General features: G+C 50.1%; 56 protein-coding genes and 4 tRNA genes. 6 read left to right on the forward strand and 54 right to left on the reverse strand.

Annotation, left to right across the window (positions count from 1 at the left end):
* The 5 genes from QZN53_RS09375 to QZN53_RS09395 all read right to left on the reverse strand — a co-directional run.
* Positions 1-99 (reverse strand): GTP-binding protein (locus tag QZN53_RS09375; RefSeq protein ID WP_163414583.1); only part of this gene is annotated, 99 nt, incomplete at its 3' end.
* 22 nt (positions 100-121) lie between these two features.
* A tRNA-Thr gene (locus QZN53_RS09380) sits at positions 122-193 on the reverse strand.
* Positions 194-239: 46 nt separating this feature from the next.
* Positions 240-322 (reverse strand) — tRNA-Tyr (locus tag QZN53_RS09385).
* Positions 323-332: 10 nt separating this feature from the next.
* Positions 333-405, reverse strand: a tRNA-Thr gene (locus QZN53_RS09390).
* A 232-nt stretch (positions 406-637) separates the two neighbouring features.
* The gene (locus tag QZN53_RS09395) at positions 638-1,576 is read right to left on the reverse strand and encodes a hypothetical protein (RefSeq protein ID WP_163438737.1); all 939 of its coding nucleotides are present in this window, start codon (positions 1,574-1,576) and stop codon (positions 638-640) included.
* Between the two features lie 88 nt (positions 1,577-1,664).
* Between QZN53_RS09395 and QZN53_RS09400 the strand changes: the two genes are divergently transcribed.
* Positions 1,665-2,072 carry a thioesterase family protein gene (locus QZN53_RS09400; RefSeq protein ID WP_163438738.1) on the forward strand — a complete coding sequence of 136 codons (408 nt, stop codon included), beginning with the start codon at positions 1,665-1,667 and terminating at the stop codon, positions 2,070-2,072.
* A gap of 82 nt (positions 2,073-2,154) precedes the next feature.
* On the opposite strand, the gene QZN53_RS09405 is transcribed toward QZN53_RS09400, so the two are convergent.
* The 6 genes from QZN53_RS09405 to QZN53_RS09430 are packed head-to-tail and all read right to left on the reverse strand — an operon-like array spanning position 2,155 to position 7,684.
* Positions 2,155-4,086, reverse strand: coding sequence for a hypothetical protein (locus tag QZN53_RS09405; RefSeq protein ID WP_163438739.1), 1,932 nt, complete (start codon positions 4,084-4,086; stop codon positions 2,155-2,157).
* 16 nt (positions 4,087-4,102) lie between these two features.
* On the reverse strand, positions 4,103-4,945 hold the full coding sequence (locus QZN53_RS09410) for a hypothetical protein (protein ID WP_163438740.1): 843 nt from the start codon (positions 4,943-4,945) through the stop codon (positions 4,103-4,105).
* An 8-nt stretch (positions 4,946-4,953) separates the two neighbouring features.
* Positions 4,954-5,814 (reverse strand): hypothetical protein, encoded by an 861-nt coding sequence (locus tag QZN53_RS09415; RefSeq protein WP_163438741.1) that lies wholly within the window; start codon positions 5,812-5,814, stop codon positions 4,954-4,956.
* A complete protein-coding gene (locus QZN53_RS09420; RefSeq protein ID WP_163438742.1) occupies positions 5,814-6,593 on the reverse strand; it encodes a hypothetical protein in 780 nt (259 codons plus the stop codon). Before QZN53_RS09420 ends, QZN53_RS09415 begins: the two co-directional genes overlap by 1 nt.
* Positions 6,594-6,619: 26 nt before the next feature.
* Positions 6,620-7,132, reverse strand: a complete 513-nt coding sequence (locus QZN53_RS09425) for a hypothetical protein (protein WP_163438743.1) — start codon at positions 7,130-7,132, stop codon at positions 6,620-6,622.
* Positions 7,133-7,153: 21 nt separating this feature from the next.
* On the reverse strand, positions 7,154-7,684 hold the full coding sequence (locus tag QZN53_RS09430; protein ID WP_163438744.1) for a hypothetical protein: 531 nt from the start codon (positions 7,682-7,684) through the stop codon (positions 7,154-7,156).
* Between the two features lie 195 nt (positions 7,685-7,879).
* Between QZN53_RS09430 and QZN53_RS09435 the strand changes: the two genes are divergently transcribed.
* From QZN53_RS09435 to QZN53_RS09445, 3 genes are all read left to right on the forward strand, one after another.
* On the forward strand, positions 7,880-9,166 hold the full coding sequence (locus QZN53_RS09435; protein WP_163438745.1) for a replication-associated recombination protein A: 1,287 nt from the start codon (positions 7,880-7,882) through the stop codon (positions 9,164-9,166).
* A gap of 198 nt (positions 9,167-9,364) precedes the next feature.
* On the forward strand, positions 9,365-10,939 hold the full coding sequence (locus tag QZN53_RS09440; protein ID WP_163438746.1) for a hypothetical protein: 1,575 nt from the start codon (positions 9,365-9,367) through the stop codon (positions 10,937-10,939).
* A gap of 218 nt (positions 10,940-11,157) precedes the next feature.
* Complete coding sequence (locus tag QZN53_RS09445) at positions 11,158-11,910, forward strand: hypothetical protein (RefSeq protein ID WP_163438747.1); 753 nt, start codon at positions 11,158-11,160, stop codon at positions 11,908-11,910.
* A 4-nt stretch (positions 11,911-11,914) separates the two neighbouring features.
* Here the strand turns inward: QZN53_RS09445 and QZN53_RS09450 are convergent, their stop codons facing one another.
* The 11 genes from QZN53_RS09450 to QZN53_RS09500 form a co-directional block, all read right to left on the reverse strand.
* On the reverse strand, positions 11,915-12,415 hold the full coding sequence (locus QZN53_RS09450; RefSeq protein WP_163438748.1) for a hypothetical protein: 501 nt from the start codon (positions 12,413-12,415) through the stop codon (positions 11,915-11,917).
* On the reverse strand, positions 12,399-13,346 hold the full coding sequence (locus tag QZN53_RS09455) for a hypothetical protein (RefSeq protein WP_163438749.1): 948 nt from the start codon (positions 13,344-13,346) through the stop codon (positions 12,399-12,401). The genes QZN53_RS09450 and QZN53_RS09455 overlap by 17 nt, the downstream gene beginning before the upstream one ends.
* 138 nt (positions 13,347-13,484) lie before the next feature.
* On the reverse strand, positions 13,485-14,540 hold the full coding sequence (locus QZN53_RS09460) for a M48 family metallopeptidase (RefSeq protein ID WP_163438750.1): 1,056 nt from the start codon (positions 14,538-14,540) through the stop codon (positions 13,485-13,487).
* A gap of 24 nt (positions 14,541-14,564) precedes the next feature.
* Complete coding sequence (locus QZN53_RS09465; RefSeq protein ID WP_163438751.1) at positions 14,565-15,125, reverse strand: LemA family protein; 561 nt, start codon at positions 15,123-15,125, stop codon at positions 14,565-14,567.
* A 122-nt stretch (positions 15,126-15,247) separates the two neighbouring features.
* Positions 15,248-16,003: a YggS family pyridoxal phosphate-dependent enzyme gene (locus tag QZN53_RS09470; protein ID WP_163438752.1), complete on the reverse strand. Its 756-nt coding sequence runs from the start codon at positions 16,001-16,003 to the stop codon at positions 15,248-15,250.
* Entirely contained in the window at positions 16,003-18,357 is a 2,355-nt protein-coding gene (lon, locus tag QZN53_RS09475) for an endopeptidase La (RefSeq protein ID WP_163438753.1), read from the reverse strand. The genes QZN53_RS09470 and lon overlap by 1 nt, the downstream gene beginning before the upstream one ends.
* A gap of 80 nt (positions 18,358-18,437) precedes the next feature.
* Positions 18,438-20,198 (reverse strand): polysaccharide lyase family 1 protein, encoded by a 1,761-nt coding sequence (locus QZN53_RS09480; RefSeq protein ID WP_163438754.1) that lies wholly within the window; start codon positions 20,196-20,198, stop codon positions 18,438-18,440.
* 217 nt (positions 20,199-20,415) lie between these two features.
* A complete protein-coding gene (gene clpX, locus QZN53_RS09485) occupies positions 20,416-21,729 on the reverse strand; it encodes an ATP-dependent Clp protease ATP-binding subunit ClpX (RefSeq protein ID WP_163438755.1) in 1,314 nt (437 codons plus the stop codon).
* Positions 21,729-22,319: an ATP-dependent Clp protease proteolytic subunit gene (locus QZN53_RS09490; RefSeq protein ID WP_072799965.1), complete on the reverse strand. Its 591-nt coding sequence runs from the start codon at positions 22,317-22,319 to the stop codon at positions 21,729-21,731. The genes clpX and QZN53_RS09490 overlap by 1 nt, the downstream gene beginning before the upstream one ends.
* Before the next feature lie 12 nt (positions 22,320-22,331).
* Positions 22,332-23,591 (reverse strand): trigger factor, encoded by a 1,260-nt coding sequence (gene tig / locus QZN53_RS09495; protein ID WP_163438756.1) that lies wholly within the window; start codon positions 23,589-23,591, stop codon positions 22,332-22,334.
* 38 nt (positions 23,592-23,629) lie between these two features.
* Positions 23,630-23,709 (reverse strand) — tRNA-Leu (locus QZN53_RS09500).
* A gap of 107 nt (positions 23,710-23,816) precedes the next feature.
* Here QZN53_RS09500 and QZN53_RS09505 point away from each other — a divergent pair.
* Positions 23,817-24,809: an acyltransferase family protein gene (locus tag QZN53_RS09505; protein WP_163438757.1), complete on the forward strand. Its 993-nt coding sequence runs from the start codon at positions 23,817-23,819 to the stop codon at positions 24,807-24,809.
* Positions 24,782-26,014: an oligosaccharide flippase family protein gene (locus tag QZN53_RS09510; protein ID WP_163438758.1), complete on the forward strand. Its 1,233-nt coding sequence runs from the start codon at positions 24,782-24,784 to the stop codon at positions 26,012-26,014. The genes QZN53_RS09505 and QZN53_RS09510 overlap by 28 nt, the downstream gene beginning before the upstream one ends.
* Here the strand turns inward: QZN53_RS09510 and QZN53_RS09515 are convergent.
* The 32 genes from QZN53_RS09515 to QZN53_RS09670 all read right to left on the reverse strand — a co-directional run.
* Positions 25,955-27,298, reverse strand: coding sequence for an O-antigen polymerase (locus QZN53_RS09515; RefSeq protein ID WP_163438759.1), 1,344 nt, complete (start codon positions 27,296-27,298; stop codon positions 25,955-25,957). The genes QZN53_RS09510 and QZN53_RS09515 overlap by 60 nt on opposite strands.
* 3 nt (positions 27,299-27,301) lie before the next feature.
* Entirely contained in the window at positions 27,302-28,504 is a 1,203-nt protein-coding gene (locus tag QZN53_RS09520) for a Wzz/FepE/Etk N-terminal domain-containing protein (protein WP_163438760.1), read from the reverse strand.
* A gap of 6 nt (positions 28,505-28,510) precedes the next feature.
* Positions 28,511-29,602 carry a polysaccharide biosynthesis/export family protein gene (locus QZN53_RS09525; RefSeq protein ID WP_294652745.1) on the reverse strand — a complete coding sequence of 364 codons (1,092 nt, stop codon included), beginning with the start codon at positions 29,600-29,602 and terminating at the stop codon, positions 28,511-28,513.
* Between the two features lie 232 nt (positions 29,603-29,834).
* Positions 29,835-30,299: a 50S ribosomal protein L17 gene (rplQ, locus tag QZN53_RS09530; protein WP_163438762.1), complete on the reverse strand. Its 465-nt coding sequence runs from the start codon at positions 30,297-30,299 to the stop codon at positions 29,835-29,837.
* Between the two features lie 2 nt (positions 30,300-30,301).
* The gene (locus QZN53_RS09535; protein WP_072799957.1) at positions 30,302-31,276 is read right to left on the reverse strand and encodes a DNA-directed RNA polymerase subunit alpha; all 975 of its coding nucleotides are present in this window, start codon (positions 31,274-31,276) and stop codon (positions 30,302-30,304) included.
* A gap of 18 nt (positions 31,277-31,294) precedes the next feature.
* Entirely contained in the window at positions 31,295-31,735 is a 441-nt protein-coding gene (gene rpsK / locus QZN53_RS09540) for a 30S ribosomal protein S11 (RefSeq protein WP_083564584.1), read from the reverse strand.
* 11 nt (positions 31,736-31,746) lie between these two features.
* The gene (gene rpsM / locus QZN53_RS09545; RefSeq protein WP_072799956.1) at positions 31,747-32,115 is read right to left on the reverse strand and encodes a 30S ribosomal protein S13; all 369 of its coding nucleotides are present in this window, start codon (positions 32,113-32,115) and stop codon (positions 31,747-31,749) included.
* A 9-nt stretch (positions 32,116-32,124) separates the two neighbouring features.
* The gene (gene rpmJ / locus QZN53_RS09550; RefSeq protein ID WP_014546097.1) at positions 32,125-32,241 is read right to left on the reverse strand and encodes a 50S ribosomal protein L36; all 117 of its coding nucleotides are present in this window, start codon (positions 32,239-32,241) and stop codon (positions 32,125-32,127) included.
* 28 nt (positions 32,242-32,269) lie between these two features.
* On the reverse strand, positions 32,270-32,488 hold the full coding sequence (gene infA / locus QZN53_RS09555; RefSeq protein ID WP_014546098.1) for a translation initiation factor IF-1: 219 nt from the start codon (positions 32,486-32,488) through the stop codon (positions 32,270-32,272).
* Positions 32,488-33,849 (reverse strand): preprotein translocase subunit SecY, encoded by a 1,362-nt coding sequence (secY, locus tag QZN53_RS09560; protein WP_088626648.1) that lies wholly within the window; start codon positions 33,847-33,849, stop codon positions 32,488-32,490. Before secY ends, infA begins: the two co-directional genes overlap by 1 nt.
* Positions 33,849-34,292, reverse strand: a complete 444-nt coding sequence (gene rplO / locus QZN53_RS09565) for a 50S ribosomal protein L15 (RefSeq protein ID WP_072799954.1) — start codon at positions 34,290-34,292, stop codon at positions 33,849-33,851. The genes secY and rplO overlap by 1 nt, the downstream gene beginning before the upstream one ends.
* Before the next feature lies 1 nt (position 34,293).
* The gene (rpmD, locus tag QZN53_RS09570; protein ID WP_072799953.1) at positions 34,294-34,473 is read right to left on the reverse strand and encodes a 50S ribosomal protein L30; all 180 of its coding nucleotides are present in this window, start codon (positions 34,471-34,473) and stop codon (positions 34,294-34,296) included.
* 13 nt (positions 34,474-34,486) lie between these two features.
* Complete coding sequence (rpsE, locus tag QZN53_RS09575; protein WP_072799952.1) at positions 34,487-34,969, reverse strand: 30S ribosomal protein S5; 483 nt, start codon at positions 34,967-34,969, stop codon at positions 34,487-34,489.
* A gap of 11 nt (positions 34,970-34,980) precedes the next feature.
* Positions 34,981-35,352: a 50S ribosomal protein L18 gene (gene rplR, locus QZN53_RS09580; protein WP_072799951.1), complete on the reverse strand. Its 372-nt coding sequence runs from the start codon at positions 35,350-35,352 to the stop codon at positions 34,981-34,983.
* A 9-nt stretch (positions 35,353-35,361) separates the two neighbouring features.
* Positions 35,362-35,901 carry a 50S ribosomal protein L6 gene (rplF, locus tag QZN53_RS09585; RefSeq protein WP_072800078.1) on the reverse strand — a complete coding sequence of 180 codons (540 nt, stop codon included), beginning with the start codon at positions 35,899-35,901 and terminating at the stop codon, positions 35,362-35,364.
* A gap of 2 nt (positions 35,902-35,903) precedes the next feature.
* Complete coding sequence (gene rpsH, locus QZN53_RS09590) at positions 35,904-36,299, reverse strand: 30S ribosomal protein S8 (RefSeq protein ID WP_073057028.1); 396 nt, start codon at positions 36,297-36,299, stop codon at positions 35,904-35,906.
* A gap of 13 nt (positions 36,300-36,312) precedes the next feature.
* A complete protein-coding gene (locus QZN53_RS09595) occupies positions 36,313-36,498 on the reverse strand; it encodes a type Z 30S ribosomal protein S14 (RefSeq protein ID WP_072799949.1) in 186 nt (61 codons plus the stop codon).
* A 9-nt stretch (positions 36,499-36,507) separates the two neighbouring features.
* Positions 36,508-37,047, reverse strand: a complete 540-nt coding sequence (rplE, locus tag QZN53_RS09600; protein WP_163438763.1) for a 50S ribosomal protein L5 — start codon at positions 37,045-37,047, stop codon at positions 36,508-36,510.
* Between the two features lie 9 nt (positions 37,048-37,056).
* Positions 37,057-37,356: a 50S ribosomal protein L24 gene (gene rplX / locus QZN53_RS09605; RefSeq protein WP_072799947.1), complete on the reverse strand. Its 300-nt coding sequence runs from the start codon at positions 37,354-37,356 to the stop codon at positions 37,057-37,059.
* The gene (rplN, locus tag QZN53_RS09610; protein WP_072799946.1) at positions 37,356-37,724 is read right to left on the reverse strand and encodes a 50S ribosomal protein L14; all 369 of its coding nucleotides are present in this window, start codon (positions 37,722-37,724) and stop codon (positions 37,356-37,358) included. Before rplN ends, rplX begins: the two co-directional genes overlap by 1 nt.
* A 21-nt stretch (positions 37,725-37,745) precedes the next feature.
* The gene (gene rpsQ, locus QZN53_RS09615; protein ID WP_088626646.1) at positions 37,746-38,000 is read right to left on the reverse strand and encodes a 30S ribosomal protein S17; all 255 of its coding nucleotides are present in this window, start codon (positions 37,998-38,000) and stop codon (positions 37,746-37,748) included.
* 18 nt (positions 38,001-38,018) lie between these two features.
* Positions 38,019-38,210, reverse strand: a complete 192-nt coding sequence (gene rpmC, locus QZN53_RS09620; RefSeq protein WP_072799944.1) for a 50S ribosomal protein L29 — start codon at positions 38,208-38,210, stop codon at positions 38,019-38,021.
* Complete coding sequence (gene rplP / locus QZN53_RS09625) at positions 38,210-38,623, reverse strand: 50S ribosomal protein L16 (protein WP_072799943.1); 414 nt, start codon at positions 38,621-38,623, stop codon at positions 38,210-38,212. The genes rpmC and rplP overlap by 1 nt, the downstream gene beginning before the upstream one ends.
* Positions 38,624-38,625: 2 nt before the next feature.
* Positions 38,626-39,285: a 30S ribosomal protein S3 gene (gene rpsC, locus QZN53_RS09630; protein WP_072799942.1), complete on the reverse strand. Its 660-nt coding sequence runs from the start codon at positions 39,283-39,285 to the stop codon at positions 38,626-38,628.
* A gap of 5 nt (positions 39,286-39,290) precedes the next feature.
* A complete protein-coding gene (rplV, locus tag QZN53_RS09635) occupies positions 39,291-39,638 on the reverse strand; it encodes a 50S ribosomal protein L22 (protein WP_072799941.1) in 348 nt (115 codons plus the stop codon).
* Positions 39,638-39,922, reverse strand: a complete 285-nt coding sequence (gene rpsS / locus QZN53_RS09640; protein ID WP_072980626.1) for a 30S ribosomal protein S19 — start codon at positions 39,920-39,922, stop codon at positions 39,638-39,640. The genes rplV and rpsS overlap by 1 nt, the downstream gene beginning before the upstream one ends.
* Positions 39,923-39,925: 3 nt before the next feature.
* Positions 39,926-40,756, reverse strand: a complete 831-nt coding sequence (rplB, locus tag QZN53_RS09645; RefSeq protein WP_163438764.1) for a 50S ribosomal protein L2 — start codon at positions 40,754-40,756, stop codon at positions 39,926-39,928.
* A 2-nt stretch (positions 40,757-40,758) separates the two neighbouring features.
* Entirely contained in the window at positions 40,759-41,067 is a 309-nt protein-coding gene (rplW, locus tag QZN53_RS09650) for a 50S ribosomal protein L23 (RefSeq protein ID WP_073322853.1), read from the reverse strand.
* Positions 41,067-41,687, reverse strand: a complete 621-nt coding sequence (gene rplD, locus QZN53_RS09655) for a 50S ribosomal protein L4 (protein ID WP_073057022.1) — start codon at positions 41,685-41,687, stop codon at positions 41,067-41,069. Before rplD ends, rplW begins: the two co-directional genes overlap by 1 nt.
* Entirely contained in the window at positions 41,687-42,304 is a 618-nt protein-coding gene (gene rplC, locus QZN53_RS09660; protein ID WP_072799936.1) for a 50S ribosomal protein L3, read from the reverse strand. Before rplC ends, rplD begins: the two co-directional genes overlap by 1 nt.
* 5 nt (positions 42,305-42,309) lie before the next feature.
* Complete coding sequence (gene rpsJ, locus QZN53_RS09665) at positions 42,310-42,618, reverse strand: 30S ribosomal protein S10 (protein WP_088626645.1); 309 nt, start codon at positions 42,616-42,618, stop codon at positions 42,310-42,312.
* Between the two features lie 9 nt (positions 42,619-42,627).
* Positions 42,628-42,726: hypothetical protein (locus QZN53_RS09670; RefSeq protein WP_163414374.1), on the reverse strand; the 99-nt coding region annotated here is incomplete at its 5' end.

Consider the following 42,726-nt stretch of genomic DNA (forward strand, 5'->3'; position numbering starts at 1 on the left):
GCAGATTGCGGCGGTCAGAGTGGTTTTGCCGTGGTCAACGTGGCCGATGGTGCCGATGTTGCAGTGCGGCTTGCTTCTGTCAAAATGTTCTTTTGCCATGATTCTATCTCCAATTAGTGAGAGCCCAGATCGGGAGTCGGACCCGAGACCTCTTCCTTACCAAGGAAGTGCTCTACCACTGAGCTACCTGGGCTTAATAGCCTGCTGAAGCGCTCTCTGCTTCAGCAGGCGTTTTATCGTGGGCCGTCGTGGTTTCGAACCACGGTAGGCGTAAGCCAACGGATTTACAGTCCGTCCCCTTTAACCACTCGGGCAACGACCCATTATGTCTAAGCCAAAGATAGGAATCGAACCTACGACCGGCTGATTACAAATCAGCTGCTCTACCAGCTGAGCTACTTTGGCACACCCTAGTTTCATTACTGAACATAGGAGTGAGCCAAATTTAATAAGTTTTATTGGGTTTTGTCAACGAAAATCGTCAAAAAAAGCAAAAATTTTTCATTTTTTTTAAGAAATCTGTCTACATACTAGATAAAAGAGTGTGAATAGATTGTGAATAGTTTTGAAAAGCCAAAAAAGAACCCCTTTTCGGAGGAAAAGGGGCCTAAATTATTCAATAACAACTAGTTATATATTAGTCGTTAAACCACATGTCTTCCATGCTGAGCGAACCGTCCAAAAGGCCCGTACAGATCTCCTTTTTATAGTACACGGCCATATCTTCGAGGGTCAAGGTTTCACCGTCCTGCGATTCCGGCGCCAGGTAAGAAATGGTCGAGCCTTCGCAATATACGCCAGAAATATCGGATTCTTGGCGATAGGCGTTGCAAACCATCGCAAGCGTATCTGCCGGAACTCCAGCATAGGACTCTACCACCCTAAACGCCCCTACAGGCTCACCATTAATACTATAATGGGTAATTTCCATGGCCATAGACCTCGTCGAATAGTCTGCATTCATGCGAAGAGAGTCAGCAGTGAGATTGACGTCGCAGAGCAAGGCCGGTTCGCTAGGTTCAGCATTGCCATTATTCCATCTCCCCGGCAAGTCCGACATCAATTCTTTATAGTTGTCATAGAAATTGTCGCACTGGCTCTTGAACTTGGGCACCATCATGCCAAGTACCAGCGATGACGAAGCTTCGCTCACAGACTCCATTTCACTCTTACCCATCACATGGGAACGGGAACAAGACACCTGCATTCCTTCGTTGTTCGCCTTAAGACCTGCGCATGCATCGTCCGATTCGTCCTGGAACATGCCCGACAACAAAATGTCGACATACATATTGGTAGGGTTACCCACTTCGAAATAGTACACGGCATTCATCGTGGACTGGTATGCCATCACGTCAAAATTCATTTCGAGCGACACATGATTGCCTTGGGAATATACCTTGCAATCAAATGTAGCACTTGACCCCTTGCCCAATTGGCGTTCGTACAAGACGTCGCCGAAACTCTCGGGGCGTTCCCATGCCGAAGAAGATTCATCTGTTGTACAAGCCCCAAAAACAAAGGGCAACAACATGACGCCCGTCTTGAAAAAATTGACCATAGAAATAGATTTCATTTATCCTCCTCAATATTGTACTCTACAATATAGTCTTTTTTGCGGCATTGGCAACAAGTTAATTTAATGAGTTTTATATATTTTAGGCATGGAAATTTGTACTTACAAGCATACCGCACGAATTGAAGTCCGCTACGCGGAAACCGATCAAATGGGAATCGTCCACCACTCCGTTTACGCCGTATGGTTCGAACAGGCCCGCACCGAATACTTCCGCACCGCAGGTGCAAGCTACGCCGACATGGAAGCCGAAGGTTTCGGAGCGCCGGTCCTGGAACTGAACGTCAAGTTCAAGCAGCCCACCCGCTACGGCGATTTCGTAGACGTTGAAACTTCGATGATCCGCGAAGGACTCAAGGTCCGCTTTGAATACAAAGTATTCGTGAACGGGAATCTTTGCACCCTAGGTTCTACACTGCATTGCATGACCAAGGGTGGCCGCCCCACTCGCGAACTGCCGAGCGGTTTTGCAAAGTTCGAATTTGTCCAAGCATAGCTTTCTTTGAATTAAGAAATAGCCGCGAGAAATCGCGGCTATTTCTGTATCTGAATTGAATTTTGGGTACTTAGTATCCAGTTTATTCGCCTGGATCGGGATCAGGAGTGAGCGAAGCGATGTAAGCTTCGTAATCAGATTGGTTTGATTGCTCCCAATTATACACTTCATCGTTTACGGAGCACTTCCAGTATCTGGCAGTTATTCCAACGCGATTAATTAGGGGGTAATCCTTGATTTCATTCAGATTGTCTTCATCGCAAGTTGAAAGAGGCGTAACATCGTATTCGGTAAGCCAATCAAGAATTTCCTGCTTACTTTCGTCGGTTACGGTTGCGTCCACTCCATTCTTGACGAATACAGGATCAGAATCACCGCACTTCAAATTATATCCACCTTCGGTTTCTGAAACAGAACAATCATCGCCATCTTCACCCTTGGCTCCGTTCCAGATAGTGCTCTGCACCGTGCCACACGTGATGATAACGCCATCAATACCACTTACCTCGTCAGTAGTGGGCACTGCCGTGCAACTCGTTCCGTCTATACCGTTCTTGACGGTTACGGTTTTCCCGTCGCAAGTCAGCGTGTAGTTGCCGGTCTTATTATTGTCTTCATCCAGTTCGTCAGCGACGGTGCAACTTTCACCGTCATCACCCTTTAAGCCATCCTTGAGAGTAACGACGCTTTCGCCACAGGTAACTGTATATTCACCGGTAAGATTGTTGTCTTCGTCCTTAACGGCTTCGACAGAGCAGCCGTCACCGGTATCACCCTTGGCGCCATTCAGGATTGTACCCTTCTCTTCATCACCGCACATGATGACAAAGCCCTTGCCGTCTTCTACACCATTTTTGTCTGTGGTGGGCACTGCCGTACAGCTCGCGCCATCTGTACCGTTCTTGACGGTTACGGTTTTCCCGTCGCAAGTCAGCGTGTAGTTGCCAGTCTTCTTGTTATTTGCATCCAGTTCATCAGCGACAACGCAATTTTCACCATCATCACCCTTTAAGCCATCTTTAAGAGTAATGGAGCTTTCGCCGCAAACAACTGAGTATTCACCGGTGAGTTTACCGTCTTCGTCCTTAACAGCTTCGACAGAGCAGCCGTCACCGGTGTCGCCCTTGGCGCCATTCAGGATTGTACCCTTCTCTTCATCACCGCACATGATGACAAAGCCCTTGCCGTCTTCTTCACCATTTTTGTCTGTAGTGGGCACAGCCGTGCAGCTCGTTCCGTCTATACCGTTCTTGACGGTTACGGTTTTCCCATCGCAAGTCAGCGTGTAGTTGCCGGTCTTCTTGTTATTTGCATCCAGCTCGTCAGCGACAACGCAATTTTCGCCGTCGTCACCCTTTAAGCCATCTTTAAGCGTAACGGAACTTTTGCCACAAGTAACCGTGTATTCACCAGTAAGATAGCCCGATGTGTTCTTTTTGGCAACAATGGAACACCCGTCGCCCGTTTCACCCTTAGCGCCATTTGTGAGCGACCCAACCAACTTATCTGCGCACATCACGTCGAAACCTGTTGTTGTCGCGACGGCCGTGCAACTTGTTCCATTCGTACCATGCTGAAGAATGCCCACAGAAACGCCATCGCAGATAATAGCGTAACCGCCTGTCACTGCTTCGGCTGTGCAGCTGGAGCCATCATCGCCATTCTGGAGAGTGCCAATCAACTTTCCGTCGCACATGACGGAGTAGCTAATCGCTTTGCCAAGTTCATCCTTGTTAGGAACTGCAATACAGCCTGCGCCGTCAGTACCGTTGATACCATCAATACCATTACTTCCGGAAAGATTTGTCCAGGATGTTGCATTGCAGAAGAATACAGCACCGACATCCGAGACAAACATAAGCTGCCCTGCGTTAGCGGCTTCGCATGCCGGCAATTCCGATGCGGTGCCAACGATGGACAATCCCGAATCGTTTTTTGAAGAGGTATCGTCACCGCATGCAAAGAACAAGCTTGCAGCGGACAATGCGATGATATAGGAAACCAGTTTTTTCACGTGTCTACCTCAATTTCTATTGAACATTCGCCTTGCAGTTGCCTGGGCGTCTTAAAATTTCAATTTTCTGAATTGCAAAATCAGATACATTCAGGTCTTCCAACGAGAATGTCATAGTCTGTGTTGCCTGACAGTGATTCCTGATTTTCGATTCCCATGTATTGAAGAAGTCGAAATCAAACGTCATGAAAGTGTCAGAACCACTTTTTATAGAAGCGCGGACGTATGCGAAGCCAGAAGCGTTTAACGCCGATCCTTGAATTCGAATCTGATAGGAGTATCCATAATGGAGATTTACAGAATTCTTGATCAAAACGGATCCGCTTTCTTTTGTCGCACCATTTGACTTGAACTGAAGTTCGCAGGAATCAAAACCATTAATTCCAATTTCTGCAGAAGCTCCGCCCTGCGTTTCAATTTCCCAAGCACTGGAACTGCATGACTTCTTGAAGTCACCTCCAGAAAGAACATTGTCGGGTTCTAATTCTTGGCTAGACGGCTGGCCGTTAACGGGATCATACGAATTATTCTCTATAGAAGAGAGTGGATACAAGATGTTAGAGAAGCAACGATATACATAGCCCGTGGGGTTGTATGATTGTACTGCACCTTCATCGCAATAGGCAATCCAGCTGTTGTTTAGGCAAACAAAGGAAATGAGATTGGAAGAATCGGCCATCAACTGATAAACGGTTCGGCCTTCTACGCAAGCCCTTTGCGCATTCAGTTCATTCAGGTAGCGTTCCTGTTCCTGCCAGGCGGCATCCTGGGCGCCCCAGGTGTTTTCCACATTTGCCTGATAGTCGGTACAGGCCGCCATCCCAAGGAACGGAATAATGGATATAATCTTCTTTACCATAATAATCCTTAGAACAGGAAAGTAATTCCCATGCCCACAAGTCCCGCAGCAGCAATACCGATAGCGACATTACGCTTGGTCTGATAATTTCCTGCATCGTCGTAGGACTGCTTGTAGGTGTTATGATTTACCGGAATTCTATTGGCAGCAGCACTTGCCTTGTTATCAAAAATGACGGCGAGAACACCACCTGTAATGGCAACACCGGCGCAAATGGAAAGCGGGATCCAATGGACCTTGATATTTGAAGGCTGTACCTGAGGTTTGGGCTGTGGCGTGGATTTCGCTGCTGCGGCAGCCTGCTCTGCCTTTTGCTGATTGGCTTTGTCAAGGGCTTCTTTCTGTTGCTGTGCGGCAGCCAATTCGGCCTTGACCTGGGCAAGTTTTGCCTGTTCAATCTTTATTTGCTTGGAAGAGGAGGTTCCCTTGCAAGAAGTTTCCACAGGAATCAAACCAAAGTGATCGTTAGCGGTAGAATTGTCCACGGGAATCAAGCCGAAATCTTCGCTTGCGGTGGAATTGTCTACAGGAATCATGTCAAAGTCTTTGACTGCAGTGGAATTGTCCACAGGAATCAAGTCAAAACGCTGAGTCGCAGTTTCCGCTGGCGAAAATGTATTCCATTCATCAGAGTAGTCTGTATTCTGTTGAACGGAAGGTTCATTCTGCTTGGCAGTCTGTTGCGTATTTACAGACTGATTTGAACGGGCTTGCCTACGAACGGCGGCTTTTTTTTCTTCCTTGGTCTTGTAAGACTTGTTCTCGTCACCCCAAAGGTCGTCCTGAGAGGAGGCGCCCCACAAGTCTTGTGCGTTTGAAACGCCGAAGGCTAGCAGGATTGAAAATAGAAATAACAGGCGCTTATTCATTAGAATGAGTACTTCAGGCTAGTTTTGAACGCGAAAGAAGAATAGTCGTATTTGCCGGTTCCATAAATCTGCATGGACAATTCTTCTTCAATAAATGCATGTTCCATGATTTCGATGTTGAACCCACCGAAACCCCTTACTCCAAAATCGTACAACTCTCCCGCATATTCCTCATCGGTCCAATAGGGGCCTTCTTCTACGATTTTAGTGTCAAGAACCATAGTCTTGACTTCTGCACCAACAAACCAAATAAAGCTCGGTTTTGCATTGAAATCCGCTTCAGTAGCAAAATTCAATTCAACACCCTCTTTTTTGGTAATTTTGGAGTAGCCGTAGAAATCATTGGATTCTATTGTCGCATTAATGAGGTAGTTCGCCCCTAATTCAGTGCTCCAGGCAAAATGCTGGGAAAGAACAAAGGCGTGCTGTAGACCGGCATGGATGTATTTGGGATTTTCAGCCGAGCCGATAGGAAGAGTTCCTTCTACAAATAACAGATTTTTTTCGCTGAATTGAAAACGAAGACTTGCAATAGGATTCTGCAAACCGGAAGGATCGGTAAACTGAAATCCTAGATCCATAAGAGCTATTTCCAAGGTGGAGCCTAGAATATAGCGAGCATTGAGATCAAATTGATGCACATCCTCGTCACCAAACGTGATGAAATGGCTTGCCTTTACGGCAAAGCCTTCATCAGAAGCCCTGAAAGGAAAATATCCCCATGTAGCAAAAGAGAGTGTTGCTCCAAGAAGGGGTAAAATGAAAAACTTTTTTGTCATGGAAATAACTTTCCTATAAGGAACTCTTAGTTATTGGGGCTATAGTAGTTGTTCTGGTTGATTGCGTTGCAGGGCTGGCATCCGCAGGTGACGCATGCGCAGGGAACGCAGGCGGGAGCCGGTACAGCGGGCTTTTCGACAACGACTACTTCCTGCTTCTGTGTCTTGGGAGTCCACTTCTTCGCTTCATCAATGTTCAACGGAGTATAGGACACCGCGAGGCCAGAATACTTGCAAGAGTAAGAAGTTGCAGCACCCTTTTGGATAGTGGTTTCTTCCATGCTGACATCGATTACGTCATCTGCAGCAGGATAAACTTTGGTCACGTACTTGAAGAATTCAACGGCAGAGCAACGGCTTTCAACCTTAGTTGCAACCATTCCAAGAGCGTCCATACGTTCAGCGCCATAGGCTTCGAATTTTGCGGAGCCGACGGGAGTGATCGTGTTAATCTTTTCCTCGTTACTGTTCTTAATTAATGCACAACCGGAAAGCATGAGAACACTGATTAATGCGAGCAAACATGTTTTGATATTCATTTTGTTACCTTTCCTTTGTGATTATCTGGTGTAGTAAGCTTCGTTAGCGGCTTGACTGTTATTTTCTTCAACCTGCTCAGTCGTATTTTCTACGGGCTGCTGTTCCTGGGGAACTTCCTGCTGAGCCACGGGTTCTTCTACAGTTGATTCCGAATTGGCATTGTTTGCATCGAAAAAGGCCTTCCATTTCAGAAATTCTTCCGGAGAAATGGACTTGTAGTTAACAGCCAGTGCAGAATACTTGCAAGAGAAACTGGAGTTGGGACCATTCTTGATTTCGGTTTCTTCCATGCGGATGTTGACGATGTCAGACACGTTCTTGTACTTTGCAGTAGCAGCCTTAGCTATGTCAGAAACAGAGCAACGGTCTTCGGTCTTGATAAAGACGGGACCGAGAGTTTGCATGTTTGAAGCACTGAAAGCGCGAATGCGTACATCTTGGGGGTGACTGTATTGGTCGATTTCCGTAACGCGAACAGAGGTCGACGATGCGCAACCTTCGAAAGCGACGGCAGAAAGAATTGCCAAGGAAAAGGCGGAGAACTTGTTCATTGTTTAGATTCCTTTACAAAAGTGATGCAAATGTAATACATTTCTAGTACTTTTTCAAGACGAGTGTAAGAAAATATTTTCAATAGGGAATGAGCGACCGCGGGGGTGCGTAAACCGTTTTTTCGGCTCAATTTGGCTTGACAGAGCCTTTAAATTAGTGTACATTTGTACATAAATAAAAAGAGATTTTGACTTATGGACCAGCCGCTCGCCGAAAGATTACGCCCCAGGAACCTGGATGAGTTCCTAGGCCAGAACAAGATTCTGGGCGAGCAGAGCTTGCTGCGCAAGAGTCTCGAAAACGACAGCGTGCCGAGCATGATCTTTTGGGGACCTCCGGGCTGCGGAAAGACGAGTCTCGCCCACGTGATTCGCCAGCATACCAAAAAGTCATTCGTCGCGTTATCGGCTGTGGCTAGCGGCGTCAAAGAAGTCAAGGAAGTCCTGGCTGACGCCCGCAAGATGAAGGCGATGTTCAAGGACACAATCCTGTTCATCGATGAAATCCACCGCTTTAACAAGGGCCAGCAGGATGCGCTGTTGGGTGCCGTCGAAGACGGCACGGTGACGCTTATAGGCGCCACCACCGAAAACCCGGGGTTTGAGGTCAACAGCGCTTTGCTTAGCCGCTGTCAGTTGATTCTTTTTGCGCCTTTAAGTAAAGACGACTTGCGCACGCTAATCTTTAGCGCCTTGCGCGATCACCCTCGCGGTTTGCAACTGAAGGATGTTGAAGTCGAAGATGCCGTCGTCGATAAACTCATCGCGCAATCCGATGGCGACGCACGATTCCTGCTGAATCAGATTGAATGGATCGGCAAGAATCTGGGCGATAAAAAAGTCATCGACGAAAAGCTTCTCGAAGAATTCCAGTACAAGAAGCCCCTGCGTTACGACAAGGGCGGCGAAGAACACTACAACCTGATTTCGGCGTTGCACAAGTCCGTGCGCGGAAGCGATCCCGATGCCGCCCTCTACTGGCTGCACCGCATGCTGCAAGGTGGCGAAGATCCGCGATTCATTCTGCGCAGACTCATGCGCATGAGCATGGAAGATATCGGCCTTGCCGACCCGAACGCGCTTCTGCTTGCTACGAGCGCCCGCGAAGCCTACGACTTCATGGGAATTCCCGAAGGCCTGATTGCCCTCGACGAACTTGCGATTTACCTTTCGCTTGCTCCCAAGAGCAACAGCGTGGAACTCGCAGGAATGAAGGCGGATTCTATCGTGAAGCAGACAGGCACGCTCCCTGTGCCTCGCGCCTTCCGCAATTCGGTCACGAAAGTCGGCGAAAAATTGGGCTACGGAATCGACTACCAGTACGATCACGACAGCCCCGGCGCTTACTCCGCTCAAGAACATCTGCCCAAGCAACTCGAAGGCACCGAGATTTACCAGCCCAAGCCCTACGGCAAGGAAAAGCAACTCGGCGAACGCCTTGCGCAATTAAAGCAGATTAAGAAAGAAAAGAAGAACGCTTAAGCGAGATAACAATCCGCAATCAGGTTTACATCTGCCATCAAAATAAATTTATTTGAAATACATTGACAAATTAATACGAAAATTCTAATATCCGGATGTACTCTTTTTTTCTGCGGTAAATAATGCATCCCTCCATTATCAAGTTTTTTTATTCTATTTTCATTCGTTTGCAACGCTTTCGCAATAATAGTGGAAACAATGGATGAACAAATTGAATCTAAAACGGCAACAATTCTTCGTCTTCGAATAAATAACGAATTTGATACATATTTTTACAATATTAAAGTCAAATATTTCATCCAGAAAACTGATTCCATTGTCATAGATAAATACGATTTGCCAGGAGCGCAAATCAGTTTAGATTCGCTAAACGAGAATGTTTGGACCATAACAATCGCCATAGACTCCATACCACCAGGAATTTATCCCTATGAAGCTGGCTTTTGCTTAGGCATTCATAAAAAAAATAATTGGATGCCAAGAGACAAGAATAAAGACCCAAGCTATATAGCTTCAACAAACTTTGTTATCAACGATAAAGTCGAGCTGAATATAGGCGGAAATCATTTACCAAATGCAAAACCACTCGCGCTTGTTTCAGGGACCAAAATGCTTATCAACGATGGAGATTCCATTCCGTTCGCATGGAATAAAGTTCCAAATGCGGAAAGATACAGATTAACCATTTATTCATCAGATTCAACGCAAATATATCAAAAAGAGACATACGGATATAGAGATGCCGTCGTCCTTAATGCAGAGGATTATTTATGGAAAGTCGAAGCAAAAAATTCAACGACAGAATATGGGGGAACAGGTTCGCTGATTAATTCTCTGCATATTGGAAATTTCTCTGCAGGAAGTGTCTTAGAACAGAAAATTCACGGCATCGCCTCCACAACAGGACACAAAGATACTCCGATGCTTGTTGTTGGTTGGGGAGAATTCGTAGATCTCCGGGAATGGGACCATCCCCACATGGAAAGATCATTTTTGGACGAAAATGAAACCAGTTCCTGTTGGGCAATAGCCATAAAGAATCTAAATCAACATTTTGGTGGTAATTTATCTTTGGACGAAATTAGGTGGCACGTACAGAAAGAGACAAGAGGAGTAACCAATACATTTGGCTTTGGATCATCTGCAAGAGCAAAAGGGACTGGAGATGTCATAACTGGATTAAAATATGCCTTTGATTCTACATTGGCCTATGAAGTTTATACAGCCAAACATCCTTTAAATTATGATGATGTAAAAAGATATCTGAATAACGAACAAGAGATTATTATAGGCATTTCTGCCGTTGAAACGAATGGTCACGATATGTTGATTGATGCATATTATACAACAACTGAAGGAAATTTTGTACGGTGCATCAATTTTGACAACCTCGGAAAATCTGTAATCATTTCAATGGACTGTTTATCCAAAATGGTTGATTGGCATATCGTAATGGATGCACCCCAAACAGTCAAAAACATGGACTCCTTGCTTGGGGTAGAAAAATTTGACAAATACAGTTCATGGATAGAATGGACTGATTCAGATAATGATGGAATTACAGATTTTGACGAAATATATCGTTTTGGGACTAATCCAAATCTAGCAGATTCTGATACCGACGGAGTGAATGACAAAGATGAAATATACTCTTATACAATAATGGAAAAAAGTTTATACAATTTAATCGGGGCGCATATAGGAGATTTATCACAAATACGTTTTATCGATGGCATTGATGACGAATACATGGCGGATGTAGACGACGATTGACAAGCATTTTGATGCTAACGATTGGCCCTGGAAACCCAACATCATATTGCCCTCTTTTGATGAAGGAGACTCTACTCTAATTGTTCATCATAATGACACTTGCTTTTTAAACAACAATGATCATTTTGACAAACTAAAAGTGGAATCGGGCGGAGTTATCTATTTACCAACAGGGAATCTTTATATTGGAATCATCTAAACACAAAAGGATCCTAAATATGAAAAAAAATTTATTTTTTCCATTACTTTTGGTATCGGCTGTTTTTGCTGACACCTACTGCCGTTTGCACGTTCCTATCGAAATCCATTTTCTCAACTCTACTATTTGGCATAGCAAATATTCATTTTCAGGCTATTATTACACAGATGACAATGACACCCTCGCAGATGGTTATAAATGTCTTAAGAAAGAATCTGAAAAGGCTTTTCTAGATTCGAACGTGTTCTTTTATAGAGGTCATATCCTTGGAGAACACAAAAAACCTGGAGAGCAGATTCTTTATGTTTTTCAGGTTAACACTTCAACTTATAATATAGGCGATGTAATCAAAGACGAATTTATGCATTGGCAAGAATGCGGAATGTTAAGTTTGACCCATGAAGAAGCAGATAGTCTATCGACCTTTTTAGCAGATTCGCTAAACAACTTCTATAATGAATTGAATAGTTTAGAAACTGATATGTTTGCTTATTATCCCTATTCATATGACAACCCTGACCAAATTATAGAATGGACCAAAAAGGCTTGCCAATCGGCAGTTCCAATTCAACCTAGAAAACATCCAGACTCTAGAATCACCTTCGAAAACCACTTGGCACATATCCCGCCCACCCTACATGGCGAAAAGTATTTCGTATTCGATTTGAACGGGAAAACCATCCAACAAGGCATTGCTGAAGAAACAGTCCGCATTCAGCAGACACCAGTCATTTTAAAGATCGGAAGTCAAAATCCCATTTTGCCAAAATAAAGCCTTACATACGGACGATTTTCAGGCCAAGCCAAATACCGTAACCGCCTTCGTCTGTCAAATCGCCGTCAAGGCTTGCACCACCATAAAAGTTCATGCCCATGGCAAGGCCCACATGCATACGCTCCGACACCGGCCAAAGGTATCCAAGTTCAAGCATCAGGTCTTCGCCAAAGCTTCCGATTCCGCCGCCACCGCCTAAAACAAAATTCACGGTACCGGCAATATAAAATTCCTGAAAGGCTCCACCCACATAGAAGAACGGGTAAAGCACAATGCCCGGGCCAATACCCAAAAGTATGGATTTCGGGACATCATCGGAATCAACATTTTTCGTTCTTCCGGTCAAATCGCCTTTAGTGATTTCTAGTTCAAGATTCGCATAGGGAGCAACCATGCTCTTAAATATGCCACCGAATTTAGCCGACAAAAGCACTCCGTATCCAGTATAACCGATAAGCTTTTCTTCGTCTACGGTTTTCTTTGCCTCATGCAAGCTGTACATTTTCTGGCATAGCCTGCTGCAAAGAATCGTTGACCAACTGCACCGAATACAGGTGCGAGACAGTCAATGTTTCAGGAGCCGGGTTCAAACTGGTCCTGTGGCAGTTGATATATTTGTACGAACGTCCTGTACGCTCCGCAATTGTTTTCGTAAAGGTATTATGCAGGCAAACACTGGAATCCTTGACATAGCCAAATGTTCCCGATGCATCTACAATGTAGCCGCCCATCGCCAACTGTGCATCTGGCAAAGCGCAATAATACGATGTATCAATATAAGCACTGTCACGCGCGTATTCATAGCAACCGCCGTGAACATAGGTTTGGCCGCTTTCATCACTGCAGTCAATCCTGTCATACGGGCCGCTTTCTTCACCAACGATTCCACGATCATAATACGTAAATACAGTATTGGGCGGGAACACGAAATCAAAGGTATCCCCATGAACTTTATACATACCGACAAATGCAGAAAGATCGAGATCTATCGACTTTTCCTTCTTTTCGCGGTCAACAAGCGTAAAGCGCAAGTGGCCATCGTCATCGACCGGAATGCTCACATAAGACGTTAGAATATAGCCATCATTATTAGCATACATATAGGTGAGGTTGTCGTAGGTATTCTTGTTCTTTTGCGGCAAGTGACGCAACGAGTCGCTATCGCCATACTTTAAGCTATCGACACAGAACGTGCTGAGTTGAGTAGAATCTTCACCGTCCAAATAGTCGCAGTTTACCGTGTAAAGGCGAGCCACATGAGATTCGCTCGAATCGTTCAACTGCAATTCAAGCATAAACGAAGTCGGGCGCTGACGCACCTCGGTAGAAGCCTTACATTGATACGTTTCGCAATAGCTATGGTACATGTAGGAATCGTCACCATTGCACGCGGCGAGGATTACCATAAAAAGAGCGCATACAAGAAGTTTCATCATAACCTCCAAAATAGAAGCCGAACAATCATTCGGCACGCATCTCTAGCGTTAAAATAAATAACGCCTACTTTCCAAAAACAAAGTAAGTAAATTTTTATAAAAAACGAATAAAATACTCGCTGAGCGAAGCATGGGTTAGAACTGCTTCAGCAGCCTAATCCTTTCAGGCGTGTCGGGATGCGTGCAGAACATAATGTTCGCTTTGGCAATCCAGCCCTTGAGTTTCATGTCATTATCGAATTCTTCGTCGGGGTGAATAATGTAGAGCTGCGCCACGTCATTACGGCGCACGGTATCGAGACCAGGGTAATCCGAAATTTTCTGCAAGGCAGAGGCAAGTGCCCAAGGGTCGCCGCAGAGTTCGGCGCCACCTGCATCGGCCACGTATTCGCGAGTGCGAGAAATTGCAAGGCGCGTAAACCAACTGAAGATATAACCGATCGTACTCCAGATAACGACCAAGATTAAAGCGAAGATGATAATGACTCCACCACTGCCACCACCACCACGCCTACTGCGAGAACGGTTGCGGGGACCGCGAAGCATTGCGGAAAGCAGCTTGATAGAAATCGTTTGAAGGGTCGCAAAAATGCCCACGAACACAATGCACACGACCATGAGTCGCGTATCGCGGTTTTTGATGTGCGTGAGTTCGTGGCCCACGACAGCAGAGAGTTCTGCATCGTTCAATTTCTCGATGAGACCAGTCGTGAGCGTGATGGTAAACGAAGGGACATCAATACCGCTTGCAAAAGCGTTCAGGCCATTGTCTTCGACAATGTTAATTTGCGGCATTTCGATGCCGCCCGCAATGCAGAGGTTTTCGACAATGTTATAGACACGCAAGTTGTCCTTGCGTTCAAGGGGCTTGGCATGCGTCGTGTGGCGAATAATAGCGGTGTTTGCACAATAGGCGATAATGAACCACACGCCTACAATCTGGAGCGTATACGGAAGCACGGTCCAAAAAGCGTCCCACACTTCGGGCCAATGCATCATGCCGTACCTCATGTGCGTCGTATGGTCCGCAGGGCAACCACCCTGCATCAGGGGGCAGAGTGCCCCGAAAAAATCCATGACGACAATCGTCGCAAAAACCATTCCCAAAATAATAAGGGGAAACATGCACAACAGCAAAATACTGTTGCGGTTGTTCCGCCAAATTTGGGTTTGAAGGCCGACGTATTTCATTGAAGGCGTTTGCGCCCCATCGCCTTAGAACTTTATTTCGGGAGCCTTGTTGAGCGTATCGCGGCCTTCGGTAGCTTCGTACATGGGCGCACGCTTGAAGCCGAACATGCCAGCCACAATGTTGCTCGGGAATACTTCGCAAGCGTTGTTGAGTTCGCGAGTCGTCGAATTGAAGAAGCGACGTGCAGCAGAGAGCTTGTTTTCGATATCGGCAAGTTCGTTCTGCAACTGCAAGAAGTTCTGATTGGCCTTGAGTTCAGGGTAAGCTTCCAGCGAAATGCGGAGCCCTGCGAGTGCGCCAGAAAGGGCCTTGTCGGCCTGGACCTTTTCGTCGACAGTCGTTGCGTTCATGGCGGCGGCACGGGCCGAGGTCACCTTGTCAAGCGTTTCTTTTTCGTGAGTGGCGTAGCCCTTGACGGTGCTCACCAATTGCGGCACCAGATCAAAACGCTGCTTGAGTTGCACATCGATGTTTGCAAATGCGTTTTCGCGGTTATTGCGGAGTTTCACCAGTCCGTTATACATTCCGATGAACCAGGCGATCAGAACCACCACGACAATGCCAGCAATAATCCCAATAGTCATATTTTACTCCTTTCTGTTTTTTCAGTAAGAAATCTATATAAAAAAGATTCCGGGTCAAGCCCGGAATGGAAAAAAATAAGGGTCGCGCACGGCAAAATAGCGCGAGAATGACTATTTAGGCGTTAAACAGGGTCGTTTACCGGCTTGCTGTAGTCACGTTCGCCAAAGAGGGCCGTTCCCACGCGAATCATGGTCGAGCCTTCTTCGATGGCGACTTCCAAATCGCCGGTCATACCCATCGAAAGCTGGTCAAAGTTTGCAAACACGCCACCCTTCGCGAGGAATTTCTGCTGCAGGTTACGGAGGAATGCAAAGCATTCACGGCTGTCTTCGGCGACACCGGTATTCTTGCCGATGGTCATGAGTCCACGGAAACGCAGGTGCGGATATGCAGCACCGCGCGATTCCAAATCAGCAAGGAACGCCTCGGCTTCGTGCACATCGAGACCGCTCTTGGTTTCTTCTTCGCCGGCGTTAATCTGAAAGAGAATATCCAAAATCTTGTTTTGGGCGGCGCAGACTTTTTCGAGTTTTTCAACCGCTTCGACGCTGGCAATAGAATGAATGCAATCAGCGACAATCGCCGCCTTTTTGAGCTTGTTACTTTGTACAGGGCCAATTACATGGCAACGCACGCGACTGCCATCTTTTGCTGTACGCGGTTCGCTGAATTTGAGCTCGGCTTCTTGCACGCGGTTTTCACCGAAATCGGTGGCACCGAGCGCAATCGCATTTTCCACAGCTTCTGCCGGGTGAAACTTGCTCACCCACACAAGCTTTACCGAGTCGCGGCTACGGCCCGCAATCTTGCAGGCTTCCGCAATCCTTGCTTCGAGAGCAGCAAGGTGCTCACGCATTTCATCAAGTGTGAATTCCATTACTTCTTTTCTTTTTTCGCAGAGTCTGTTTTCGATTCCTTGAACAGCACCTTGATAATTTCGTCAATGTGCTTGTGCGTAAAAATCTTGAGGCCTTTCTTTGCAGGCGCCGGAAGTTCGTTCACGTCCTTCTGGTTCTGCGCCGGGAGTCGCAAGGTCTTTACGCCGGCCTGGAGGGCAGCAAGCGCCTTTTCGTTCAAGCCACCAATCGCAAGGCATGCACCCGTCAGGCTCACTTCACCGGTGAATGCAATTTCGGGCGAAACAGGCTGCTTGGTAAAGGCAGAGAGCAAACAGAGTGTAAGGGCAATACCAGCCGAGGGGCCATCTTTGGGCACAGCGCCTTCGGGCACGTGAATATGGATATCGGTCTTTTTCACGATATTCGGGTCAATGCCAAAGCGGCTCAAGCGTTCGCGAACAAGGCTGAGTGCAATCTGCGCCGATTCCTTCATCACGTCGCCAAGCTTACCCGTCATCAAAAGTGTTCCCTTGCCAGGCAAGAGCATGCATTCAATCGGCAAGATTTCGCCACCGACACTTGTCCATGCAAGGCCCACGATAACACCCGGGCGGCCTGCAGCAGGCAGCTGGTTGTCGAGGTAACGCGGAGCGCCCAGGTAATCTTGCAAAGTCTTTTCCGTCACTTCGGTCGTATACTTCTTGCCCATCACCTTATCTTTTGCACGGTGACGCACCACATTTTCAAGAGTACGTTCCAATTCGCGCACGCCCGCTTCACGCGTCCATTCGCGAATCACCTTCGAAATAATGCCGTCGTCAAAAGCGACATCCTTGCCGTTTTCAATACCGGTGCGTTCACAAATGCGCGGCACCAAGTACTTGCTTGCAATCTGCAGTTTTTCGTGCGGATAGTAACCGGGCAGGCGAACCATCTCTAAACGGTCGCGCAAGGCTTCGGGAATTTCGGCTTCGCTATTTGCGGTCGCAATAAACAGCACGCGGCTAAGGTCGAGGCCCACTTCCATAAAGTGGTCGGTAAAGTCGTGGTTCTGCTCGGGGTCCAAAACTTCGAGCATGGCGCTGGCCGGGTCTCCGCGGAAGTCGCTTGCCATCTTGTCGATTTCGTCAAGCAAGATAATCGGGTTCATGCACTTGGCACGGCGAAGCGCCTGAATAAAGCGGCCCGGCATGGCACCAATGTAAGTGCGGCGGTGACCACGAATTTCAGCTTCGTCACGCACGCCACCCAGAGTAATGCGCACAAAGTTACGCTGCATGGCATTCGCAATCGATTCCACAAGCGTCGTCTTACCCACGCCCGGAGGACCAACCAAGCAAAGAATCGGAGCACGGCGTTCAGTACCCGTAAGTTTCAAGACCGCCACGTATTCCATAATGCGTTCCTTGACCTTGTCGAGGCCAAAGTGCTTGGAATCAAGTTCGCTCTTCACCTTTTTCATGTTGAGCACGGTGTCGGTGTATTCGCCATACGGGAGCGTCAGGAACCAGTCCAAATAGTTACGGCTCACGGCATATTCCGGAGACGTCGGCTGCATCAGCTTCATGCGGCCAATTTCATCTTCAAGCTTTTCTTGAATAGCGGCCGAGAACTTTTTCGCCTTGATTTTCTTGAGCAGCTGATCCGGCTCCGAAGAATTTCCGTTTTCGCCATCCAGTTCATCTTGCAGCTGGCGAATCTGTTCCGAGATAAACCATTCCTTTTGCTGCTGGGCCATTTTCTGGCGAACGTTCTGCTGCACCTTGACCATCATGGTGTCGGTATCGGCAGCCACCTGCATAATTTCAATCAGGCGTTCGGCAAGTTCATCGATTTCGCCAATTTCGAGCAAACGCTGGCGTTCGTCCATCGAAATCTGCAAGAACGGAATCATGCCATAAAAAGCGTTAATCTGGCTATCCATGGTAAACAGGGCGTCTACCATGCCTTCAGAAATGTTCCTGTGCAGCGAATATTCCTTGAACTGCGTCAGCACCGTTTCAAAACGCGGGCTCTTGTCGGAATTTGTAATCGCAGGCTTGTGTGCCGAAACGGTCACCATCAAGAAATTGTCCTTGGTGGTAATGGAACGCAAGTCCACCACACAGTCGCCATCGAGCACCACCTTCACGCAACCGTTCGGGAAGGGAGTCACATTGCTTACATGCGCCAGAATACCCACCGAGTAAAGGTCGAGCATCGGGTTTTCGATTTCTTCTTGCTCGATATTCTTTTGAGCCGAAAGAATGATTTGTCCATCGTGCGATTCAGCGTATTCAAGAGCGCGCAAAGAAATATCCCTGCCGACCAAAATGCGGCGGGTCGTGTGCGGAAATACAACAGCATCCCTCAGAGGGAGCAACGGATACGTTTTTGAAGTGTCTAAAGCCATACATTACAAAGATAGTATCTTTAAAAAAAAGCCAGTCTGCATTTAGTTGCAAACTGGCTTTTGGTTTGGTTAGGAAGTCACTATCGAATTCGAACAGTGTGGCTCTCGGAGCCCACGCGCACCAGGTAGCCGCCAGCGCCGGGGAGCGGCACTACCAGCTGATTGCCAGTCGCAATGGTCTTGCGAATCAAGCGGCCCTGCATATCGAACACCGTAACAGGCTTTGCGTTTGCGCCTTGAATCAGCAAGTCGCGGCCCGAGACAGAAAGGTTGATGCGAGCAGCAGTCACGGCCACAAAGCCAGTCGAAGTTTCGCTGCTCGAAGAAAGTTCTGCTGTTTGCGAAGAACTGGAGGCGACTGTTTCGCTGGAACTAGAAGCGACGCTGCTACTAGACTTCGGTTCGGTATTGCCGTTGCCCGTCACGGTAATCGTTCCGCTCTTGGATGCATTCTTGGAAGCACCCGTTGTCGTCACGGTGAATTTGTATGCGCCCGGTGCAGCTGTAGAAGCGACCGTTCCCGAAATGTAGTAGTCAAGACCCTTGAGCGTACCCGTCACACCCTGCGGAAGGCCCGTTACGGTGGCACCTGTTGCGCCTTCAATCGTGTAGTAGAATTCCACGATAGAGGCACCTTGGGCAACTTCCTGGGTCGCACTTCCCGAGCCGTGCTTGGTGAGGCTAGCCTCGCCCGCGACAGGTGTCTGCGACGAGCTGGACTTGGCAGAAGAACTCGATGCAGGCACAACGCTGCTGCTGGACTTCGCCTGCGAAGAACTCGACACCACTACGCTAGAAGAAGAAACCGGAGTCACCTGCGAGCTACCCGGAGCCGGGAGCGTTGGGCCAGCGTAAGCCTGGATGGAATCACGGAGCGCGTAAGCTTTTGCCTGATTACTCACATCGGTAACGCTCATTTTGTATGGCGGCGTGAATGCGGTTCCTTGGCCTGTTGTGTTGCCAGAGGTCTTTTCGTAATAGTTGTTAATCATCGAAACTTTGGCATCTTCTTTGGACTGATTGTTGTAATCCAAAGGATTTTTTACACCAATGAACACATTGCTTTCGACACGGATGTTTGCCTTCATGCCGGCACGAACGCAATAGCTTGCGGCAGAGCTTGTGTAGAGGTTGTTAACCACATGAACCTGGCCAAATCTCACGCGGGGCATACGTTCCTTTACACCATCACCCCACCAGTTGTGGTGCACGGTAATCTTCAAGGCGTTAGCATCTGCAGTTTTTGAATCACTATTGCCGAAAAGATTGGAAAATTGATGGTTCTTGGATTTGGACGTATAGGTAAACTTGCTCCACGAGACTGTAATATAATCAGACTGGTTTACAATGTCCATGTTGCCGTCGTGCCCGTCGTAGACATGAACATGGTCAATCCAAATGTTTTTTGCTTCATGGTTTATTTGCAAGCAGTCTTCATCATCTTCATCGACCGCACCAACACCTTGCACAGAAATGTTTCGAACAATCACGTTCTTGGAGCCGGAAATCTTGATACCGCTTCCTTTGGACGGCTGAGTGATTGTGACTCCAGGATAGCCGTAAAGGGTAACGTTGCTACCGACTTCCACGGTACCTGCATAAGTACCAGGCTTGATGTAGATTGTTTTGTTACCCGCTTTGGCGTAGCTTTTAAGATCGCTGACGTTGTCAACGGTGACTGTGCCGTAATTGGCTCCGCCAGTGGTGCTGCCGTTTTGGGTCGCCCAGCCCGTCAGCGGAAAATCAGGTGACGTGGCCGCAATCGCGGAAGTTGCGAGGGCTGCGCCCAATGCTGCGCCTACGACAAGAGTTCTAGACCAGTTTTTTTGTGATTTAACCATATCAACCATCCCTTATTTTGACATTTCAAGCCACCACGCCTGAAAATGTTCTCAAATTTCTTCTCAAAATTTATAATCAAAATGACCAAAAGTCAATAGATATCTCAAAAATAAAATGCACTTTTTTCGCTATTCTAGTGCATAAAACAAGAAAATGGCGATTTTGAGTAAAAATCGCCATTTCTAAAATGTTCTCAAAAATATATTTTACAATTAGCTACGAAGCCTTTTTGCGGGTTTTCTTTGCCGTTTCGGCACCGGCATCGAGAGCGACCGTCTTGTCGGCAGTCTTCTTTTCGGGGGCCTTGAGACCGTTCTTCACGATTTCAGCGGTCACCACGAATTCCTTGTTGCCAGAACCCGGCATATCGAACATGGCCTTCTGCAAGGTCTTTTCCATCACAGAGCGGAGCCCGCGAGCACCTGTCTTGCGGACCATCGTTTCGCGGACAATTTCCCTGAGGGCATCGTCTTCAAACTTGAGCTCAATTCCGTCCATTTCAAACAAGCTCTTGTACTGCTTCACAAGGGCGTTCTTCGGCTGGGTCAGAATATTCAGGAGCGCCGCTTCATCAAGTTCTTCGAGGGCGACAGCCACAGGCAAGCGGCCCACGATTTCAGGAATAAGACCGAACTGAATCAGGTCATCGGGTTCCAAGAGCTTGAAGAGTTCGCTGAGCGAATTTTCTTCGGCGCTACGGATATCGGCGCCAAAGCCCATGCCACCCGTATTCACGCGGCGAGAAATAATCTTGTCCAGCGTTTCGAAGGCGCCACCGCAAATGAACAAGATGTTCTTGGTATTCACCTGCACCAGCGGCTGTTCCGGATGCTTACGGCCACCCTTCGGCGGAACTGCAGCAACCGTACCTTCCAGAAGCTTCAAAAGACCCTGCTGCACGCCTTCGCCACTTACGTCGCGAGTAATGGAGGGGTTCGCCGTCTTGCGGGCAATTTTATCAATTTCATCGATAAAGATAATACCGCGTTCGGCGCGGGCCACATCGTAGTCAGCGGCCTGCAACAGGCGCACGATAATGCTGTCCACGTCTTCGCCCACATAACCCGCTTCAGTCAGCACGGTAGCGTCGGCAATAGTAAAGGGCACATCCAGGAAGCGCGCCATGGTCTGAGCCAAGAGCGTCTTGCCCGAACCAGTCGGGCCCACCAACAGCAAGTTCGATTTTTCGACTTCTTGCGCATCGGGGTGAGCCTGTTTGTAGCGCAGGCGCTTGTAGTGGTTATAGACAGCCACAGAAAGGGCAGTCTTCGCCTGGTCCTGGCCAATCACGTATTCGTCCAGGTGCGCCTTGATTTCGGTCGGGAGCGGGAGCGGTTTCGACGAAGCCTCGGCAGCAGCAGTTTCCTGCTTTGCACGCATGCGGTCTTCTTCGATAATGCGATGACACATCGCAACGCAGTCGCTACAAATCTGAACGCCTGCGCCCGTAATCATCTTCTCGACGCGTTCTGCGGGCTTGCCGCAGAAACTACACGTAACCGTCGGGTGATTTTTCCCGCTACGATACATTAAATGCCCTCTTTACGCGGAACAAAGATTTCATCGATGACACCGAAGGCCTTTGCTTCTTCGGGGCCCATATAGAAATCGCGGTCGGTCTTTTCACGGACTTCGTCAATCGACTTGCCGGTATGCTTGGCAACGATTTCGGCCAAGGTTTCCTTGGTGCGCACGATTTCTTTTGCGGTAATCTGGATATCGGTCGACTGACCGGTAGCAGCGCCAGACGGCTGGTGAAGCATAATGCGGGAGTGCGGGAGCGCATAACGCTTGCCCTTGGTACCTGCCGCAAGCAACACTGCAGCCATCGAAGCACAGTTACCAATGCAGATGGTCGCAATGTTCGGGCGAACATGCTGCATGGTGTCATAAATGGCAAGCCCTGCCGACACATAACCACCCGGGCTGTTGATGTACAGCGTGATATCCTTTTCCGGATTCTCGTATTCAAGGAAAATCAACTGGGCCATGACGTTGTTTGCCACTTCGTCGTTAATCGGAGTGCCCAAAAAGATAATGCGTTCCTTAAGGAGACGGGAATAGATATCGTAGGCGCGTTCACCGCGTCCGGTGGTCTCAATGACGGTAGGGATGATCATTCAGTATACCTCTTACTTGTTTTCTTCAGCAGCCGGGCGGACACCGACGATGAAATCGGCAGCCATCTGGATACGGAGTTCGTCGCGGAGCTGGTTGATACGGCCGGACTGACGGAAGTGGCCCTTGAGGGTTTCGAAGTCCACGTGGTAAGCGTCAGCCATCTGCTTCAGGCGAGCGTCAACGTCAGCCTGAGCCGGCTTGATCTTTTCCTTGGTAGCGATGAAGTCGAGAATGCGGTGCTTCTTGATTTCACGGATAGCTTCCGGAGTGAGGCCGTTCAGCTGTTCTTCGGTCGGTTCCACCACGTCCTTTTCGCTCTGGGCGTTGCGGTTCAGCGTCCACTTGATGAGGTCATAGACGCGAGCCTTCGGCACTTCGAACGGGTTGGCTTCGATAATCTTGTCGATAGCTTCGTTGATAGCCTTGTTCTTGGCGCTGTCCTGCTTCTGGTTAGCGAGGCCTTCGGCGAGGTTGTTCTTCAGGTCTTCGACATCCTTCACGCCAATCTGCTTGCAGAATTCTTCGTCCATGGTCGGCGGAACAATTTCGCGCACGTCGGTGATTTCGACCTTGAACTGGGCGGTCTTGCCGCGATAACGTTCGTCCTTGTGGTCATCCGGGTACTTGAAGTTGATTTCCTTGGTTTCGCCGGCAGAAGCGCCCGTGAGGCCTTCATCGAATCCCGGAGAGGCAGATTCGCCGAGGAGAGAACGGAATTCCTTGTTTTCCGGGAGTTCCTGCTTTTCGCCGTCGATCACGACTTCGATGTAGTTACCGACCACGACGTCGCCCTTCTTGGCAGCGCGGTCCACATGTTCGTCCTTGCTCCACATCTGAATCAAGCGGTCGTATTCGGCCTTGACTTCTTCTTCGTGAACGGCGGTTTCCGGAACGGTGATACCCGTGTCAGCATAGCCCTTGATGTCGATTTCCGGGTCCATTTCGACTTCGACCTTCAGTGCGATGTCGTTAGACTTGTCATCCTTGAAGTCCACAACCTTCATGGAGCCAACCGGAATGATGTTTGCGTTCTTGAGCGCTTCCTGAACGAGCTTGTTCACGACTTCGTCCACAGCTTCATGGCGAATGGCGTCGCCAAACTGCTTGAGGATCATGGCCTTCGGCACCATGCCCTGACGGAAACCCTTCATGGACACCTGCTTCTTGTACTGGCCCAGTTTCTTTTCGAAGGGGGCAGTGAGGTCTGCCTGCGGGATGGTGATTTCGAGGGTGCGCACGGTTGCGCTTGTTTCTTTGATTTCTACGCTCATATGAACTCCGAGAGTCTGTTAAAAAGTATTGAAAAACATGCGAGAGGAGGGAGTCGAACCCTCACACCGAAGTGCCAGATCCTAAGTCTGGTGCGTCTGCCAATTCCGCCACTCTCGCGATTTTGCACCCAAAGATACAAAATTTTTCATTTACCGATACCTCCATTCACCTTATTTATCGTTAGGAAGGGCGATTTTGCAAAAGAAAGATGCTAATTTTTAGTCATGGAAATCACACCGACCAAAAGACAACTCTACCCCGATATCGCCTGCGGTTTTCTGATTATCCATATGGTATTCGGCCACATCACGCAACATGCGGGACTGTGGCAAGGGCAACAATCCCTGTACACTTTTTGGTGCAGCCTGATATTTTTCATGATGCCCTGGTTTTTCTTCAAGGCCGGAATGTTCTTTCGCGAAAAACCGACCCTCGTCGAAATCAAGGCTTCGGCCAAAAGGCTCCTGGTTCCCTTTGCCTTATTTTCATTCCTCGGCGCCTGCCTCGAATACGCCGCCAAAATGAGCCACGAAGGCTTTACGACCGTAGGCTTCATTCGAGACAACCTGCACGCCCTCCTTATGGGCGGCGCCCTCGAAAGTAACCCGCCGCTTTGGTTCCTGTTCAGCCTTTTCTTCGCAAGAATCATTTTCAACATTCTCTTCAAAAAACTGCCCGACCACATCATCGCCATTATCGGATTCCTTGCCGCCTGCGCCTTTATGCACGCGCCCCTGGACCTGCCCCATTATTTCGGAAACATCTCTGCAGGTCTATGCTTCCTTGCTGCCGGACATTTCTTAAAAGACAAGCAATTCAAGCGTCCCGTCCTTATAGCCGCCATCGTAACGTTCATCGCCATCTTTGCCTCCAACAACCCGCAAGTAGACATGCGACTCCACCATGTCTCTAGCGGTTTATATTTCTTATGGTTCCCCGCATCGCTTGCAGGCATCGTCATCCTCGACCATATCGCCAAAATCCGCCTACTCGAAAAAATAAGGTTGCAAGCCATCGGCAAGGATTCCATGACCTATTACGTTTTGCACTGGCTCGTCATCGTGTGCGTTTCGATTGTCGTCAAAAGAGTCCTGCCCGACGCCTCCACTGAATTAAAGATTGCGCTCTATACATTCGCTTGCGGAATCATCCTCCCCCTCACCGTCTTTATCCAGAAACGCATCCAATCATGCAAGCACTCAGAAACATCAAGATAGGCGTTTTCATATCTCTGGTCAATATCCTCATCCAGGGAGTTTCTGTCCTTGTCCAGAACCTTATCGCGAACAATTTGGGAATTGTCAAGTTCGGATCCTTCGGAATCCTGCAAAGCGATTACACCATTTTCTGCGCCCTCGCCGATTTTGGCATGGCAACGCTGATTCTAGCCTTTTTCGGCAAGCGCGCGACAAACGGTACCCTGTTCACCAACGTTTTGCAACTGAGACTCTTTATGACGGCGCTGACAGCCATTGCCATGGTCGTCTTCGCATTCACCGTCCGAAGAGGGAGCGATATCTTTGAGGGCGAACTGGTTCTTGCACTTGGCCTGCTTCTTCAGCATGCGTTTTTCGACTGGTACTTCATTTGCGGAAACTTCTGGAAAAAGCTCCTGATTTCAAAAGTTCTCCACACACTGTCTTACTGTGCCGTCATGGGAATCGCCCTCTGGGTACTCAAACTCGATTCCATTCCCCTGATTGCGCTTGCCATGGTGATTGCAGCCCTGCCCGCGTTCGGGTTCGGTGTCGGTCAGGCGTTCACCTTCAAGATTTTCCGCATCGGTTTGCACACGGCCAAGTTCTTCAAGCTCATGTTCAAATCGGCATGTCCCTATGCGCTTTCGAGCATCGCAAGCTTCGCCTACTTGCCGGTTGGCCTTTACACGGTAGCGCACTTTACAACGCCCGAGTTCCTGGGTGCCTACAATTTCTCGCACAAGCTCGTCTTTCTCGCCTCAAGCCTCATGGTGCACTTCATTTCATCAAGCCTCATTACCTTGCACCAGACCGATACACGCGTTCTCCACCTGCGCGACCAGGCCGTATTCACGCTTTTCATCGTAGCGGTCACGACGCCCTTCTGGCTGTTCCCGCAATACACGCTCCGCATCGTTTTCTTTGCCGCCCCCTGGACACCCGACGTCCTTGAAACCAGTTGCTACTGCCTGCGCATTCTCGCCTGCTCCCTGATTCTGCAAGCGACACGCATGGGAATGATTTCGACCTTGCTCAAGGAAAAACGCACATGGCTCTACGGCACCATGATTACCATTGGCGGCGTGATAAATATTGCAGTCTGTATCGGTGGCGCAAGCCTGCTCAAGGCGCCCTACATTCCGATGCTCACCCTTTCGGGCGATTTATGCCTGAGCCTGTTCCTGCTCGCTTACTTTGTCAAGAACCGCAGGTTCCGCTGGTAATTCTTTTTCCGTGCCGCGCTTTTGCCACATGCACACGGTAGAAACGAAATAGATAATCGCACCCCAGATGCAGAAAATGCCTTGCTTGTAACCCGCCGTAAAGAACCACCACCCCACAAAGTAGATGAAGTAGGTATACATCAGAATCTGCCGCGGGGTAAAGGGCTTGCACAAACGCAAATGAAGCACCGTGAGCCCAAGCCCGCACAAAAACGGGAACAAAAGCACTCCGAGCAAGTGGAAATCCTTATAAACTTCCCATAGATAGTTCACCGTGTTGAACCCATAAACTTTCTGGATTCTTTCGTTAAAGGCGTCATCCCAGCGGAAACTGGTCCTGAACGAACCCGTGAGTCTTGCGTATTCGAATATGCCGTTAAAGAAGTCGATACCGTAGGTGTGCGGGTGTATTTCGCGGTCGGTCGGCGGGTTCAGCGCATAATCCAGGTTCCAGTAGTTGTTCGCCAAGTACTTGTAGGGCAGTTCCAGCACCACATCCATCGCCTTGCCTTCGGCGGAACTACCACCATACTGGTCACGAAGACTGCTAATCGACACGAACACCGCAATGGCAATCACCAAAAGTGTCGTAATGACAATCGGCGAAATCCGCTTGTACAGGTAGTTCACAAAAATCAAGAAGAAACCCGCATTGAAAAACAGAGTCGTTCTGTTCGGGTACGTCATCAGGTTTACGGCGATCGTTACAAACACCATGACAAAGGCTACATGGCGTACCCACCGCACGTCGTTGAACTTCTTAAAAGACGCTACGCCGAAAAGCAGTACACATAACGGACCGCTATTGAACAGGAGTGTGTAATAGCCGTAATTGATGTCTTTCGTCATCCACTTGGCCGGGCTATCCGTGAATATGATCAGGTTGCCCACCACCGAGTATACGCCATAAACGCCCACAAGGAACAGGCAGAACACGCCGAACGAAAGCACCAGGTGAATAGTCCAGTTATAACGCCTGGGAGCCACAGGCTCTGCAACGTTGACCGGCAATCCCTTCGACTTCGCGTGAAGCCTCGCAATAATACAGCCGCCTACAAACGACAAGAATCCGAGAAGCCACACGCCCCAGGTATAAAGCTTAAAGTCGCTCATCGCCCTGTTTATCTGCAGATATGAGATAGCGAGGGTAATGCACTGCGCAAAGCAATAGACATTGAGCGGACTAAAGAAATCCTTCTTGAACCACCAAGACTGGAATAGGCAAAAAATGACTACCAGAAGAAGGGCGGCGCTGACCGGATATTCTACTATCCACGAAAACACGGGCTAGCCCTTGTTCTTTTTAAAGAATCCCTTGAAGGTGTTCCATTCCATAGCTACCGAGGACCCGCGCTTCGATTCGCTGGCCAGGTAGCCAAGCAAGTTGCTGACAATAGTCGCAATAATGCAGGCCACAGAAAACACGAACACCAGGGTGACACCTCTCAGAGGGTAAATCTTCTTGTCGTTTTCCCAAGGCGGTTCAAGCACATGCAAGTTCGTAAGCATCTTCGCTTCTTCCATGCGCATCTGTTCGCTCTGCTGGCGAAGCAACTTGTACATGGCCTCTTGCACGCGAATCTCTGTTTCGCGGCGCATGTATTCGGCGGCAAGTTCCGGAGACTTCTTGAGGGCGACCATGCCCATGTTCTCGTGGCGACCCTTCAAGGCACCGTGCAAGGCCGAATTCACGCCCTGGTAACGCTTGGTAAGTTCGTCATAGCGCTTGCTCTTTTCACCGCGGTCAGCCTTTTCGAAAGCCATTTCAATCGACACCTCTTCGCGCTTAGCCTGCAAGGCACCCAAGTACTTGATTGTCGATTCAAGCTGAACATCAGGGTCATAGAAATTGTTGTCCACCTGGAACTTCACAAATTCCTTGATCAAGGAATCCAGAGCCATTTCACAGGAATCGAGCCTGCTCTGGAAATAAATTCTTGACTGCCTAGCCTGCGCCGTCTTGAAGGCGTTAAATGCGGAGTCCGCCTTTTCAAGCATGAAGGCTACAATCTTTGCGGCAAGCCTAAAGTCTTCGTCTTCCATGGAGACGGCGAACATGTCCTCCTTGTTGAGTTCTACCGCAAAATTCTTGCGGAATTCCTTCAACAAGTCCGCATGGAAATCGCCATCGAATTCATAATGCTCCGCCAGGTTGAATTCCCGAATCACCTGGTCATGCAATTCCCACGAATTGAAAATCGTCCAGACAGCGTTCTCATCTTCGTCGCTATTGGAAAGCCCAAGGAGCGCGCCCATGCCAGAGGCGCCACCGAGCATTGAACTCAAACCGTTCAACGAAGTCTGAGACGAAGACGGCGGAGTCACCACAGCCGTCGCCGCATACACAGGCTTAATGACCCACATGACAAGCACAAAGGCTACGATCGTGGGAATAAGGACAATCGCTAGGCACAACTTGAAATGCTTCAAGTCGTTATTCAGCAAGCGAAGGCAGACTTCGATAAAACCGACAGATTCCTGCTTTTCCATACAAAACTACTTATAGTTGACGTAAATGATGAATGCCGAAGAAATCACCGTAAGGAGCGACGCCAAGAACAACGTGAAATCCTTGAAAGATTCGTAATGGCTCTTCGGGATTTCGATATAGTCGCCCGGCATAATCTGGTCTTCGGTCACGCTCAGTTTCAAAGGTTCAGGGCTCTTGCCGCGCCACACCTTGATCTGGCTCCACGAACCCGTAATCGTGTTGATGCCAGAGGCCGCCACGTAATCAATGGCATGCCACGAAGGATCGTAAGGATAGCGACCCAAATAGTTCACGGCACCGCCCACATACACAAGCATTTCCTGCACGGAGAATTCCACTTCGGTATTCGGTGCAACAGTCGTCTTGCTCATTTCGGAAATATCGATCCAGCGCGGGGCCTTGCCCGGTTCACGAACGCAAGCGGCCTTGTAGCCGTAGTTATGCAGGCGGTAACCTCCGACCAGGTCGAAGTATTCCTGCAAGGTACGACCTTCCTGGTATGCGGCACTGGTCCTGTAGCCCGGGAAAATCAACGAAACGTTTTCGCCCATCTTCACGAACGGCACATAAACCTTGTCGCCCTGTTCCAGCATGATGTCGTTATCGAATTCGCCCTTCGTCGCCATGGCGCTGTAATCCACGTGAATCGTATCCTTACCACGAATCACCTGCACATCTTCGATGTCGGCGCTCAAAAGGGTTCCGCCCACCTTGCGCAAAAACATGCTAAGTCTCGTCTGCGGTTCCACCAACTGCTGGCCCACTTCCGAAATGGCACCCATGGCGTTCACCTTGAATTTCTTGAGCACGGAAAGCTGCACAAAGCACTGGTCACGCTTGTAACGCTTGGCTGCAAGGTCCAGAATCAGTTCTCGCGCCTCGGCAAGCGTCTTGCCACCCACGATAACGCCACCGCATTCTTCAATGGCGACAGATCCATCCGGATACACCTGCACAGTCAAATAATTGTCTTCGAGCATCAAGTCCAAAAAGTCGCCGGGGCCAAGCACGTAGCTCGAATCAACAGGGGCTTCTGCAGAAGCTGGCTGCATCACGGCCGAACTGCGCGACGAGATTCCACTCCTCTTCGTAGACATCAGTCCCGAGCCAAAAAGGTCGTCATCGGCAAAAAGGCTAACGCAAAGTAAAGCTATGAATAGTATAAAGTTACGCATGTTTCTATAAAATACAAAAATAAAGGCTGAAGGTACAAATTGTCAGCTAATTGTAGCTTGGATTTTTTATCTAAAGCCCCCTAAGCCCTACTACAAAAAAAACAGGGCCCGATTCTCACCGGAACCCTGCTTCAATCTTTTGCACAAAGATCAATTATGCCTTGCTTTCGCCTTCGACCATGCTAACGGCTTCGGACTTGGCAGGTTCGGCAGCCTTCTTGGTCTTCACGACGATTTCGTCTTCGACGAGACCGACGAGAGCCATTTCGGATGCGTCACCAGCGCGGTTCGGGCCGAGCTTGATGATGCGAGTATAGCCGCCGTTACGGCCAGCATAGCGCGGACCGATCGTTGCGAACAGGTCCTGCACAGCCTTCGGGCTCATCACGAAGCGAGAAGCTTCACGACGTGCAGAAAGGTCACCCTTCTTTGCATAAGTGATCATGCGATCCACGCAGCTGCGGACGAGCTTAGCCTTGTGGAGAGTAGTGCGCACGTAGCGGTTGCTCTGCTCGGCTTCCATGCCCTTCTCAAGAATAGAAGTGGTAAGAGCGCGGAGGATGGCACGCTTGTGCTGAGCGTTAACGCCCAATTTCTTGTTTTTTACACCGTGTCTCATGTTTAATCCTTCAAGTAGTCATCGACGTCCATGCCAAAAGAGAGGCCCATGGAGGTCAACACCTCGTTAAGTTCCACCAAGGACTTCCGACCGAAGTTCTTGTATTTAAGCATATCGTTTTCCTTGTTGCGCACAAGTTCGCCAACGGTATGGATGTTAGCCATACGGAGGCAATTGCTGGAGCGAACGGAGAGTTCCAGGTCGTCCACGCGGGTGCGCAGGAGCTGGGCGATACGCTGACGTTCTTCATCCATTTCAAGTTCTTCGGGGCTTTCGAGATCGCCTTCGAAGTTGATGAAGATTTCCAAGTGGTCCATGAGGAGCTTTGCAGCGTATGCAAGAGCGTCTTCCGGATCAATGGAACCGTCAGTCGTGATTTCCAGTTCCAGACGGTTGTAGTCCGTCTTCTGGCCAACGCGGGTATCGCTGATGTGCATCGCGACTTTCTGCACCGGGTTGAAGTTGGCGTCCATGGCGATCACGCCAATAGGAGCGTCCTTGTCCTTCAATTCGTCGGCAGTGACGTAGCCGCGACCGCTGGAAATCTTCACTTCCAGGGAGAGCGATGCGTTACCGTTCAAAGTAGCGATATGGACGTCCGGAGTCAAGATGGCGACATTCGGATTGTCCATGAAGTCCTTGGCCGTGACTTCGCCTTCGCCGGACATGTCCAGGCGGAGCGTTTCGTCGTGGTCGGACAGGAGCTTCACGCGGATGCTCTTGAGATTCAGGATAATGTCAGTGACATCTTCCTTCACACCCGGAATCGTCGAGAATTCCTTATCGACGCCTTCAATTTTCACGGAGACAATAGCCGCACCCTGCAGAGAGGAAAGGAGCGAGCGACGGAGGGCGTTACCGAGGGTAATACCCCAGCCACGTTCCAAAGCCTCTACGACAAACTTGGCGTAGCGACCATCTTCGCCGGTTTCCACTTTCTGGAAGCTGCGCGGCATCTGAAGTGATTTCCACATCATTGGCGATACCTCTTTTAATTAGACTCTTCTCTTCTTTTTAGGACGGCAACCATTGTGCGGAACGCCCGTCACGTCTCGAATAGAGAGAACTTCGAGGCCCGCATTCTTGATAGCACGGACAGCGGATTCACGACCGCCACCTGCGCCCTTGACGCGGACATCTACCTTGCGCATACCGAGGTCGAAAGCCTTGTGGGCAGCGACTTCAGCGGCGAGCTGGGCAGCAAACGGAGTGCTCTTGCGAGAGCCCTTGAAACCGGAGTTACCCGGAGAGCCCCAAGCGACCACGTTGCCGCGAGCATCGGTGATAGAAACGATTGTATTGTTGAAGGAAGCGAACACGCAGGCGATGCCCTGGATGTCAATACGCTTCTTGCCCTTCTTGACCTTTTCTTCTGTAGCAGCAGCGACCGGAGCTTCGGCAGCGGCAGCAGTTTCCTTAATTTCTTCTTCAGCCACGATGAATCTCCTTACTTCTTCTTGTTAGCCACAGTCTTCTTGGGGCCCTTACGAGTGCGGGCATTGGTACGGGAGCGCTGACCGCGAACAGGGAGACCCTTGCGGTGGCGGATGCCGCGATAGCAGCCAATATCCTGCAGACGCTTAATGTTCAAGGTGATTTCTGCGCGGAGCTGACCTTCCACAGAGTATTCGTCTTCGAGGAGATGACGAATCTTACCTTGTTCTTCTTCAGTCAGGTCGTCACACTTCTTGTTCTTGTCGATGCCCAGCTGAGCACAGACCTTATTAGCGGTGAACAGACCGACACCATAGATTGCCGTCAGACCGTATTCAACAGTCTTGTTTTTCGGTAAATCGACACCAGCGATACGTGCCATACGATCTCCTTATCCCTGCTTCTGCTTGTGACGGGGGTTCTTCGAACAGATGATGCGCAATACACCCTTACGGCGGATGATCTTGCAGTTTTCACATCTGGGTTTGATGGAGGCTTTGATTTTCATAGGTTTGACCTTTCTTTGAAAATACCTATTACTTGTAACGGTATGTGATTCGTCCACGATTGAGATCGTAGGGAGAAATCTCTACCAACACTTTGTCGTCCGGCAAAATTCGAATGAAATGCCGACGCATTTTTCCTGAAACATGAGCGAGAATCTCGTGGCCATTTCCGAGTTGGACACGGAAGAAAGCGTTGGGAAGGGCTTCCAACACAACACCTTCTACTTGTATTCCTTCTTCTTTAGCCACTAAGACGCCATCCTGCCGCGAATGCGGCCATGCTTGAGGAAACCTTCATAATTCTTGGTATGCAACTGGGCTTCGAGTTGACGGAGCGTATCCAGCGCCACACCGACCACGATAAGTACCGAGGTGCCCCCAATATAGAAACTCATATTGAGTGCGTCTTTGAGATGGAGCGGACCAACACTGATTAAAGCGAGGAAAAGCGATCCAGGCAAAGAAATTCTCGTGAGAACGTGGTCTATGTACTTTGCAGTTTCGTTACCCGGACGGATTCCCGGAATAAATCCACCACTTCTCTTGAGGTTTTCGGCAATGTCGTTAGGGTTGTACTGGATTGCCGTGTAGAAGTAGGTGAAGAATATAATCAGGAGAGCGAAGATCACACTATAGGTAATGTGACCCGGGATGAACGCAGCCGCAAAGGACTGCATCGCAGAAACGTTCGGGAACCAGGAAGCGATCATGGCCGGAATGAACATGATGCAGCTTGCAAAGATCACGGGGATCACGCCAGCGGTATTCACCTTGAAAGGCAGATAGCTGGACTGGCCGCCCACGACCTTGGAACCTACAGTCCTGCGAGGACTTTGGAGTGGAATGCGACGGTTCGCTTGCTCGACGAATACGATAAAGCCGATAATCAGGATCACGACAGCGAGAATAAAGATCTCGATGGCGAGAGGCTGGATATCTTCCTTAAACATTTCAATTTCTGCAAGGGCAGCCCGCGGAAGGCCGCCGACGATACCGGCGAAGATGATAAGAGAAATACCGTTACCCACACCGTGCGAGGTAATCTGCTCGCCCAGGTACATCACGAAGATCGTACCGGCGGTGAAGGTCAGGGTAGCTAGTAAACGGAAACCGATGTTTCCGGCACCAGAGGAGAAGTCATCAGCCAAGACAGACACTCCGGCACCGGTAGCGGTTGTCACCTTAAGGGACGAAAGCCACACAGAAATGCCCCATCCCTGCAAGGCAGCGAGAGCTACCGTAAAGTAACGGGTATATTGGTTCAGCCTGGCACGCCCTTCCTGACCTTCCTTCTGAAGCATCTGGATAGCGGGAATCACGGAACCCATCAACTGGATGATAATGCTCGCACTGATGTACGGCATGATACCCAGGGCAAAGATGGTAGCCTTAGCGAAGGCACCGCCCGTGAAGGAGTCATACAGACCGAACAAATTATTCGAGTTACGGAAGAACTCCGCCAGAACGGCAGAATTCACTCCGGGGATAGTGATGTGTGCGCCAAGGCGATAGATAATCAAGACACCGAGCGTAAAAAGGAGCTTTTTACGCAGGTCTTCAATCTTGAACGCATTAGCGAACGCATCAAGGGCTTTCTTGAGAGCTTCCATTAGACGATCTCGACTTTGCCGCCAGCAGCTTCGATCATGGCCTTAGCCTTTTCGCTGATGGCGTTAACCTTTACATTGATTGCCTTGTCGATGGTACCAAAAGCGAGGACCTTGATAGGCAGTTCGATGTTCTTGATGAAACCCTGGTCAAACATTGCCTGGGCGTCGAAGTCCGTCACGCTGCAAGAAGCGAGCTTCTTGAGGTTAACGATCTGCGTGTCCTTGGCGAAGTGAGACTTGAAGCCACGCTTCGGGATGCGACGGTGGATCGGCATCTGGCCGCCTTCGAAGGCGACGCGACCGGCCTGTGCACTCTTACGAGCGCCAGCACCCTTCTGGCCACGGCCAGCGGTGGTGCCCCAACCGGAACCCGGACCGCGACCAATGCGCTTGCGGCTCTTGCCCTTGGCAGCCTTGCCAGGATTGAGAGTATTGAGTTCCATCTTAGATCTCCTCGACCTTCACCATGTCAGCCACGGCATTGATCATGCCCTGGATGCTGGGGGTCAAAACGTGTTCAACAGACTGTCCGATCTTGCGGAGGCCGAGAGCAGCCACGTTAGCGCGGTGCATCGGGAGACGACGGACAGTACCCTTAATCAAAGTAATACGAACTTTCTTCATCGTGTATTACTCCTTAGGCATTGGCGCCGCGGAGGGCAGCGCAGTCCTGTTTGTTCTTCTGGGCCAAGAGACCTTCGAGGCATGCGCTCACGACAGTGCTCGGGTTGGAAGAACCGTGAATCTTGGTGAGGATGTTGCGCACACCGGCCAGTTCGAGAACGGCACGGGCAGCGGCACCGGCGATAACACCAGTACCCGGAGCAGCCGGCATCAAGAGAATGCGGGTTGCGCCGCTCTTGACTTCGATGTCGTGGGGAATGGTGCCGTCGAGGAGCTGCACTTCAACGATGTTACGCTGGGCGGCTTCGGTACCCTTACGGATAGCTTCGGAAACTTCCTTAGCCTTACCGAGACCAACACCGACCTTGCCGTTCTTGTTGCCAACGACAACGAGAGCGGAGAAGGACATACGGCGACCGCCCTTGACGGTCTTAGCGCAACGGTTGATGTGTACAACCTTGTCTTCAAATTCAGAAACTTGAGCTTCGCGTTCCAAAGTGTACCTCACTAGAATTTGAGTCCGCCTTCACGAGCTCCCTCAGCGAGAGCCTGAACGCGACCGTGATAGATGTAACCGCCGCGGTCAAAGACCACGGATTCAATGCCCTTGGACTTAGCGACTTCAGCAATCTGGATACCGAGCTGCTTGCTCTGTTCCGACTTCGTCATTTCACCAAACTTAGCCTGGAATTCCTTGGCAGTGGTGGTGAGCTGGACGAGAGACTTGTTGTTTTCGTCGTCGATAATCTGGGCTACCATGTGGGACAAGGAACGGCGAACAGCCAAACGAGGGCATTCTGCAGTTCCGACAACAGACTTGCGTACGCGTTCGTGGCGTGCGATTCTGGACTGGATTCTTTTCTTAGCAATTGCAGTCATAGTTTACCCTTATTTACCTGTCTTCTTACCTTGCTTACGACGGACAATTTCGCCTTCGTACTTGATGCCCTTGCCCTTATACGGTTCAGGCTTGCGGTACTTGCGGATTTCTGCCGCAGCTTGGCCGACCTTCTGCTTATCGATGCCCTTGATGGAGATCTTCAGCGGGTCAACAGCCTTGAGTTCAACGCCTTCCGGGGCCTTGAAGATAACCGGGTGAGAGAAGCCGAGAACCAAGTTGAGGTCCTTGCCCTTCTGTTCCACACGGTAACCAACGCCGACGATTTCGAGCGTCTTCTGGAAACCCTTGGTCACGCCTTCGACCATGTTGGCAACGAGAGCGCGAGTGGTGCCATGGATGGCACGGGTGAACTTCTGATCGTCAGGACGAGAGAAGGAAAGCTGGTTGCCTTCGAGCTTGATTGCAATCAGTTCATGAACGTCGGTCTCGAGCTTGCCGAGAGGACCTTCAACCTTGATGTTCTGACCATTGACGGCGACTTTCACGCCGGCCGGGATATTGATAATAGCTTTACCGATACGGGACATCTTTACCATACCTTTGCGATGACTTCACCACCCACGTTTTCCTTGCGGGCTTCGTGGTCGGTCATCACGCCTTTAGATGTGGAGATGATAGCATAGCCAAGGCCATTGCGAACGCGCGGAAGCTTTGCGGCGTCAACGTAGTGACGGAGACCCGGCGAAGAAATGCGCTGGATGCCCTGGATAGCGGATTCGCCCTTCGTGTAACGGAGGAGGACCTTGAGGATGCCCTGCTTACCGTCATCAACGACGACGAACTTTTTAATGAAACCTTTTTCCTGCAACACGCGAGCGATTTCACGCTTCAAGTTGCTGGCAGGAATGTCCACCACGGGGAGCTTTGCCGAAGCGGCATTGCGGATACGGGTGAGCATATCGGCGATAGGATCTGTCATTGCCATGAGTATACTCTCCTTACCAAGACGACTTTGTGATACCGGGGATTTCGCCGGCGAGTGCCATTTCGCGGAAGCAAATACGGCAAAGGCCAAAGCGGCGCATAAAGGCGTGCGGCCTACCGCAACGCTTGCAGCGGTTGTACCCACGAACGGTATACTTCGGGGTGCGCTTGCATTTTTCAATCATTCTTGTGCTTGCCATGGTATTACCTTACTTCCTGAAGGGGAGTCCAAGTTCTTCGAGCAGGGCGCGGCCTTCTTCGTCCGTCTTTGCAGAGGTCACGAAGGAGATGTCCATACCGAAGGTACGAGAAATCTTGTCAATGTCGATTTCAACAAAGATCGTCTGTTCCTTGATGCCGAGGGTAAAGTTACCCATGCCATCAAAGCCACGACGTGCGAGACCACGGAAGTCACGGACACGCGGGAGGTCGATGTTGATGAAACGGAAGAGGAAGTCCCACATGTTTTCGCCGTGCAGGGTGACCTTAGCACCGATGCCGATGCCTTCGCGCAGGTGGAACTGAGCGATAGCCTTCTTGGCGTTGGTGACGACGGCCTTCTGACCGGTAATAGCGGTCAGGGTGTCAACGGCTTCATCCAGGATCTTGCGGTTAGAGGCGGCAGCGCCGACACCCATGTTGAGCACGATCTTCTGGAGGCGGGGAATTTCCATCACGTTCTTGTAAGCAAACTTCTGCTGCAAGGCCGGAACTACTTTTTCGAGATAAAATTGCTTCATCTGGTTCATGTGTTACCTCTAGATAGCCTTGCCGGACTTGACGCTCACGCGGGAAGCCTTCTTGCCGGCTTCGCGCACGATACGGGTACGGACAGGAGTGTTGCCTTCGAGGAGCATCACGTTGGAAATGTCGATCGGCAGTTCCTTTTCAATGATGCCACCAGTCTGATTGGTCTGAGACGGCTTTTCATGACGCTTGCGGACATTCACGCCCGAAACGGTCACCTTACCGCCCTTGACACTAATCACGGTGCCGGTCTTGCCCTTGTTGGCACCGGAAATCACCTTGACGTTATCATTCTTCTTGATGTTTGCCATTAGAGAACCTCAGGTGCGAGGGAGATGATCTTCATGTATTTCTTGTCGCGGAGCTCACGAGCCACCGGTCCAAAAATACGGGTTCCACGAGGTTCGCCATCCTTGTTGATGAGAACCACGGCGTTGTCCGAGAAACGGATGAACGTGCCATCCGGACGGGCAATTTCTTTGCGAGTGCGCACGACGACGGCGTCAGCTACGGAACCCTTCTTCACCTTGCTCTGGGGGATTGCGTCTTTGACGGCAACCTTGATGACATCACCGATGCTGGCATAGCGACGGTTGGTGCCACCCAAAACGCGGATGCAGGCGACTTCCTTGGCTCCACTGTTATCGGCCACGACGAGTCTGGTTTCTTCTTGAATCATATTCGCCTTACTCCAAAACGATTATTTCTTCTTAGCTACAACGCGAACGAGGCGCCAGCGCTTCGTCGCAGAGAGCGGACGAGTTTCCATGATTTCAACCAAGTCACCTTCACCGGCTTCGTTGTTTTCATCGTGAGCCTTGAGTTTCTTGGTGGTGGTCATGATCTTGTTGTACACCGGGTGACGCTTACGGTTTTCAACTACGACGGTGATGGTTTTGTCCATCTTGTCAGAGCTGACGACACCCTGTCTTACCTTACGAAGGTTTCTATCCATTTCCTGCTCCTGCCCGGCTTATGCCTTGGCCTTTTCGGTGAGGATGGTCTTGACCCTAGCGATATCCTTGCGGGTATTGCGGATCGAAGAGGGTTTTTCCAAGTTACCGAGCTTAGCAGCCATACGGTAATTGAACAAATCGAGATTCAACTGAGCCAGTTTTTCCTTGAGCTGGTCAACGCCCAGTTCCTTTAATTCACGTGCCTTCATTAGATCTCCGATTCTTCGATGATTTTGCACTTGAGGGGGAGCTTCTGTGCTGCGACATGGAGAGCTTCCATGGCCAGTTCACGTTCGACACCACCCATTTCGAAAATGATGCGACCCGGGAGGATAACGGCTGCCCAGAATTCGACGGCGCCCTTACCCTTACCCATACGAGCTTCTGCCGGGTGACGGGTAATCGGCTTATCGGGGAACACGCGGATCCAGACGCGGCCACCGCGCTTGATCTTACGGGTCATGGCGATACGAGCGGCTTCAATCTGACGAGCAGTCAGCCAGCACTTTTCAAGAGCCTGAATGCCGAATTCGCCGAAGGCGATGGAGTTGCCGCGGGAGGCAATGCCCTTCATGCGGCCTTTCATCTGCTTACGATGTAATGTTCTTTTAGGACTCAGCATAATTACTTCTCTCTCTTGTTATCGTTCATGACGTCCTTGCCAATCTTTTCGCCGTGCATGATCCACACCTTGATACCGATGGAACCATAAACGGTCTTAGCAATGGCAGTCGCGTAATCGATGTCGGCGCGGAGAGTGTGCAGAGGCACGCGGCCTTCAGCATACTTTTCGACGCGGGCAATTTCGGCACCACCGAGGCGGCCACCGCACTGCACCTTGATACCTTCAACGCCCATGCGCATAGCGGACTGGATAGCGCGCTTCATGGCACGACGGAAGGAAATACGCTTTTCGAGCTGACGAGCGATGTTTTCGGCAACCAGCTTGGCATCCGTTTCCGGGCGCTTGATTTCCTGGACGTTAATATAGATTTCTTTACCGGTGAGGAACTGGAGTTCGCCCTTGAGCTTTTCCAATTCTTCGCCCTTACGGCCAATCACGATACCCGGACGGGCGGTAAAGAGGTTCACGTTCACCTTCTTGACGGTGCGTTCGATGCCGACCTTGGAAAGGGAGGCATGTTCAAAACGCTTCATCAAGTAGCGACGGAGCACGATGTCTTCATAAAGAAGATCGGCAAACTTGTCTTCGGCATACCACTTGGATTCCCAGCCGCGGATAACGCCAAGACGAAGACCATTCGGATGAGTTTTCTGACCCATTTTAATTACTCCTTGTTGGCCACAACGACTGTGATGTGAGAGAGCGGCTTTTCGATACGGAAAGCACGGCCCTGGGAACGCGGGTGGATACGCTTCATGATGGTACCACCGTCGGCAGTGATGGTCTTGACGACCAGTTCTTCGGCGGCAACGGCACCAGCGGCCTTCTGCTTGAAGTTAGCAACAGCGGACTTCAGAGCATTTTCGACCAGCGGAGCACCCTTGGTCTGCGTGTGGAGAATAGAAAGCATTGCGAATGCTTCTGCAACGGACTTGCCGCGAACCAGGTCGACAACGCGACGGAGCTTGCGAACGCCGTAACGGACGTTTTTCACTTTAGCAACAGCTTGCATTATTTCTTTCCTCCAGCAGCGGTTTCAGTCTTACGGTGACCGCGGAAAGTGCGGGTCATGGAGAATTCACCCAGCTTGTGGCCGACCATGTTTTCGGTCACGTAAACGGGGATGAACTGCTTGCCGTTATAGACGGAGAACGTAAGTCCGACCATATCAGGAATGATGGTGGAACGACGGGACCAGGTCTTGATAGCCTGTTTCTTGTCGGAACCGGCCATCGCCTGGGCTTTGCTCAAAACGTGGGAATCCACGAAAGCACCTTTCTTAAGGGATCTGGACATGAATTAGGCCCTCTTCTGACGACGACGTACGATAAACCTATCGGTACGCTTATTGTTACGAGTTTTGGCACCCTTAGAGTTCTTACCCCAAGGAGAGCACGGATGACGACCACCAGAGGTACGACCTTCACCACCACCAAGGGGGTGATCGACCGGGTTCATAACGACACCACGGACGGACGGGCGAATGCCGAGCCAGCGAGAGCGGCCTGCAGAACCCGAGGATTCATTCATGTGATCGATATTGGAAACCTGACCCACGACGGCGAGGCATTCTTCCGGAATGTAGCGAACTTCGCCACTCGGGAGCTTGACCTGGCAGAGCTTGCCGTCTTTAGCGACGAGTTCTGCACCTGCACCTGCGGAACGAGCGATCTGAGCGCCCTTGCCCGGTTTCATTTCGATGTTGTGGATAATGGTGTTCAGCGGAATATCGCGGAGCGGAATAGCGTTACCGACGCGGAATTCGGCACCTTCGCCAGAATTCAGCACATCACCAACCTTGACTTCAGCCGGGGCGATGATGTAGCAGCGCTTGCCGTTCTGGTACTTGACCAGAGCGATACGAGCGGAACGGTTCGGATCGTATTCGATCGTTTCGACAGTGCAGGGAATGCCAGCAAACTGACGCTTGAAATCGATGATACGATACAGTTTCTTGTGACCACCACCGCGACGGCGGGAGGTGATTTCACCGGCGTTGTTACGGCCGGAGCTACGCTTGATGCCTTCGGTGAGCGGCTTGTACGGCTTGTCCGCAGTGATTTCCTTGCGGTCACCAATCTGCTTGTAGCGCAGCGTCGGGGTAAGCGGGCGATAAGACTTCAGACCCATGATTATACTCCTTCGAACTCGGCAATCTTTTGCCCGGCCTTAAGCGTGATGTAGGCCTTCTTCCAGTTGGACTTCTTGCCGGCGACCATGCCCATACGAACGCGCTTCATCTTGCCGCGGTTGATAAGGGTATTGACGGAATCAACCTTGACGCCGAAACGCTTTTCGATAGCGTCCTTGATCTCGGTCTTCGTTGCGGTCTTGGCAACCTTGAATACATACTTGTGCACGTCATTACGCACAGCAGCCATCAAACGGGCGGTAGCTTCGGTAATGTGCGGTGCAACGAGAATTTCGTGAAGTTCACTCATTAGCGGCCTCCTTCCAGTTCGGCGAGAGCTGCCTGGGAGATGACGACGTTGTTAGCGCGAACGATGTCGTAAGTGTTGACATCGGCAACGCGTGCGCAACGGCACCAAGGAATGTTGTTAGAAGAGAGGTAAAGGTTCTTGTCAGCTTCGCTCACGAGGAAGAGAGCGTTGCGCTGTTCGAGACCGGCCTTGTTGAGGACGGCGAGGAGATCCTTAGTCTTCGGGGCGTTGAAAGCGAGAGCTTCGAACACCTGCACCTTGCCTTCGGCAGCCTTAGCAGCGAGAGCAGAGCGGAAAGCGATCTTCTTGACCTTCTTGTTCACCTTTTCAAAGTAGTCATGGGACTTCGGACCATGAGCCTTGGCACCACGAACCCACACGGCAGAGGTGTTCTGACCGGAACGAGCGCGGCCGGTACCCTTCTGCTTCCAGGGCTTCTGACCACCACCGCTAACGGCGGACTTGTTCTTGGTCTGGGCAGTGCCCTGACGGTTGTTGTTCAGGATAGCCTTGATGTGCAAGTACATGCAGACCTTGTTGACTTCCTGATCGAACATGGCCGGGAGCTGAATATCATTCTTGAAATCGCCAGTAGCGGCGAAAAGCTTTGCTGTAGCCATTAGTCTTTCCTCACCACGATGATGCTGTTCTTTGCACCGGGAACTGCGCCGCGGACAAAGATCAGGTTGCGGTCGCCGTCAACCTTGACGACCTGGAGGTGCTTCACGGTCACTTTCTTGTTACCGAACTGACCGGCCATACGCTTGCCCGGGAAAACGCGACCCGGATAAGAGTGAGCGGACGTACCACCCGGTTCGCGCATGTTGTGCGTACCGTGAGAACGAGGACCGCTGTGGAAGTTATGGCGCTTGATGGTACCGGAGAAGCCGTGACCCTTGGAGAGGCCAGAGACGTTCACCGTCTTCACATCGGCGAAGTCAGCTGCACCGAATTCCTTGCCAACCGGCCAGGCTTCGAGATCAGCGACATCGAATTCAGCGAGGTGTTCACGAACAGCAACGTCAGCCTTCTTGAAGTGGCCGATTTCTGCCTTGTTGGCACGCTGTTCTTTCTTGAGACCAAAGCCGATCTGGACAGCAGTGTAGCCGTCCTTCTCTTCTGTCTTATGGCAAACGACCACGCACGGACCGGCTTCGAGAACCGTTACAGGAACGCGTTCGCCCTGTTCCGTGAACACTTGGGTCATTCCCAATTTCTTTGCGAGAATACCGTTCATTGTTATTAAACCTTAATTTCGACTTCAACGCCTGCCGGCAAGTCAAGTTTCATGAGGGAATCAACAGTCTGCGGCGTAGCATCAAGGATGTCGATAAGACGCTTGTGCGTACGGGATTCGAACTGTTCACGGGAAGTCTTGTCGATATGCGGAGAGCGAATCACCGTATACTTCTGGATCTTCGTCGGAAGAGGGATGGGGCCGGCAATGCGTGCCCCAGTGTTCTTAGCTGTATTCACGATGTCTTGAGCGGAGCGGTCGATCATACGATGATCGAAGCTCTTCAAGCGAATACGAATGCGTTCACCAGCCATGATAATTCCTTACTTGATGATTTCGGTTACGGAGCCAGCGCCAACGGTACGGCCACCTTCGCGGATTGCGAAGCGGAGCTGCTTTTCCATTGCCACCGGGGCGATCAG

The sequence above is a fragment of the uncultured Fibrobacter sp. genome, from assembly GCF_900316465.1.
In the GTDB taxonomy this organism is placed as follows: domain Bacteria; phylum Fibrobacterota; class Fibrobacteria; order Fibrobacterales; family Fibrobacteraceae; genus Fibrobacter.

What these genes read in the sequence shown, in the direction of transcription:
- rpsC (WP_072799942.1), bottom strand. Translation starts at nt 39,285, where the DNA reads ATGGGTCAGAAAACTCATCCGAATGGTCTTCGTCTTGGCGTTATCCGC.
- rplQ (WP_163438762.1), bottom strand. Translation starts at nt 30,299, where the DNA reads ATGAGACACGGTGTAAAAAACAAGAAATTGGGCGTTAACGCTCAGCAC.
- rplD (WP_073057022.1), bottom strand. Translation starts at nt 41,687, where the DNA reads ATGGCTACAGCAAAGCTTTTCGCCGCTACTGGCGATTTCAAGAATGAT.
- QZN53_RS09460 (WP_163438750.1), bottom strand. Translation starts at nt 14,540, where the DNA reads ATGAAATACGTCGGCCTTCAAACCCAAATTTGGCGGAACAACCGCAAC.
- rplE (WP_163438763.1), bottom strand. Translation starts at nt 37,047, where the DNA reads ATGAACCAGATGAAGCAATTTTATCTCGAAAAAGTAGTTCCGGCCTTG.
- rplV (WP_072799941.1), bottom strand. Translation starts at nt 39,638, where the DNA reads ATGCAAGCTGTTGCTAAAGTGAAAAACGTCCGTTACGGCGTTCGCAAG.
- QZN53_RS09440 (WP_163438746.1), top strand. Translation starts at nt 9,365, where the DNA reads ATGGATGAACAAATTGAATCTAAAACGGCAACAATTCTTCGTCTTCGA.
- rplB (WP_163438764.1), bottom strand. Translation starts at nt 40,756, where the DNA reads ATGGGTCTGAAGTCTTATCGCCCGCTTACCCCGACGCTGCGCTACAAG.
- QZN53_RS09505 (WP_163438757.1), top strand. Translation starts at nt 23,817, where the DNA reads ATGGAAATCACACCGACCAAAAGACAACTCTACCCCGATATCGCCTGC.
- lon (WP_163438753.1), bottom strand. Translation starts at nt 18,357, where the DNA reads ATGGCTTTAGACACTTCAAAAACGTATCCGTTGCTCCCTCTGAGGGAT.
- rpsS (WP_072980626.1), bottom strand. Translation starts at nt 39,922, where the DNA reads ATGTCCAGATCCCTTAAGAAAGGTGCTTTCGTGGATTCCCACGTTTTG.
- rpsM (WP_072799956.1), bottom strand. Translation starts at nt 32,115, where the DNA reads ATGGCACGTATCGCTGGTGTCGATTTACCGAAAAACAAGACTGTTGAA.
- rplX (WP_072799947.1), bottom strand. Translation starts at nt 37,356, where the DNA reads ATGGCAAACATCAAGAAGAATGATAACGTCAAGGTGATTTCCGGTGCC.
- clpX (WP_163438755.1), bottom strand. Translation starts at nt 21,729, where the DNA reads ATGTATCGTAGCGGGAAAAATCACCCGACGGTTACGTGTAGTTTCTGC.
- QZN53_RS09455 (WP_163438749.1), bottom strand. Translation starts at nt 13,346, where the DNA reads ATGAAACTTCTTGTATGCGCTCTTTTTATGGTAATCCTCGCCGCGTGC.
- QZN53_RS09395 (WP_163438737.1), bottom strand. Translation starts at nt 1,576, where the DNA reads ATGAAATCTATTTCTATGGTCAATTTTTTCAAGACGGGCGTCATGTTG.
- QZN53_RS09425 (WP_163438743.1), bottom strand. Translation starts at nt 7,132, where the DNA reads ATGAATATCAAAACATGTTTGCTCGCATTAATCAGTGTTCTCATGCTT.
- QZN53_RS09525 (WP_294652745.1), bottom strand. Translation starts at nt 29,602, where the DNA reads ATGTCTACGAAGAGGAGTGGAATCTCGTCGCGCAGTTCGGCCGTGATG.
- QZN53_RS09435 (WP_163438745.1), top strand. Translation starts at nt 7,880, where the DNA reads ATGGACCAGCCGCTCGCCGAAAGATTACGCCCCAGGAACCTGGATGAG.
- QZN53_RS09535 (WP_072799957.1), bottom strand. Translation starts at nt 31,276, where the DNA reads ATGATGTGGAAATCACTTCAGATGCCGCGCAGCTTCCAGAAAGTGGAA.
- QZN53_RS09450 (WP_163438748.1), bottom strand. Translation starts at nt 12,415, where the DNA reads ATGTACAGCTTGCATGAGGCAAAGAAAACCGTAGACGAAGAAAAGCTT.
- rplW (WP_073322853.1), bottom strand. Translation starts at nt 41,067, where the DNA reads ATGAGTGAACTTCACGAAATTCTCGTTGCACCGCACATTACCGAAGCT.
- rpmC (WP_072799944.1), bottom strand. Translation starts at nt 38,210, where the DNA reads ATGAAGGCACGTGAATTAAAGGAACTGGGCGTTGACCAGCTCAAGGAA.
- rplC (WP_072799936.1), bottom strand. Translation starts at nt 42,304, where the DNA reads ATGAACGGTATTCTCGCAAAGAAATTGGGAATGACCCAAGTGTTCACG.
- QZN53_RS09470 (WP_163438752.1), bottom strand. Translation starts at nt 16,003, where the DNA reads ATGGAATTCACACTTGATGAAATGCGTGAGCACCTTGCTGCTCTCGAA.
- QZN53_RS09520 (WP_163438760.1), bottom strand. Translation starts at nt 28,504, where the DNA reads ATGGAAAAGCAGGAATCTGTCGGTTTTATCGAAGTCTGCCTTCGCTTG.
- rpmJ (WP_014546097.1), bottom strand. Translation starts at nt 32,241, where the DNA reads ATGAAAATCAAAGCCTCCATCAAACCCAGATGTGAAAACTGCAAGATC.
- rplP (WP_072799943.1), bottom strand. Translation starts at nt 38,623, where the DNA reads ATGCTGAGTCCTAAAAGAACATTACATCGTAAGCAGATGAAAGGCCGC.
- rpsQ (WP_088626646.1), bottom strand. Translation starts at nt 38,000, where the DNA reads ATGGATAGAAACCTTCGTAAGGTAAGACAGGGTGTCGTCAGCTCTGAC.
- QZN53_RS09595 (WP_072799949.1), bottom strand. Translation starts at nt 36,498, where the DNA reads ATGGCAAGCACAAGAATGATTGAAAAATGCAAGCGCACCCCGAAGTAT.
- rpsJ (WP_088626645.1), bottom strand. Translation starts at nt 42,618, where the DNA reads ATGGCTGGTGAACGCATTCGTATTCGCTTGAAGAGCTTCGATCATCGT.
- tig (WP_163438756.1), bottom strand. Translation starts at nt 23,591, where the DNA reads ATGAGCGTAGAAATCAAAGAAACAAGCGCAACCGTGCGCACCCTCGAA.
- rplR (WP_072799951.1), bottom strand. Translation starts at nt 35,352, where the DNA reads ATGACTGCAATTGCTAAGAAAAGAATCCAGTCCAGAATCGCACGCCAC.
- secY (WP_088626648.1), bottom strand. Translation starts at nt 33,849, where the DNA reads ATGGAAGCTCTCAAGAAAGCCCTTGATGCGTTCGCTAATGCGTTCAAG.
- QZN53_RS09490 (WP_072799965.1), bottom strand. Translation starts at nt 22,319, where the DNA reads ATGATCATCCCTACCGTCATTGAGACCACCGGACGCGGTGAACGCGCC.
- rpmD (WP_072799953.1), bottom strand. Translation starts at nt 34,473, where the DNA reads ATGAAGAAAGTTCGTATTACTTTGATTAAGGGTACTGTCCGTCGTCTC.
- QZN53_RS09420 (WP_163438742.1), bottom strand. Translation starts at nt 6,593, where the DNA reads ATGACAAAAAAGTTTTTCATTTTACCCCTTCTTGGAGCAACACTCTCT.
- rplN (WP_072799946.1), bottom strand. Translation starts at nt 37,724, where the DNA reads ATGATTCAAGAAGAAACCAGACTCGTCGTGGCCGATAACAGTGGAGCC.
- QZN53_RS09480 (WP_163438754.1), bottom strand. Translation starts at nt 20,198, where the DNA reads ATGGTTAAATCACAAAAAAACTGGTCTAGAACTCTTGTCGTAGGCGCA.
- QZN53_RS09400 (WP_163438738.1), top strand. Translation starts at nt 1,665, where the DNA reads ATGGAAATTTGTACTTACAAGCATACCGCACGAATTGAAGTCCGCTAC.
- QZN53_RS09445 (WP_163438747.1), top strand. Translation starts at nt 11,158, where the DNA reads ATGAAAAAAAATTTATTTTTTCCATTACTTTTGGTATCGGCTGTTTTT.
- QZN53_RS09430 (WP_163438744.1), bottom strand. Translation starts at nt 7,684, where the DNA reads ATGAACAAGTTCTCCGCCTTTTCCTTGGCAATTCTTTCTGCCGTCGCT.
- QZN53_RS09465 (WP_163438751.1), bottom strand. Translation starts at nt 15,125, where the DNA reads ATGACTATTGGGATTATTGCTGGCATTGTCGTGGTGGTTCTGATCGCC.
- QZN53_RS09510 (WP_163438758.1), top strand. Translation starts at nt 24,782, where the DNA reads ATGCAAGCACTCAGAAACATCAAGATAGGCGTTTTCATATCTCTGGTC.
- QZN53_RS09415 (WP_163438741.1), bottom strand. Translation starts at nt 5,814, where the DNA reads ATGAATAAGCGCCTGTTATTTCTATTTTCAATCCTGCTAGCCTTCGGC.
- QZN53_RS09410 (WP_163438740.1), bottom strand. Translation starts at nt 4,945, where the DNA reads ATGGTAAAGAAGATTATATCCATTATTCCGTTCCTTGGGATGGCGGCC.
- rplF (WP_072800078.1), bottom strand. Translation starts at nt 35,901, where the DNA reads ATGTCCCGTATCGGTAAAGCTATTATCAATATCCCGGCCGGCGTGAAA.
- rplO (WP_072799954.1), bottom strand. Translation starts at nt 34,292, where the DNA reads ATGGAACTCAATACTCTCAATCCTGGCAAGGCTGCCAAGGGCAAGAGC.
- rpsH (WP_073057028.1), bottom strand. Translation starts at nt 36,299, where the DNA reads ATGGCAATGACAGATCCTATCGCCGATATGCTCACCCGTATCCGCAAT.